56 protein-coding genes (1 of these 56 cut by a window edge) are annotated in these 54,973 nt (G+C 72.1%); 27 read left to right on the top strand and 29 right to left on the bottom strand.

Annotated elements, in window-relative coordinates; translation table 11 throughout:
• Positions 1-817, top strand: partial view of a hypothetical protein gene (locus tag ACGFZA_RS37750; RefSeq protein ID WP_393685202.1) — the 3' portion only. 239 nt of this gene lie to the left of the window's left edge; 817 of the gene's 1,056 nt are visible here — the last part of the coding sequence; its start codon lies off the left edge, out of view; the stop codon is at positions 815-817.
• A gap of 95 nt (positions 818-912) precedes the next feature.
• Here the strand turns inward: ACGFZA_RS37750 and ACGFZA_RS37745 are convergent, their stop codons facing one another.
• Positions 913-1,554, bottom strand: a complete 642-nt coding sequence (locus ACGFZA_RS37745) for a GNAT family N-acetyltransferase (protein ID WP_393685200.1) — start codon at positions 1,552-1,554, stop codon at positions 913-915.
• 99 nt (positions 1,555-1,653) lie between these two features.
• Positions 1,654-1,806, bottom strand: coding sequence for a hypothetical protein (locus ACGFZA_RS37740; RefSeq protein WP_393685197.1), 153 nt, complete (start codon positions 1,804-1,806; stop codon positions 1,654-1,656).
• Between the two features lie 224 nt (positions 1,807-2,030).
• Between ACGFZA_RS37740 and ACGFZA_RS37735 the strand changes: the two genes are divergently transcribed.
• Both ACGFZA_RS37735 and ACGFZA_RS37730 read left to right on the top strand, forming a co-directional pair.
• On the top strand, positions 2,031-2,609 hold the full coding sequence (locus ACGFZA_RS37735) for a dihydrofolate reductase family protein (protein WP_393685195.1): 579 nt from the start codon (positions 2,031-2,033) through the stop codon (positions 2,607-2,609).
• Positions 2,610-2,805: 196 nt separating this feature from the next.
• The gene (locus ACGFZA_RS37730) at positions 2,806-3,399 is read left to right on the top strand and encodes a hypothetical protein (RefSeq protein ID WP_385283923.1); all 594 of its coding nucleotides are present in this window, start codon (positions 2,806-2,808) and stop codon (positions 3,397-3,399) included.
• A gap of 32 nt (positions 3,400-3,431) precedes the next feature.
• Here the strand turns inward: ACGFZA_RS37730 and sigJ are convergent, their stop codons facing one another.
• Positions 3,432-4,349: an RNA polymerase sigma factor SigJ gene (sigJ, locus tag ACGFZA_RS37725; protein WP_393685193.1), complete on the bottom strand. Its 918-nt coding sequence runs from the start codon at positions 4,347-4,349 to the stop codon at positions 3,432-3,434.
• A gap of 102 nt (positions 4,350-4,451) precedes the next feature.
• Between sigJ and ACGFZA_RS37720 the strand changes: the two genes are divergently transcribed.
• Positions 4,452-4,817, top strand: a complete 366-nt coding sequence (locus ACGFZA_RS37720; RefSeq protein ID WP_385283918.1) for a hypothetical protein — start codon at positions 4,452-4,454, stop codon at positions 4,815-4,817.
• Positions 4,818-4,939: 122 nt separating this feature from the next.
• Here ACGFZA_RS37720 and ACGFZA_RS37715 read toward each other — a convergent pair whose 3' ends face one another.
• Positions 4,940-5,488, bottom strand: a complete 549-nt coding sequence (locus ACGFZA_RS37715) for a DUF1062 domain-containing protein (protein ID WP_393685190.1) — start codon at positions 5,486-5,488, stop codon at positions 4,940-4,942.
• Positions 5,489-5,918: 430 nt separating this feature from the next.
• Here ACGFZA_RS37715 and ACGFZA_RS37710 point away from each other — a divergent pair, with 430 nt between their 5' ends.
• Positions 5,919-6,932, top strand: a complete 1,014-nt coding sequence (locus ACGFZA_RS37710; protein ID WP_393685253.1) for a DUF3533 domain-containing protein — start codon at positions 5,919-5,921, stop codon at positions 6,930-6,932.
• A 146-nt stretch (positions 6,933-7,078) separates the two neighbouring features.
• Here ACGFZA_RS37710 and ACGFZA_RS37705 read toward each other — a convergent pair whose 3' ends face one another.
• From ACGFZA_RS37705 to ACGFZA_RS37685, 5 genes are all read right to left on the bottom strand, one after another.
• Positions 7,079-7,819 carry an alpha/beta hydrolase gene (locus tag ACGFZA_RS37705; protein ID WP_393685188.1) on the bottom strand — a complete coding sequence of 247 codons (741 nt, stop codon included), beginning with the start codon at positions 7,817-7,819 and terminating at the stop codon, positions 7,079-7,081.
• A gap of 204 nt (positions 7,820-8,023) precedes the next feature.
• On the bottom strand, positions 8,024-8,497 hold the full coding sequence (locus ACGFZA_RS37700; protein WP_393685186.1) for a hypothetical protein: 474 nt from the start codon (positions 8,495-8,497) through the stop codon (positions 8,024-8,026).
• Positions 8,498-8,614: 117 nt separating this feature from the next.
• Positions 8,615-9,229 carry a hypothetical protein gene (locus ACGFZA_RS37695; protein WP_393685184.1) on the bottom strand — a complete coding sequence of 205 codons (615 nt, stop codon included), beginning with the start codon at positions 9,227-9,229 and terminating at the stop codon, positions 8,615-8,617.
• Positions 9,230-9,233: 4 nt separating this feature from the next.
• Entirely contained in the window at positions 9,234-9,473 is a 240-nt protein-coding gene (locus ACGFZA_RS37690; RefSeq protein WP_393685182.1) for a DUF397 domain-containing protein, read from the bottom strand.
• Positions 9,470-10,282, bottom strand: a complete 813-nt coding sequence (locus ACGFZA_RS37685; protein ID WP_393685180.1) for a helix-turn-helix domain-containing protein — start codon at positions 10,280-10,282, stop codon at positions 9,470-9,472. Before ACGFZA_RS37685 ends, ACGFZA_RS37690 begins: the two co-directional genes overlap by 4 nt.
• 82 nt (positions 10,283-10,364) lie before the next feature.
• Between ACGFZA_RS37685 and ACGFZA_RS37680 the strand changes: the two genes are divergently transcribed.
• From ACGFZA_RS37680 to ACGFZA_RS37665, 4 genes are all read left to right on the top strand, one after another.
• Positions 10,365-10,790: a hypothetical protein gene (locus tag ACGFZA_RS37680; RefSeq protein ID WP_393685178.1), complete on the top strand. Its 426-nt coding sequence runs from the start codon at positions 10,365-10,367 to the stop codon at positions 10,788-10,790.
• A gap of 110 nt (positions 10,791-10,900) precedes the next feature.
• On the top strand, positions 10,901-11,914 hold the full coding sequence (locus ACGFZA_RS37675; protein WP_393685176.1) for a hypothetical protein: 1,014 nt from the start codon (positions 10,901-10,903) through the stop codon (positions 11,912-11,914).
• Between the two features lie 93 nt (positions 11,915-12,007).
• Complete coding sequence (locus ACGFZA_RS37670; RefSeq protein WP_393685174.1) at positions 12,008-12,667, top strand: TetR/AcrR family transcriptional regulator; 660 nt, start codon at positions 12,008-12,010, stop codon at positions 12,665-12,667.
• 68 nt (positions 12,668-12,735) lie between these two features.
• Positions 12,736-13,329, top strand: a complete 594-nt coding sequence (locus ACGFZA_RS37665; protein ID WP_219571738.1) for a helix-turn-helix domain-containing protein — start codon at positions 12,736-12,738, stop codon at positions 13,327-13,329.
• Here the strand turns inward: ACGFZA_RS37665 and ACGFZA_RS37660 are convergent.
• Positions 13,265-14,020, bottom strand: coding sequence for a GDSL-type esterase/lipase family protein (locus tag ACGFZA_RS37660; protein ID WP_393685172.1), 756 nt, complete (start codon positions 14,018-14,020; stop codon positions 13,265-13,267). The genes ACGFZA_RS37665 and ACGFZA_RS37660 overlap by 65 nt on opposite strands.
• Positions 14,021-14,078: 58 nt before the next feature.
• Here ACGFZA_RS37660 and ACGFZA_RS37655 point away from each other — a divergent pair, with 58 nt between their 5' ends.
• The 3 genes from ACGFZA_RS37655 to ACGFZA_RS37645 all read left to right on the top strand — a co-directional run bounded on the left by ACGFZA_RS37655 (position 14,079) and on the right by ACGFZA_RS37645 (position 16,115).
• Positions 14,079-15,071 carry a WD40 repeat domain-containing protein gene (locus ACGFZA_RS37655; protein WP_385283892.1) on the top strand — a complete coding sequence of 331 codons (993 nt, stop codon included), beginning with the start codon at positions 14,079-14,081 and terminating at the stop codon, positions 15,069-15,071.
• A 178-nt stretch (positions 15,072-15,249) separates the two neighbouring features.
• Positions 15,250-15,900, top strand: a complete 651-nt coding sequence (locus tag ACGFZA_RS37650; RefSeq protein ID WP_385283889.1) for a DUF6338 family protein — start codon at positions 15,250-15,252, stop codon at positions 15,898-15,900.
• Complete coding sequence (locus ACGFZA_RS37645) at positions 15,897-16,115, top strand: hypothetical protein (protein ID WP_385283887.1); 219 nt, start codon at positions 15,897-15,899, stop codon at positions 16,113-16,115. Before ACGFZA_RS37650 ends, ACGFZA_RS37645 begins: the two co-directional genes overlap by 4 nt.
• Before the next feature lie 11 nt (positions 16,116-16,126).
• Here the strand turns inward: ACGFZA_RS37645 and ACGFZA_RS37640 are convergent, their stop codons facing one another.
• The gene (locus ACGFZA_RS37640; protein ID WP_393685169.1) at positions 16,127-20,908 is read right to left on the bottom strand and encodes a CHAT domain-containing protein; all 4,782 of its coding nucleotides are present in this window, start codon (positions 20,906-20,908) and stop codon (positions 16,127-16,129) included.
• A 160-nt stretch (positions 20,909-21,068) separates the two neighbouring features.
• Positions 21,069-21,464 (bottom strand): PPOX class F420-dependent oxidoreductase, encoded by a 396-nt coding sequence (locus ACGFZA_RS37635; protein ID WP_393685167.1) that lies wholly within the window; start codon positions 21,462-21,464, stop codon positions 21,069-21,071.
• Positions 21,465-21,565: 101 nt separating this feature from the next.
• Between ACGFZA_RS37635 and ACGFZA_RS37630 the strand changes: the two genes are divergently transcribed.
• Positions 21,566-22,075 carry a GNAT family N-acetyltransferase gene (locus tag ACGFZA_RS37630; protein ID WP_393685165.1) on the top strand — a complete coding sequence of 170 codons (510 nt, stop codon included), beginning with the start codon at positions 21,566-21,568 and terminating at the stop codon, positions 22,073-22,075.
• A gap of 152 nt (positions 22,076-22,227) precedes the next feature.
• On the opposite strand, the gene ACGFZA_RS37625 is transcribed toward ACGFZA_RS37630, so the two are convergent.
• From ACGFZA_RS37625 to ACGFZA_RS37590, 8 genes are all read right to left on the bottom strand, one after another.
• Positions 22,228-22,839, bottom strand: coding sequence for a Uma2 family endonuclease (locus tag ACGFZA_RS37625; protein WP_393685163.1), 612 nt, complete (start codon positions 22,837-22,839; stop codon positions 22,228-22,230).
• A gap of 173 nt (positions 22,840-23,012) precedes the next feature.
• Positions 23,013-24,131 carry a phosphoserine transaminase gene (serC, locus tag ACGFZA_RS37620; RefSeq protein ID WP_385283873.1) on the bottom strand — a complete coding sequence of 373 codons (1,119 nt, stop codon included), beginning with the start codon at positions 24,129-24,131 and terminating at the stop codon, positions 23,013-23,015.
• A 105-nt stretch (positions 24,132-24,236) separates the two neighbouring features.
• Positions 24,237-25,445: a cytochrome P450 gene (locus ACGFZA_RS37615; RefSeq protein ID WP_385283872.1), complete on the bottom strand. Its 1,209-nt coding sequence runs from the start codon at positions 25,443-25,445 to the stop codon at positions 24,237-24,239.
• A complete protein-coding gene (locus ACGFZA_RS37610) occupies positions 25,442-26,707 on the bottom strand; it encodes a cytochrome P450 (RefSeq protein ID WP_385283869.1) in 1,266 nt (421 codons plus the stop codon). Before ACGFZA_RS37610 ends, ACGFZA_RS37615 begins: the two co-directional genes overlap by 4 nt.
• Positions 26,704-27,348 carry an ATP/GTP-binding protein gene (locus ACGFZA_RS37605; RefSeq protein ID WP_393685159.1) on the bottom strand — a complete coding sequence of 215 codons (645 nt, stop codon included), beginning with the start codon at positions 27,346-27,348 and terminating at the stop codon, positions 26,704-26,706. Before ACGFZA_RS37605 ends, ACGFZA_RS37610 begins: the two co-directional genes overlap by 4 nt.
• Entirely contained in the window at positions 27,329-27,694 is a 366-nt protein-coding gene (locus ACGFZA_RS37600; protein ID WP_363071041.1) for a DUF742 domain-containing protein, read from the bottom strand. The genes ACGFZA_RS37605 and ACGFZA_RS37600 overlap by 20 nt, the downstream gene beginning before the upstream one ends.
• Positions 27,691-28,119, bottom strand: a complete 429-nt coding sequence (locus ACGFZA_RS37595) for a roadblock/LC7 domain-containing protein (protein ID WP_385283862.1) — start codon at positions 28,117-28,119, stop codon at positions 27,691-27,693. Before ACGFZA_RS37595 ends, ACGFZA_RS37600 begins: the two co-directional genes overlap by 4 nt.
• Positions 28,116-29,591 carry an ATP-binding protein gene (locus ACGFZA_RS37590; protein ID WP_385283859.1) on the bottom strand — a complete coding sequence of 492 codons (1,476 nt, stop codon included), beginning with the start codon at positions 29,589-29,591 and terminating at the stop codon, positions 28,116-28,118. Before ACGFZA_RS37590 ends, ACGFZA_RS37595 begins: the two co-directional genes overlap by 4 nt.
• A 266-nt stretch (positions 29,592-29,857) precedes the next feature.
• Between ACGFZA_RS37590 and ACGFZA_RS37585 the strand changes: the two genes are divergently transcribed.
• Positions 29,858-32,713 (top strand): FAD-binding and (Fe-S)-binding domain-containing protein, encoded by a 2,856-nt coding sequence (locus ACGFZA_RS37585; RefSeq protein WP_393685156.1) that lies wholly within the window; start codon positions 29,858-29,860, stop codon positions 32,711-32,713.
• 114 nt (positions 32,714-32,827) lie between these two features.
• On the opposite strand, the gene ACGFZA_RS37580 is transcribed toward ACGFZA_RS37585, so the two are convergent.
• Together ACGFZA_RS37580 and ACGFZA_RS37575 are read right to left on the bottom strand one after the other, a co-directional pair.
• Positions 32,828-33,979, bottom strand: a complete 1,152-nt coding sequence (locus ACGFZA_RS37580) for a serine hydrolase domain-containing protein (RefSeq protein WP_385283854.1) — start codon at positions 33,977-33,979, stop codon at positions 32,828-32,830.
• Between the two features lie 74 nt (positions 33,980-34,053).
• Positions 34,054-34,971 carry a LysR substrate-binding domain-containing protein gene (locus ACGFZA_RS37575; RefSeq protein ID WP_385283979.1) on the bottom strand — a complete coding sequence of 306 codons (918 nt, stop codon included), beginning with the start codon at positions 34,969-34,971 and terminating at the stop codon, positions 34,054-34,056.
• 193 nt (positions 34,972-35,164) lie between these two features.
• Here ACGFZA_RS37575 and ACGFZA_RS37570 point away from each other — a divergent pair, with 193 nt between their 5' ends.
• Complete coding sequence (locus tag ACGFZA_RS37570; protein WP_393685154.1) at positions 35,165-36,118, top strand: DMT family transporter; 954 nt, start codon at positions 35,165-35,167, stop codon at positions 36,116-36,118.
• Between the two features lie 112 nt (positions 36,119-36,230).
• Here the strand turns inward: ACGFZA_RS37570 and ACGFZA_RS37565 are convergent, their stop codons facing one another.
• Positions 36,231-36,620 carry a nuclear transport factor 2 family protein gene (locus tag ACGFZA_RS37565; protein WP_393685152.1) on the bottom strand — a complete coding sequence of 130 codons (390 nt, stop codon included), beginning with the start codon at positions 36,618-36,620 and terminating at the stop codon, positions 36,231-36,233.
• Positions 36,621-36,701: 81 nt separating this feature from the next.
• Between ACGFZA_RS37565 and ACGFZA_RS37560 the strand changes: the two genes are divergently transcribed.
• From ACGFZA_RS37560 to ACGFZA_RS37515, 10 genes are all read left to right on the top strand, one after another.
• A complete protein-coding gene (locus ACGFZA_RS37560) occupies positions 36,702-37,514 on the top strand; it encodes a helix-turn-helix domain-containing protein (RefSeq protein WP_393685150.1) in 813 nt (270 codons plus the stop codon).
• 52 nt (positions 37,515-37,566) lie between these two features.
• Entirely contained in the window at positions 37,567-38,106 is a 540-nt protein-coding gene (locus tag ACGFZA_RS37555; RefSeq protein WP_385283843.1) for a DinB family protein, read from the top strand.
• Positions 38,107-38,486: 380 nt separating this feature from the next.
• Positions 38,487-39,281 (top strand): TIGR03084 family metal-binding protein, encoded by a 795-nt coding sequence (locus tag ACGFZA_RS37550; protein ID WP_385283840.1) that lies wholly within the window; start codon positions 38,487-38,489, stop codon positions 39,279-39,281.
• Positions 39,278-40,990: an acyclic terpene utilization AtuA family protein gene (locus tag ACGFZA_RS37545; RefSeq protein ID WP_393685147.1), complete on the top strand. Its 1,713-nt coding sequence runs from the start codon at positions 39,278-39,280 to the stop codon at positions 40,988-40,990. Before ACGFZA_RS37550 ends, ACGFZA_RS37545 begins: the two co-directional genes overlap by 4 nt.
• Positions 40,987-42,585 carry an acyl-CoA carboxylase subunit beta gene (locus ACGFZA_RS37540; RefSeq protein ID WP_385283835.1) on the top strand — a complete coding sequence of 533 codons (1,599 nt, stop codon included), beginning with the start codon at positions 40,987-40,989 and terminating at the stop codon, positions 42,583-42,585. Before ACGFZA_RS37545 ends, ACGFZA_RS37540 begins: the two co-directional genes overlap by 4 nt.
• Positions 42,586-42,691: 106 nt before the next feature.
• Positions 42,692-44,653, top strand: a complete 1,962-nt coding sequence (locus ACGFZA_RS37535) for an acetyl/propionyl/methylcrotonyl-CoA carboxylase subunit alpha (protein ID WP_393685145.1) — start codon at positions 42,692-42,694, stop codon at positions 44,651-44,653.
• On the top strand, positions 44,650-45,810 hold the full coding sequence (locus ACGFZA_RS37530) for an acyl-CoA dehydrogenase family protein (RefSeq protein ID WP_385283831.1): 1,161 nt from the start codon (positions 44,650-44,652) through the stop codon (positions 45,808-45,810). Before ACGFZA_RS37535 ends, ACGFZA_RS37530 begins: the two co-directional genes overlap by 4 nt.
• Positions 45,811-46,007: 197 nt before the next feature.
• Complete coding sequence (locus tag ACGFZA_RS37525; RefSeq protein ID WP_385283828.1) at positions 46,008-47,582, top strand: 4-coumarate--CoA ligase family protein; 1,575 nt, start codon at positions 46,008-46,010, stop codon at positions 47,580-47,582.
• Positions 47,579-48,313 (top strand): enoyl-CoA hydratase family protein, encoded by a 735-nt coding sequence (locus ACGFZA_RS37520; protein ID WP_385283825.1) that lies wholly within the window; start codon positions 47,579-47,581, stop codon positions 48,311-48,313. Before ACGFZA_RS37525 ends, ACGFZA_RS37520 begins: the two co-directional genes overlap by 4 nt.
• Positions 48,301-48,894 carry a TetR/AcrR family transcriptional regulator gene (locus tag ACGFZA_RS37515; RefSeq protein WP_385283822.1) on the top strand — a complete coding sequence of 198 codons (594 nt, stop codon included), beginning with the start codon at positions 48,301-48,303 and terminating at the stop codon, positions 48,892-48,894. The genes ACGFZA_RS37520 and ACGFZA_RS37515 overlap by 13 nt, the downstream gene beginning before the upstream one ends.
• A 29-nt stretch (positions 48,895-48,923) precedes the next feature.
• Here ACGFZA_RS37515 and ACGFZA_RS37510 read toward each other — a convergent pair whose 3' ends face one another.
• Both ACGFZA_RS37510 and ACGFZA_RS37505 read right to left on the bottom strand, forming a co-directional pair.
• Positions 48,924-49,484, bottom strand: a complete 561-nt coding sequence (locus ACGFZA_RS37510; RefSeq protein WP_393685141.1) for a hypothetical protein — start codon at positions 49,482-49,484, stop codon at positions 48,924-48,926.
• Between the two features lie 324 nt (positions 49,485-49,808).
• Positions 49,809-50,309, bottom strand: a complete 501-nt coding sequence (locus ACGFZA_RS37505; RefSeq protein ID WP_393685139.1) for a hypothetical protein — start codon at positions 50,307-50,309, stop codon at positions 49,809-49,811.
• 259 nt (positions 50,310-50,568) lie between these two features.
• Here ACGFZA_RS37505 and ACGFZA_RS37500 point away from each other — a divergent pair, with 259 nt between their 5' ends.
• Positions 50,569-51,111, top strand: coding sequence for a GNAT family N-acetyltransferase (locus ACGFZA_RS37500; RefSeq protein ID WP_393685137.1), 543 nt, complete (start codon positions 50,569-50,571; stop codon positions 51,109-51,111).
• A gap of 147 nt (positions 51,112-51,258) precedes the next feature.
• Here ACGFZA_RS37500 and ACGFZA_RS37495 read toward each other — a convergent pair whose 3' ends face one another.
• The 3 genes from ACGFZA_RS37495 to ACGFZA_RS37485 all read right to left on the bottom strand — a co-directional run bounded on the left by ACGFZA_RS37495 (position 51,259) and on the right by ACGFZA_RS37485 (position 52,838).
• Positions 51,259-51,843: a hypothetical protein gene (locus tag ACGFZA_RS37495; RefSeq protein ID WP_393685135.1), complete on the bottom strand. Its 585-nt coding sequence runs from the start codon at positions 51,841-51,843 to the stop codon at positions 51,259-51,261.
• 80 nt (positions 51,844-51,923) lie between these two features.
• Positions 51,924-52,418: a cupin domain-containing protein gene (locus ACGFZA_RS37490; RefSeq protein ID WP_393685133.1), complete on the bottom strand. Its 495-nt coding sequence runs from the start codon at positions 52,416-52,418 to the stop codon at positions 51,924-51,926.
• A 48-nt stretch (positions 52,419-52,466) separates the two neighbouring features.
• Positions 52,467-52,838, bottom strand: coding sequence for a DUF4267 domain-containing protein (locus ACGFZA_RS37485; RefSeq protein WP_393685131.1), 372 nt, complete (start codon positions 52,836-52,838; stop codon positions 52,467-52,469).
• Positions 52,839-52,986: 148 nt separating this feature from the next.
• Here ACGFZA_RS37485 and ACGFZA_RS37480 point away from each other — a divergent pair, with 148 nt between their 5' ends.
• A complete protein-coding gene (locus ACGFZA_RS37480; protein ID WP_393685129.1) occupies positions 52,987-53,877 on the top strand; it encodes a LysR family transcriptional regulator in 891 nt (296 codons plus the stop codon).
• A gap of 191 nt (positions 53,878-54,068) precedes the next feature.
• Here ACGFZA_RS37480 and ACGFZA_RS37475 read toward each other — a convergent pair whose 3' ends face one another.
• Positions 54,069-54,599: a GNAT family N-acetyltransferase gene (locus ACGFZA_RS37475; RefSeq protein ID WP_393685127.1), complete on the bottom strand. Its 531-nt coding sequence runs from the start codon at positions 54,597-54,599 to the stop codon at positions 54,069-54,071.
• Positions 54,600-54,973 lie beyond the last annotated feature (374 nt).

Below are 54,973 nucleotides of genomic sequence, written 5' to 3'. Positions count from 1 at the left end.
CTCTCTGGACCCCGGACGGGTGGCCGGATGGTTCGGACGGGGCGGTGGGACCGCGCCCGTCGCCGCCGAGGAACTCCCCACCCTCGACGAACCGTTCAGAGGATCGCCCGCAGCCGGATGGGGAGACGGAGGCTCCGCGCTCGCCCTGCCCGAGGCGCGTGCCACGGGCTGGATGAACAAGGCGCAGGTGGCCCGGGCACTGGAACGGTCCCGGGACTTCCTCGTCGCGTCCAGCCTCGATCACGGCGTGCTGCGCGGGGAGCGACCCGACCGGGCGATCGCGCTGATGAATCCGCACCAGAAGGACGTGCGGACGTACGTGACCGCGGCCCTCCGCACGCCGAACGCCGAGCACGATCCCCTACTCCTCTTCAGCCGCTTCGCGCCGTCGAAGCTGCGGGTCGTCGGGAAGGTGGTGAAGACCAGCGGCCGGATCACGTACCGCGAGGGCAAGCGCGGCGCGGTCGAGGTGACGACCGATGTCACGTACGTGTACCCGTTGGTCCGCGCCGCGGCGGGCAGCGACGAGGTCACGCGGACGATCGTGCGCCGCGAGATCGTGATGGGCTGGGACAACCCGGCGAAGGTCATGACGGAGCCGGGGACGTTCACCCTGATCTCGTACCGGTCGGACACCGCCAACGGCGGCTGCACGAACCACACCGGCTACTTCGTCCCCGTGTTCACGGCCGAACGTGCCGTCGCCGAGGTTCCGTACGACGGAGCCGTCGTCGACCCGTACGACCGGAACCCGTCGATGGACACCCTGGTGCCGGACGAGGGCCAGGGAGAGTGCGGAACCGCCACCCGGCTGTGAGCGGGGCACGGATCCGTGCCCTGAGGCTCATGGCTCAAGGTCCGTGCCCGCAGGCTCACACCCGACGCTCAAGTCCGATGGTTCACGTCCGAGGTTCAAGCCCGAAGGTCCATGCCCAGGATGAACGCGCTCGGCTCCTCGACGAGTTCCTCGAACCCCAGGTGCCGGTAGAAGCCGACCGCGGCGGCGTTCGCCTTGCCCACGCCGAGGTGGACGCCGGGGACGCCGCGGGTGCGCAGAGCCCCGAGCAAGGTGTGCATCAGGCGGGATCCGTTGCCGCCGCCCTGCGCCTCGGGCAGGAGATCGATGTGCAGATGGGCGGGGTAGGCGGCCGCCACGTCGGCCGACGCGGTAGGGGGACGGTCGATCCATCCTCGGGCGAAGGCGTCGGGCGACCCCTCGCGGCTCGGCGCACCGCTGTGCCGGGCACGGAGTGCGGGCCACCACTCCCGTTCGAGGGTCTGCTCGAACGCGACGGTGTCGGCGACGCCGAGGACGTACCCGGAGACGGGCTCGCCCGCGCGGGCGAGGACCCAGGCGAGATCGGGGGCGTACCGGAGATACGGGCCGAGGAAGATGTCGCCGGGGAGCCGCGGGTCCTCGAACGAGCCCGTCGCGTCCTTGCCCGATGCCGCGGTGCGCAGGCAGATGTCGTAGAGCCGGTCGGTCTCCGCCGCGTCGTCCGTGCGGGCGGCGCGGATCTCGAACTCTGCGGCTGATTGCGGACGGTCGTTCACGGGCGCCTCTCGGGGAGCGGACGAGGAGTCGACGGCCGGGGGCGCCTTCGACCTCGAAACGATACGGCGCCCGCGCTCACCGCCGTACGGCCGCGGCACTCAGGCGATCCCGCCGTTCGCGTAGAGGACCTGCCCGTTGACCCAGCGGTGGAGCGGCTCACCCGCGCGCAGCGCGCGGGTGAGATCCGCGCCGAGGTCGATCCCCAGGTGGTCGTGGACCAGCTCTGGCCGGGAGCCCTTTCCGTATTCCACTCCAACGGGCGCACGGTTGAGCGAAGGAAATGTGGCACCCATCAGAAGGGCCGGTCGCCCGCAGATCCACCGACCGGGCGGCCTTCCCGCCGGTTGCGGATGCGGGGCGCCGGTGCGCCTGCGGGAATTCCGGTTCCGGCCGCCCACGGGCGATGAGTATCGCCATCGACGCCAGTCTGCAGGGACAGCGAAACCCGCTGCCCGACGCACGTGAGGGGAATGTCATGACCGCCACCTACACATTCGACGTCTTCACCAGCCTCGACGGCTTCGGCGGTGCCGGAGGCGACTGGACCGGCTACTGGGGCAAGCAGGGCCCGGAACTCCTCGACCACCGCCTCGGCCTGTACCGCGACGAGCAGCGGATGGTCTTCGGCGCGAACTCGTACCGGCTGTTCGCGCAGATGCTGGCCGAGAGCACCGAGGACTCCGACGTACGTGACCCCTGGGTGACCCGTATGAGGAGCCTGCCGGCCACGGTGGTGTCGACCACGCTCGAAGGCCCCCTCGACTGGCCGGAGGCGACCGTGGCACACGGCGACGCCGTCGACGTCGTCGCCGGGCTCAAGAAGGTGTCCGACGTCCCGTTGCGCTCGCACGGCAGCCTGTCGATGAACCGGGCGCTGATGGCCGCCGGTCTGGTCGACCTGGTCCAGGTCACGCTGTTCCCCGTGATCACGGGGCGGACGGGGGAGGCTCCGATCTTCAAGGGCGCGGCCGATTTCGACCTCGAACTGATCGAGCAGCGAACGCTCGACGGCCACATCCAGGAACTCACCTACCGGCCCACGCTGCACGCCTGAGCCGTCCCGGCCGCGCTGCTTGTGCCAGCCCTGCGGTCCCGCGCCGTCCCGGCCGCGCTGCACGCCTGAGTCGCGCCGGCCCACGCTGCACGCCTGAGTCGCGCCGGCCCGCGCTGCACGCCTGAGCCGTCCCGGCCCGCGCCGGTGCACCGTCCGTCACATCGGGGCTGTCAGTGGCGCGTTGTACGTTGCGGGCATGGGCGTATACCTGGTCAGTGTCGGCGCGGAGGAATGGTTCGGCGGGGAGGAGGACGGGCAGGGGCAGATCGCCGCGGCGCTCAACGACGCGCTGCGGCAACGGGGCCTGCCGGCCTACGAGTCCGTGCCGGAGGAGCAGGGCTTCGTCCGTGATTCGGGGCAGGCCTTCGAGGAGAAGCTGAGCTCCCCGATCGACGGGTTCGAGGCGCTGTGCGAGGCCCACCTCTCGCAGGAGGAGACCGAGACCCTCTCCGGCTGGTCGGTGCTGGTGCCGTTCTCGCTCGACGAGGAGATACGGCTGCCCGTCGGTTGCGCCTACAGCGAGTCGACCGTGGTCGCCGGCGCTCCCCAGGTGCTGGCCCTCGCGAAACGGCTGGCGGCCGCCATCGAGCTGCCGGCCGAGACCCCGCGCATGTGCGACAACCTCGATCTGACCATGTGGTTCATGGACGGAGCGGCGAAGGAACTGGCCGCCTCCCGACCGGCGCCGGAGCCATGGGGCAGTGACCTGTCCACCGCCTTCTACGTCGCGCTCTTCCTGCGCGCGGCCGAGCACGCGATGCGGCGGGGCTGCCCCCTCGTGTACTGCTGACACCGGCCCCCGCGCCTGCGCGGGCGGACCCGTCACGCCTCCGCCCTCACCCAGGGCCGCAGCTTCTCCGGATTGCGGACCACCCAGATCCGCTTGACGCGCCCGTCGACGACCTCGAACGAGGCGACGGTCATGACCGCGCCGGCCCGCTGCGCCACCAGTCCCGGCACCCCGTTGACCGACCGTTCCAGGAGTTCGAGCCCGGGGGCCTTGTCCGCGATGGCGACCATGTACTGGGCGATCAGCGCGCCGCCCTCGATCGGGCGCAGCGCGGCACCGACCAGACCGCCGCCGTCGGCGGTCATCACGGCGGCCGGGTCGAGGAGGTCGACGAGGGCCGCGATGTTCTTGCTCTCCCACGCCTCCTTGACGTGCCGCACCGCCTCGGCCCGTCCGGCTGCCGCCGTCACCGGGGCCTGCGCGTCGCGTACGCGTCGACGCGCCGAGGCCGCGAGCTGCTTGCACGCGGCGGAGGTGCGGCCGAGGACGTCGGCGATCTCGGCGAAGGGATAGCGGAAGACGTCGTGCAGGACGAACGCCACCCGCTCGGCCGGAGCCAGCGACTCCAGTACGACGAGGAAGGCCATGGTCACCGATTCGTCCAGGACCATCTGGTCGGCCGGGTCGGAGAGAGCGGTGCCGGTCCCCCACTCGGTGCGGTCGGGCAGCGGCTCGGGCAGCCACGCGCCGACATAGCGCTCACGCCGGGCCCGCGCCGATCCGAGCACGTCCAGGCAGATGCGGCCGGTCACCGTCGACAGCCAGGCGCCCGGGGACACGATGTCGGCCTGCCGGCCTCGCGGAAGCGCGTACCAGCGTGCGTAGGCCTCCTGGACGGCGTCCTCGGCCTCGGCCAGTGAGCCCAGCAACCGGTAGGCCACATTGAGTAGTTGGCGTCGCTCGCCGGCTATCGCGCCGGCACCCGTTCCTGCCGCCCCCGCTGTCCCCATGCTTCCGAACGCCCCCTCGCCTTACCTTTCGCGGGCCCGCGTCGTCGGGCTGGTACGACCATATCGATCTACTGCCCTCCGGGCGGAAAAGGGGACCGAGGCATGGCAACCCAGGCATCGGCAGCACAGCGCCGCTTCTCATTCCTTCAGATCGCGATAGCCCTGCAGACCCTGACCATCTTCCTTCAGGCGATCTCCGCCGGACTGCTGCTGACCTCGTCCTACGGGGAGACGCTGCACAGCGCGGGTGCCCGCGTCATGTACGGGGCGTCGATGCTGTACGTGATCGCGGCGGTGCTGGCGTGGAAGCCGGGCGGCGGCTCGCCCCGGCCGATCTGGTACGCGTCCGGCTTCCTCGTCCTCGCCTCGGTCCAGGTCGTACTCGGCATCGCGCACGTACCGTCGGTCCATCTTCCGCTGGGTGTCCTGATGTTCGGCCTGAGCCTGCTGGCACTGGCCCGGCGTTGAAGCCGGAACGGGCGGGGCAGGCCGGAGACGGGGCGGAAACTCCCGGGGCGAGGTTGCGGGGTGCCGGGCGGGCCCGTCCGGCGGTTCGTGCCGGACAGGCCCCGGTCCCGAGGACGGACGGATCAGCGCTTGAGCGTGAAGGTGAAGTCACCGGAGAGCCTGCCGCTCAGCCGGACCGCCGAAACGAGCTTCCCCTCGGTGATCAGCCGTTCGACCTCGGACCGCGAGAGGCCGCAGCCCTCAGCGACCAGGCGCGCCGGTCTGACCGGGATCCGCGCCAGGAAGCGGACCTCGATGTCGATCACCTCGCGGTCCAGGTGGTCCGTGCCGCCCGTGTCGAGGCGCCAGGCGCCGTCCCAGTCGAGGGCGATGTGATTGCGCCGCCGTACGGCCGGGTCCTGGAGCAGCTCGGCCGCCAGGCCGGGATCGTTGTCGTGCATCCGGTCCAGCAACTCGGGCCGTATGGAGCGCACGTGCGCCCGCTCCAGGATCGTGAGCCGGGTGGTCTCCCCGCATGACGTGCAGAGCGCGAGGAGCCAGGCGTCGAGCAGCTTGTGGTGCGCGTTGACGCGGAATTTGCCGTTCGCCCGGAAGCTCTCGGACGCGCACGTGTGGCAGCGGCGGAGAACGAGCGGCAGGCAAGTGGGCATGACAAACCAGGTGTTGAGCACAGGGGTACACCGATTTCGGGTGAGAGGACCGCAGCGGAAATCGGCGCGGCGCACAGTGCGACGCGCGACAGATCAGCAGTGGGGAGGTCTCACGCGATGTACAACGGGACGCCTTTGCCTGGACGACGTGGTTCGGCAGGACGGTAGAGGACCGCGGGGGAGGGGTTCCACCGGTTTTTGCGCGCCTCGCCCGGCGCGCCTTGCCCGCCGGGCCGTCGGCGGCCGCGTGCCCCCTGTCTGTGGGGGTGGTGTTGAGCCGAACGGAGGATGGAAGGCGTCGGCGTCGCGTGGCCCTTCGGCCCGGGAGCGGCTCCGGCCGAGGATGAGGCGGTTGCGGGGGAAACGGAACGGCGACTGCGGCGGGTGCGGTGTACAGATGAGTCATGAAGCGAGTCGTCCGGAAATCCGTGGAATTGGCTTCTTGGCGGAGTTGCGCGACGCGATCTCGACGCGGGCCGTGCTCGTCATGCTGGGCGTGCTTCTGCTCCAACTCGGATTCGCACTTTCCTACATGGGTGCTTTTCACGCGCCGAAGGCTCACCGGATTCCGATGGTGGTCGTCGCACCGGCGCCGGTGGAGAAGGAACTGGTGGCCCGGCTCAACGCGTTGGAGGGCGACCCCTTGCAGGTCAGCGCGGTCGCGGACGTGGCCCAGGCCAGGTCCCGGATCCTTGAGCGGCGGGCGGACGCCGCCCTTGTCGTCGCCCCGGTGGGACGCACCGACGCCCTGCTCATCGCCTCGGCGGGCGGGCCGTCCGCGGGGGACGCCGCCACGAAGGTCCTGCGGGTGGTGGACACGGCTCAGGGCCGCAAGATCGTCGTGCGTGACATCCGGCCGCCCGCGGCGGGTGACTCGCGGGGCCTCTCGTCCTTCTACCTGGTGCTCAGCTGGACGATCGGCGGCTACCTCGCCGCATCGGCCCTGAACATGGCGGCCGGTTCCAAGCGACCCACCCTCCGCCGTGTCCTCGTACGGCTGGCGGCCATGGTGCCGTACGCCTTCGTCTCCGGCATCGGGGGCGCGATCATCGTCGGGCCCGTCCTGGACTGCCTGCCGGGCGCCTTCTGGGAGCTCGTCGGCATCGGCACGCTGGTGGTGTTCGCCTCGGGAGCCGTGGGGGTGGCCCTGCAATCGCTGGCGGGCACGATCGGGCTCGGCCTGACCATTCTCCTGTTCACCGTCCTCGGCAACCCCAGTTCGGGCGGGGTGTACCCGGCCTCGCTGCTGCCGCCGTTCTGGCGGGCGATCGGACAGGCGCTCCCGCCCGGGGCCGGTACGACCGTGGTGCGCAACACCGTCTACTTCGACGGGAACGCCACCACCGGCGCCCTGTGGATCCTCGGCGCGTGGGCCTTCGCCGGACTCGTCGTGGCCATCCTGTCCGCAGCCCTGCGCGGTCGGCGGGGACCCGTACGCGCCGACACCGCCGGCACCACGGCCTGACAGCCGACGGGAACGGCGGACACGGCTTGAGCAGCCTGCCGCCGGCAGCCGGCCGCCGCTCGTCGAGGAGACCGGTACACGTCCTCCTCGACGAGCGGCGAACCGGCCGTCGGCCGTCAGCTCCTACGGTCTGCTGCCGGCCGGTCTCACCTCAGGTGCCGGGCGAAGAACTGGCCCGCGGCGTCCCCGGCGAACTGCGGGACGCCGGTGTGCCCGCCCATATTGGCGTTCAGCGTCTTCTCCTTGGAGCCGAAGGCGTCGAACAGGTCCAGGGCCGCCTGCCGGTCGTTCCCCTCGTCGTCCCATTGCATAAGGACGTGCAGGGGGATGGTGACCCGACGGGCCTCCTCGAACACGGAGCGAGGCACGAAGCTCCCCGCGAACAGGCCCGCGGCCACGATGCGCGGCTCGACCGCTGCCAGCCGGATGGCGACGGAGATCACTCCCCCCGAGAACCCGACCGGGCCTTCGACCTCGGGCAGCGCGAGGAGGGCGTCCAGGGCGGCCCGCCACTCCGGGACCGCCCGGTCGACCAGCGGCAGGACGAGCGCGTCGACGATCTCGTCACCGACCGGTTCGCCGGCCTCCATCGCCCGGCGCATGGCGGCGCGGGCCTGTTCGACGGCGGGCATGCGGGGCCGGTCCCCGCTCCCGGGAAGCTCGATGGTCGCCGAGGCGAAGCCGTCCGCTGCGGCCTGCCGGGCCCGGTCCACCAGCCGGGGGTACATCCTGCGCAGCCCGAGAGGAGGGTGGCCGAGCAGGATCAGCGGCACCGGAGTGGATGCGGATGCGGACGCGGGCGTCCACAGGATGCCGGGGATCTCGCCGAGGGTGAATGCGCGTTCGAGGACGCCGTCGTCGACGCGTTGTTCGGAGGTGAACTGCATGGTCGTGCCTTTCGGGAGTGCTGCTGAAGGCGCTCCCGGACGACCTATCGCCCGACCATGACTCCAGAGGGGAGCACCCATGTCGATACTGCGTTCACGGGTACCACCTCCTCGTTCTCTCGCACGGCCTCCGGGAGGTTAGCAGTGGCCGCTGCGGTCCGCCAAAGGGTTTCTTCCGGGGAGGCCGGTGACCGGCAGGCCCCTTCAGCCGGAAGCCAGACTGCTGTGCGCGGCGACCATGAACGCGGCCTTGTACGTCTCCAGGTGATCGTTCACCTCGGTGTCGCCGATCTCCCGCCACACCGCCTGGTTGAGCGCGTGCCCGTATGCGCGGACGGGGTCGTGCAGTCGCTGGTCGCACATCAGCATCACATGGTCCGATGCGGTCCACAGCGCTCTCATGACGGGACCGGCACCGGTCATCCAGCCGTCCTCGTCATCACCCCACGGGTCAGGACGGCGGTACGCGACCTGCTCGGCCTGCTGCGCACACGCGACGAACTCCTTCAGCACCGCGAGCCGTTCCGCCCGTCGGCTTTCCGCGACAGCCAACACCTGCCTGTGCCGCTCCGTACGCTCGGCGGACCGCTGCGTGGCACGCTGGGCAAAGGCGGTCAGCCCGCCGCCGAGCAGGACGCCGACGAGCGACAGAACGGGTGCCCAGATCTCACCGGTCATCGTGGATCCCCCAAGGTCGCGTGCGTGAGCATGGACATGCTACGTAGCGCGGTGCGGTCCGGAGGTGGATCGCTCAGGCATCCCGACGCGACAGCCCGGCAAGGGCTGTGGTGCCGGTCACTTCCGGGAAGGGAAGGCCTCGTCGAGCGTCGGGACCGAGAGCCGGCCGGACGTCATCGCGTCCAGGACGTCATCCACCTGGAGGTAGCGGCCCTGCTGGATCGCCGGTGTGACCTTGCCGATCGAGCCGGCTTCGCTGAGATGGAACACGGTCCACGACTGCGAGTACGTGTCCAGGGGCTCCCCGTCACGCACGATCTGCCGCGTCTGCGCGCTCGCGCTGCGGGTCCCGTCGATCTCCTGGTTGATGGTCTCCACCGCGTCGACCCCGAAGACCGTTCCCCCGCCGCCTCGTTGATACATCACCAGCATCCGGGGACGGGCCAGGGCCACGTGCTTGCTGTCGAGCGGGCAGATGTACGCGCGGTGCGTGGCGAGGTCCAGGAGCGCCTGTTCGGTCGCGGGCACGATCACCGCGTGGTTGTGCAGTGAGCGGAACCAGCCGATCGCGGCCTCCTCGTTCCACACGAGCTTGTTGCGATTGCGGGACACGGGATCGGCGACCAGGCCTCTGTACGCCATCAGCTCGATGCTGCGCGGCGGGCGTCCCACCAGGGCTCCGAAGTCGGCCCTGGTCAGGACCTCGGGCAGTTCGTCGAACCAGGTCGTCATCGAGCTATACCACCGTGTGCTTGAGGAAGGCCGCCCAGGCGGCGGGGGAGAGGGTGAGCGCGGGGACGGTGAGGTCCTTGGAGTCGCGGACGTGGATGGTGTGGGGGCGGGTTGCCACCTCGACGCAGTTGCCGCCCTCCTCGCTGCTGTGGCTGCTCTTGGTCCATGCGAGGGCGACCTCGATGCAGTTGCCGCTGTCGTTGCCGCTGTAACTGCTCTTGAACCAGGTGAGGTCGGTGCTCATACGTCCTCTGCCACCTCTTCGATCAGCTTCACAGACGCCTCCGGGCTGAGCGCCTGCGCCCGCAGAATGCCATATTTCCCGAACAGGTTCCCCAGGCGCGGTTGTTCGCTGATAAAGAAGCTGCCGCCCTGGCCTTCGATGTAGGCGAGCTGCCTCCGTTGCTGGTTCTCCAGCAGGACGAACGGTCCGTCCAGACCGGCATGAGACTCCCGATCCGGCGACATCACCTGTAGCTGTACGTTGCGGAGCTGGGCCACATCAAGGATGTGGAGCAACTGTTTCCGGCGCACATGCCGACCGCCGATGAGGCGGGTGAGGGCGCTGAGCTCCAAAACGAAACCGATGTCCGGAGCCGGCTTGCGGGTGATCACGCTCTGGCGTTTCAAGCGGGCGGCGACGCGTCCCTCGATCTCGTCGTCGTCAACGGATGGATACGTGTGGGCAAGCACGGTACGTGCATACTCCTCGATCTGAAGCAGACCGGGCACCACATGTGTTTCGTACTCGTGGCGGGCAAACGCGCGGGCCTCTTCTTCAGCGAACTCCTCGAACCACGAGGCCAAATGGCTGGTCCGCAGCGTCGCCCCTGCCGCGATCAGTGCACCCTGTGCACCCAGCGCCTCGTCCGCGCGTGCGACGAACGTTCCCTTGGGCGGCCGGGCGCCCCGCTCCACCATCGCCACCTGTGACTTGGAGAAGCCGATCTTTGCGCCCAGTGCCTCCTGCGAGAGGCCCGAGCGCTCCCGGAAGAATCGCAACAACGCCCCGAACATCTCGGCGTTACCGCCCCCGTGGTTACTGGTGTGCACAGCCCTGACCCCCAAGTGCACAACCGTGCACAGACGCCTCGTGTCCCTGGTCACGGTACGTGCGAGTGCCGACGCTTTCCGTATGGATCAGAAAAGTTCACCGGACCTGATGCCCTCCTGGATCCCCGCGACGGGCCACGCCCTCCGCCACGCCGGGATCCACTTCGACGCCGTGCGGATCATCGGCATCCTGGGCGAGCAAGTGGCGTACGAAGTCATGCAGTTCACGGATTTCCAGGCCGGGCCCATCGTCCGGTCGCGCATCGGCGAGCGGAGCATGTACTTCCTGCTGCCGCCCGGGAGTGCTCGCGCGTACCGATGGCCGGTGGGGGCCGAGGCGTTGGTGCGGGAGGGGGCGGCCTTCGTCGGGGTGCCTGCCGTGCACGGGCTGACGTACCCGCTGGACTGGCGTTCCCTGCCGAGCCCTCAAGTCCCGTTCGTGGATGCGGAACTGCTGTTCGAGCTGCTGCGGCAGGTGGTCGACGACGAGATTCCTGCTGTACGGTGATCGCGTCATTACGCTCCGTGCGCCTCGGCGCATGGGGCGGCCCCCGGCGGTGCTACCAACACCGTGCCGAGGGCCTTCACCCCACGATGGACAAGAGAGGTCCACCGAGAATGCTCTGCCATGCTATCTCGCCGTCCTACGGCTACGTGAAGGCCGCGCACGACGTCGTACGCCATCCGAAGCTCAACAGTGACGCGAAGATCCTGATCGCCTACGTGCAGGGCCTCCCCGAGAAGTGGGCCGACAAGCCCCTCGGTGAGCACGCCAAGAAGCTGGGCATGAAGGGCCGCGCCTACCAGAAGGCCAAGGGCCAGCTCAAGGAGAACGGGTACGTCCACGAGTGGCGGCGCCAGGACGGCGGCGGGCTCTGGGTGACCGATCAGCTCATGTCCAATGTTCCGCTCACGGACCATGAGGCCCGGCGCATCCATGACAAAAGAGCTGCATCGCCGCAGGTGGGACCGAGTGATCACTATCCGACGGTCGGTCGACCGAGTACTCGGTCGGTCGGTGGTCACCTACCTGAAGGTGAAGAACGGGAGAAGAACTCCTCCCACCCACCCACCGAAGAGCCGCAGCTTTCGAACGAGGCGGCGGAGGCCGAGACCGTGGAGCCCGAGCCCACGGACCCACACGTCATGGAGGCCGAGCGCGTGTTGCTCTCTCTCGGGCGCGTCGACGGCCGGCTGCGCCTAGGGGCCCGTGAGGCCCGGGGGCTGGCCGGGAAGGCCGCCGAATGGCTGCGGCGCGGGGTCGATGCGGCCGGGCTGCGGCTCGCGCTCACCAGGGGGCTGCCGAAGGACGGAGTGACGTATCCGTTCGGGTTCCTGGGCAAGCGGCTCGAAACCATGATGCCGTCGCCCGTACGCGTCGAGGAGCCCGCTCCCGCCCCTGTTGCCGTCAGGGAGTTCATCGCGTGCGAGGCGCAGGAGGAGGGGGCGGAGCATGTGTTCCGCCCCAGGGGGACCGAGACCGTGTGCCGGCCGTGCAGGCAGCGGGCCGCCTGGGAGACGCACACGGTCAAGTGGGACCGGCCCCGGGGCGACGGCTGGGAGGTGCCCGAGTCACTGCCCTGGCGGGAGCGGATCGCCGCTATCCAGGCGGAGATGGCCACCGTGGAGTGAGGCGTACGGCCGTTCGCGGTGTGGCGGTGACACCGTCCGCACGGTGGAGCGAGGACAGTGGGCCGGGGGGCCTGGACGGACCGAGGAGGACCGATGACGGATGCCGTGATGGAGCTGTGGAGCGGTGCAAGGGCGGCGCGGGACCCTGCGTGGGTGCGTGCGCAACTCATGGCGGCCGGGCGGACCTTGTTCGCCGTGTACGGCTACGCCCGTACCAGCGTCGAAGACCTGTGCGCATCGGCGCAGGTGGAAGTGCAGTACTTCTACCGTGAGTTCGAGTCGCGCGAGGCCCTGCTCGTCGATCTGTACGACGAGGTGGCGACGCGGGGCATGCGGGCGTCCGAGACGGAGCTGACCGCGGAGGGGATGGAGACCTGCCCGACCGAGGAGCGGGTGCGCCGGCTCTTCGACGCCTATGTGCGCGCCGTCACGCGGGACGCGAAGGAGGCGAGGGTGGCGTTCGTCGAGGTGCTCGGGGTGAGCAGGCAGATGGACGAGCACCTCACGAGGTGGCGGTCGGTGTGGGTGGAGTTCCTGACCCAGGAGGCGGAGCGCGCCAGAGGTCGGGGCCACATGGTCGACGGCAACCTCGCCGTGGTGGTGAAGGTGCTGACCCGGTCCGTCGACGAGCTCCTCGCGCATCATGGGCGCCGCCCCCGGCAGGTGCCGCCTGCCTGGCTGACCAGCGAGTTCACCCGGCTGTCCATGGCCATGATCGGACCGGTGGGCGGGGCGACGGACTCCTCCGGTTGACAACACCGCTTGCCGGGTCGGCAAATGGAGGGATGGCAGAGGACAAGGCTGGAACAGACGGCAGTGCGATGGGTGACGACGAGCTGTCGTCCGTCCTGACAGGGGTCGGGCCCCGGCTGCGCGCGCTGCGGACCGAGCGCGGGACCACGCTGGCGCAGCTGAGCGAGACGACCGGGATCTCGCTGAGCACGCTGTCCCGGCTGGAGTCCGGCGGCCGCAAGCCGACCCTGGAGCTGCTGCTTCCGCTGGCGAAGGCGTACGGGGTGCAGCTGGACGAGCTGGTGGGTGCCCCGGAGACCGGGGACCCGCGCGTCACCTTCCGCCCGTTCAAGCGGCACGGCATGACGTTCGTGCCGCTGACCCGGCACCTCAGCGGGGTGAACGCGTACAAGCAGGTCATGCCGGGTGCGACGGGCACGGAGGGGCCGGTCGAGCAGCGGGTGCATGAGGGGTACGAGTGGCTGTACGTGCTCTCGGGGCGGCTGCGGCTGGTGCTGGGGGATCACGACCTGGTGCTGACGGCGGGGGAGGTGGCCGAGTTCGACACGCATACCCCGCACTGGTGGGGGGCTGCGGGGCCGGAGCCGGTGGAGTTCCTCAGCCTGTTCGGACCGCAGGGGGAGCGGATGCACGTTCGGGCGAAGCCGACGGGGAAGGGATGAGGGGTTCGTTCGTGGTGCGGTAGGGACCGCCGATGCCCCACGCCTGGTGCATCGCGTCGGCGTAGGCGGCCGCGAGCCTGTGTTCGCCGGACGGGCCGGGGTGGGTGCCGTCGTACGTGTCCGTGTGGATGTCGTAGCCCGGCGGGTGCGAGGCCAGGAGGAGCGGCGACGCCGGGGTGTCGAGGTCGGCCACGGCCTTGGCGAGGAGCTCGTTGAAGCGGGCGCACTCGGCGGCGAAGGGGGCGTCCGACTCCGCCCGGATGTTCGGTATGACGGGGAGCAGCACACATCTGATGTGCGGGTTCGCCGTGCGGGCGGCGGTCAGGAAGGCGCGGGCGTTCAGTGCGGTCTGCTCGCTGTCCGTGTAGAAGCCGAGGTCTATCAGGCCGAGGGAGACGAGCAGGACGTCCGCCCGGTGCCCGGCGACCGTGTCCGCGATCACCGGGGCCATGTGCAGCCAGCCCTCGCCCCAGCCGGCCAGGTGGCGGCGGGCTTCGGCGGGGAAGCCGGGCGCGGCGTACGCGGTCGAGACGGGCGTGCCCGAGTCGGTGTCGTACAGCTCGGTGCGCGGGCCGACGAGCGCGTACGGGCCGTCGAAGGCCGCTTCGAGGTGCTGCCACATGCGGTAGCGCCATGTGAAGTCACCGGCGCGTCCGATGGTCATGGAATCGCCGACGCACATGAAACGCATGGCGCCATCATGGCGGATCATGGCTCCGGCCTGCGACGTGACGATGGACACTTGTGCCATGCGTTCGTATCGACTGACTGCCTTCGGCGCCGCCGTGCTGCTGTCCCTCGCCGTCGCGGTGCCCGCCGTGGCCGACGACGGGGAGCCCGACCGGAGCTTCACGATCGAGGACCCGCGGATCACCGAGTCCAGCGGCCTCGCCGCCAGCCGCGCCCACCCCGGGATCTACTGGACGCACAACGACAGCGACGACGGGCCGTACGTCTTCGCGGTCGACTCCCGCACCGGGAAGACCGTCGCGCGGATCACCATGAAGGGGGTCGGAGCGCCCCGGGACGTCGAGGCGATCTCGCTGGGACCCGACGGGAATCTGTACGTGGGTGACATCGGCGACAACCTGAACGGCAGCTGGGACCACGTCTGGATCTACCGCTTCCCCGAGCCGAAGGAGCTCCGGGACGCCACGGTCCGGGCCACGCAGTTCGACGTGAAGTACGCCGACGGTCCGCGCAACGCGGAGGCGCTGATGGTCCACCCGAAGACCGGCCGCGTGTACATCGCGTCGAAGAACGAGGACGGCGGCGGGCTGTACGAAGGCCCCGCGAAGCTGGCGACGGGCGGGGACAACGTGTTCCGGCGCGTGGGGGAGGTGCCGTGGGTGACCGACGGGGCGTTCTCGCCGGACGGCAAGGAGCTGGTGCTGCGCTCGTACTTCAGCGCCCGTGGCTACGCCTTCGCCCGGGGGCGGCTCGGCAAGGACTATCCGGTCGAGTCCCCGCTGCTCGGGCAGTCCGAGTCGGTGACGTACACGGCGGACGGTTCGGCGCTCATGTACGGCTCCGAGGGGGCGCAGAGCGATGTGGTGCGGGTGGACCTGAAGAAGGCCGGGGATGGCGGGCCCGCCCGGGCGGGCGGCACGTCGCCGTCGTCCGCCGGGGCGAGCAGCGCCGGGGACGGCGTGCCGGTGAAGGGCACCACGCTGACCGGGATCGCCGTGCTCGCCGGGATCGGGCTGCTGCTGTTCCTGGGCAGGCGGCGCCGGCAGGGGTGAGGCGCGCGGCCCGGCGGCACGGGGGAGGGGAAGCGGGGCGGCGGTGCGCGGCCCGGTGCCGGCCGGGGGCCGGGGCCGGTTTTCCACAGGCCGGGACGCGGGCCGTCCCGCTGCGTCATCCTGAGGCGGCAGGGAAACGGCCGACGCACGGAGCAGAGCACGGGGGTGCGGTACCGCGATGGTTCCGGGAACAGTCCAGCAGTTGACGATCCTGCTGATCCTCGTGCTGCCCGGAGTCTTCTACCAGGCTGTACGGGAGCGGCTGCGCGGCCCGCTCGCCGCCGAGCAGGAGCCGCAGAACCGCCTCGTGCGCGCCATCGCGGCGGGCGCCCTGCTCGACACGCTCTACGCGGTGGTGGCGGGGCCGTGGCTGGTGCGGCTGCTGGCCGGGGACGGGGAGGGGCCCTTCGCCGGAGTGCTGCGACAGCCCCGCGAGGCGGGATTCGCCGCGCTGCTCATGATCGTCGCCGTGCCGTCCGCGCTGGCCTGGGCGGAGGCGGCATGGCGCAGGCGGCACGTGCGGGCGCAGTACGAGCCGACGCCGACCGCCTGGGACGCACTCTTCCGCGACCGCGGGTCCTGCTTCGTGCGCGTACGCCTCAAGAGCGGCCTGTGGGTAGGTGGTTGGCTGGGTTCGCGGTCGGCCGTCTCCGCGTATCCGCAGAGCGGGGATCTCTATCTGCAGGCTCAGTACCGGGTGGGCCCCGACGGCAGCTTCCTCGGGAAGGTGCCCGGCACCGCGGGTGTGTACGTGCGGGCGAGCGACATAGAAGTGCTGGAGGTGCTGCTCCCGCCGTCCGCGGGGGCGGCCGGAGAGGGGGGCCGATGACGGACGGCCGGGAGACGGGCGGGGACGCCGCCGGTCAGGAAACGGGCGGAGACGCCGAACTGGCGGCCCTGGTGGAGGAGTTCTCCTTCCGCAGGACCTATCGGCCCACCGACGGCATGGCCGAGCCGGACGAGGTGCCGCAGGGGCCCTCGGGCTCGGCGATGGGGGAAGCCGCGGCGCCGGCCCAGGGGCTCCCGGAGCCGGAGGCGCCCTGAGCGGCCCCGTCCTACGGGCCGGTGTGGATGTGTGCCGCCCACAGGTGCGGCGCCTGCGCGTAGCGGTCGCGCAGGGCTCTCACCGGGTGGTGCAGGGCGGCGGCCGGATCGAGGGGGCGGCCCCGGGCGATGTCCTCGGCGAGCGCGGTGTAGAACTCCCCGGTGAGGTGCGTCGCCAGCTTGTCGGCGATGGGCCACAGGGTCCCGATCACATGGGGGTATCCGGCCAGTTGGAAGGACGAGGTCAGCTGGACCACCTCGTCGGACAGCCTGATGCCGCCCCGGGACGCGGAGCAGGCGGACAGCATCGCGAGTTCCGGGGTCCGCGGGCGCTGGACGGCGACGTCGGACACGGTGAGCCGGCCGTCGTACAGGGCGAGACCGCTCTGTGACGGGTTGAGCAGATCGCTGATGCCGTGGCAGCTGAAGTGGACCCAGGGGTGGGCTTCGAGCGCCCCGCCGACCGCTTCCACCGTGGCGTCGGGACCGGCCAGCAGCCGCCTCGCGGGGAACAGCTCCGCGATCAGCTCCACCTCCCGTGCGACGCCGGGCAGGGGCGCCGCCCCCGGCGTTTCGGCGAGGGCGACGACCAGCGGCGACGGCCGGGTCCGGCCCGCGCCGCCGGGGGCGGGGCCGGTGCGGGCCCGGACCAGGGCGCGCAGCGTCGGCGTGTACGAGGAGACGACGCGGTCCATGACCCAGGTGCCGGAGTCCGGCCCGCCGCGACCGGCCGCGTGCAGCGGCAGGAAGGACAGCCAGCCGGTCGGGCACCACCACAGCCGGGGCCAGGGGTCCCCGCCGCCCGGTCCGGCGTCCAGGCCGAGGCGGCCGAGGACCGGGGCGGCGATCGTGTCCCAGAGCCAGCCGAGGGTCCCGGTCAGGGTGTGCATCATGGCGACGGCCTCGTCGACACCGTTCGCGCCGTACGCCGTCTCCATCCCGTCGATGAACTCCGCCGCCCGCTCCATGGTGGCGTCGAGGGTGAGACCGGGCAGCGGGACCACGTCGATCCCGGCATCGGCGGTCACCACCAGGGCGTCGCAGCGGTAGACGCTGACGTTGACGACCACGACGGGACCTCCCGCGGCGGCGGAGACCAGTTCCGGCACGGAGGGCGGGTTCAGGAAGTTCTCCAGGCCGGGCAGTTCCCGGATCTCTGCCAGGAGGTGGTTCCAGCGCTGGGCCATGGTGTGGCGGGCCTCGGCTGTCGCGCCCGCGTCGTGGGCGTCCTGGGCCGGTGAGAGCGGGGGAGGAGTGCCCAGCAGGTCGCGGATCCGCTCGAACTCGGCCGCGCGGACGGGGTCGAGGTCGCGCAGCCGTGACACGTCGGCCCGGTTCTCCAGGCCCTGGGCCAGCAGCACACCCCGCCCCTGTTCGAGCAGGGCGAGGGCGCGGGCCGGCTCGCCCGCGTCGATCGCCAGCGCGGCGGCGTCACTGGCCAGCCCGTCGCTGCCGCTCAGCCGCGCTTCCTGATCGACGCGGGCGAGGCTGCGGGGCGCCATGCCGGGCAACAGGCCTACGGCGTACGCGTATCCCTCCAGGGCCTCCCGGCGGTCGCCCGCCTTCATCGAGGCCAGCCCCCAGCCACGGGCGGCCTGGAGCCGGGCCGCGCTGTGGGCGGCCGGATGGCGCGCACAGGCGCGGGCGAGCCGGACCACCTCCGCCAGGTCGATCTGCTCCCCCGCCTTCGCCCGGCTCAACTGCGCTGCCGAGAGCATCAGCTGGGACAGGGCGTAGCTCGGGTCCCCTTCCGGTATGCCGGTGAGGGATTCCCGGGCGGCGGCGGCCGCCCGGTGCCGCGCCTGCCGGGCCGTCGCGCCTGTGGGATCCTGCGCCAGGTCGGCGGCGAAGACGCAGGCCATCGCCAGCTTCTGCAGGGCGAAGAAGCGTGAGGGATGCTCCTTCCCGAGCCGGTCCACGGCCTTTTCGAGGACCTGCCGGGCCTCCTCGATCGCGTGGGGGTCGTGGTCCGCCTGGGCGCGGCCGACCAGCAGGTCCCCCAGGTTGATCGCCGCCGTCTCGGTGCCCCCGATGTCCCCGTGCTCCACCGCCATCGCCGCGCGCAGGAGCGTGATCGCCTCGTCGGTGGCGGACGGGTCGCCGGCCAGCGCGGCCCAGTGGCGCAGCGCCTCGGCGAGATTGTTCAGGTGCAGGGTGCGGTCCATGGCCGACGGCAGGCTGTCGTCCACCGCGCGGCGCAGCACCGTCACCGCCTCGGCCATCCAGACGCGGTTCCCGGTGCGCCGGGCGCGGTCCATGAGCGCGCTTCCCAGGTTGGTGAGCGCCATGCTGACGCGCGTCCGGGAAGCGTGGCCCACGGCCTCGCGCAGGGTGTCGACGGCGGCGTCCATGAGGAGTTCGTCGCCGGTGTCGCGGGCCCGGATCCACTGGACGTAGCCGAGGCTGGTGAGGAGGGAGCCCCTCAGCTCGGCCGTCGCGGGTTGCAGGGAGGCCAGGGCGGCGCGGAAGTGGTGGACGGCCTCGTCGCTCTGCCGTGCGTCGCGGGTGTACCGGTAGAGGGCGCCCAGGCTGTTCGCGAGGCCGAGCAGCGCCACGGGCGAGGGGTTCCCCGGCGTCATCACGAGCGCTTCCCGGTGCCACCGGACGGACTCCTCCAGCGGTACGGGGTCGGAGGCGAGACGGGCGAGGTTGCGCAGGGCGTCCCCGAGGGCCGTGCGGCAGTCGGCCCCTCCGTACGTGTCCTCGTCGGAGGCGGCCACGGCTGCGCGCAGCACCTCGATGCCCTCCTGCCAGGCTTCGGGGGCCGAGCAGAACTCGGCGAGAGTCAGCAGGGCCTCACCGAGCCCCATGAGCTGGTGGGCGTGGAGGAAGTCGTCCGCCGAGGACAGGGCCACGGCGCTGCGATGGGTGGCCACCACCTCGGCGAAGAGCTCGGAGCGGCCGGTACGCATGGCGATGTTCATCAGGCCGTGGCCGATGTTCGACCGGTACGCGGCACGTTCGGCGCGGGAGAGCGGGGCGTGCTCCACCTCCTCGCGGATGAGGCGCACCGCTTCCTCGTACAGGTCGACGCCGCTCGTCGCGTCGCCCCGTTCCATGAGGGCGTTGGCGTACTCCGCATGGCATTCCCAGTACAGCCGGTCACCGGCCGGGAGCAGGCTGAGCGTCCGGAGCATCTCATCGGCACCCTGCCGCCAGGTGTCGTCGTCCGCCCCGGCGCGGTGGGCCAGCGCCGCCCCGAGCCCGAAGCGTGTGATGGCCTCGAAGTGGGGGCTGGGGGACGGCAGGACGAGGCACTTGCGGAAGCAGTCGATGGCCTCGTCGACGCTGTCGGCTTCGCCCGAGACCTGAAGGCAGCGGCCGATCGCCAGGAGGACCCGGGCGCGTTCGGCGGAGCGGGCGGGGAGCTCGCCGGCGAGGGCGCGCAGCAGGGTGACCGCGTGGTGGAGCTCGCCGGGATCCCCGGGCTCTCCGGTGGCCCACAGGTGCCGGAAGGTGCGCTTGAACAGCAGGTCGGCGTACGCGGTGGTGTGGAGCACCCGTCGGACGAGGTCGTCGGCCGGTACGCACTCCGTCCCCCGGCGGGCCTGGGCGACGGCCTCCTCCAGGTCCTCCGCGCCGCCCGTCGCCGTGTGCCGCGCGTTCAGCACCTGGGAGAGGGCCACATGCGCCTGGGCGCGCACCGGATGGCCGGCCGGTGCGCCGTCGAGGGCGTCGCGGGCGGCCTCGTACGCGTCGTCCAGGGCGCCCGGGTCATCGGCGTGCGCAGGGTGTCCGGCCAGCAGCAGGGCGAGGTTGGTGAGGTACATGGTGCGTTCGAAGGCGTTGGGTGCCGTGTCCGCGGCCGTCCGGCAGGCGGCGATGCCCTCCTCGTACTCCCCGGCGTCGTCCTCCTCCGCGGTCCCCTTGAGGAGGGCGACGCCCAGGTCCGAGAGGAACGACGCCCGGCCGGGCAGCAGGACGTCCGGTTCCGCGAGGGCGGTGCGCAGCAGCGCGATGCCCTCGGAGCGCAGCGCCGGATCGTCCAGGGGCCTGGCGGCGGCGCACAGCGCGGAGCCGAGGACGGCGCCGTGCTGGGGGCGATTCGGGTTGTTCCAGGTGGTGAGCTCCACCGCCCTGCGCAGTTCGGCGACCGCCTCGCGCATCCGGTCGCTGTCCGCGTTCGCCTCGGCCCAGTGGCGGAGGACGTACCCCAGATTGCCGTGTCTGCGGGCCTGTTCGTCACGGGCGCCGGGGGCGCAGACCACGGCGGCGCGGTGCTGGTGGACGGCGTCGGCGAGCGCCTGGTGGCCGGCGCCCTCCTGGAATCCGTAGAAGAGGATGAGTCCGAGGTCCGACAGGCAGCTGCCCTGTTCGAGGCTTCCCCCGCCGAATCCGGTGGCGGCGTGCCGCAGCAGGGTTTCGGCGAGGGGCAGGGTGCCGGGGCGGCGGCTCTGCTGGAACAGCAGCGTCAGCCCGATGGCGGCGTAGTACGCGAAACCGGGCTCGGTCGCGATACCGGCCGGCTCGCCGGACAGGGTGGCGAACAGCGGGCGCAGCCCGTGAGGCACGTGCCCCGGGTCCTGCTCGTACACGGCGGCGAAACCGAGCAGCGCGGAACCGAGCGCCCCCGGATCGGCCTCGTCCCCCGCGAGGTAGCGGCACCAGTCGGCGTGACCGAGTGCGAGGGCCCCGAGGCCCCACACGGTCCCGTCGGCCAGGACGAGTCCGCCGCGCACCTCGTCGGCCGCCGTCGCCGCCTCCGCCCCGAGGAACCATTCCAGGGCGCCCGGCCCGGTTTCCGCGCGTTCGGCCTGCTGGAGGATGCGGTGCGCGGCGGTCTCGGGCGTCATGCGGGGAGCCGCCGCCCGCGCCGCACCGGGGCGGGCGGCGGCGTGTCCACGTCCCGCCGGGTCGTGTTCCCCTGCTGCGTCATCGCTCCCCCGTCCGGCCGCACATGGCGTCAACGTACCTACTGCTGAGGCTACTTGAGCGAGTTCGGGGGCCCGGCGGTCAGGCGTCGAGTGGCCGGATCTCGTAGTGCAGGGTCCGGTCCCGCTTGATCCGGTGCGCGAGCGGAACGAGTACGCCCTGCACGGCCGGGTGCTTGCGGGACAGCATCCGGGCGGCGTGCGTGTTCTCCTTCGACCCGGCCTGGAGGAGGCGGGCGTGCGCGGTGATCTGCGGTCCCGTCGGCCGGCCTCGCAGGGTGCACGGGCCGATCCTGACGACGGGGTGGTTGCGCATCCGCTCCACCTTCCACGCCGAGGAGAACGTACGGATGTAGGCGTGGTCGCCCTCGACGGCGATGTTGACGGGGGTGTCCGCATGCGTCCCGTCCTGGCGCCGCGTGCTGAGCAGGACGGTGTACTGCTTCACGAACGGCTCCAGCTCGGGGATCGTCTCCATACCTTCCATGATCCGCCGCCCCGGCGCCGTGTCATCCGCGCGGCCGCTGTCGAACGGGTGTTTCGAAGGCGTCGGAGAGCCCGGCATAGAGTGGCCGCCCTATGACGACGAACAACGGGCCCGCGCCCTTCTCGACCACCCGCCTCGACGCCCTGCCCCTGCGGGTGGCACACGCGGACGAGATGGCTGCGGTGCTGGACGATCCCGGCCTCCACACCTTCACCGGCGGCGCCCCGGAGTCGGCCGGGGAACTGCGGGCCCGCTACGAGCGGCAGACCGCCGGTTCGCCGGACCCGGACGAGCTCTGGTGGAACTGGGTGCTGCGGGTACGGGGCGAGGACCGCCTCGCGGGCTATGTGCAGGCCACCGTGCGCGGGTCCCGTGCGGAGGTCGCCTGGGTCACCGGGGCGGGGTGGCAGGGGCGGGGTTATGCCAAGGAGGCGGCGCGGGGTCTCGTCGCCCATCTGATGGGCGGGGAAGCGGTCCGTACCGTCATCGCCCACATCCACCCCGATCATGCCGCGTCGGCCGCGGTGGCCGCGTCGGCCGGGCTGGTGCGGACCGGCGAGTGGGAGGACGGGGAGGAGCGCTGGCGGCTGGGCGCCGGCTGAGCCGTCCGCTGCGGCTCGGCGCAGTTGGCCGCCCATCGCCCGTCGAGCCGTTCGCCGACGATGTCCCTGCGGCCGGCGTGCCGTGCGGCGTCCGGTCCTCGGCACGAGCCGGAAGGGAGCAACCGCCACTGCCGACGGGCCCGGCACGGGCGTCAGTTCCGGGCCCGGCCCGCCTTGATCAGGCCGGCGACGTCGAGGGTCACCTCGGCGCCGATCGAGTCGGGGAGCGGGGCCTCCTGGCCGGGGGCGTAGACCTCGTGGCGGTCGTAGGCGCCGCCGAGGGGTTCCGTCAGGACGTGGACCCGGCTGTGCTTGCGGTCGACGATCACATAGACGGGAATCTTGGCCTCGGCGTACGCGGCGACCTTGATGCGCAGGTCGCTGCTGTAGTTGCTGGAGGTGACCTCCAGGACGAGGCGGAACACGGCCGGGTCGTAGCAGTTGTTCTCGAGTCTGTGCTCGTCGAGATCGGCGTCGACGATCGCGAGGTCGGGGATGGCGTAGTCCTCGGGGCCGCCCGGCAGCCAGAGACCGATGCCCTGGAGGACCCTGGATTCCTCGCCGTGGAGTCCGGCGGCGAGGAACGGGATCATGAGCGTGGTCAGAGCGTTCGCGTGCGGGCCGTCCGGGGGTGGGGCCACGGTGATGACGCCTCCGATGATCTCGACGCGATAGCCGGGATGCTGCTCCGCAAGCCTGTTGGCGGTGTCGAGCAACGGTTCCGGGCCATCGTCACAGGGGTGCTCGACTGCTGCTGCAGACATTGCGGGCCTCCTGGAATGGCTGGTGTCGAGAACATCATCGTAGGACGGCGCGGCCGCAGGACCCGTCTCTGGCATATGCCACTCGGCCGAGTGATGCAGAAACGGCCCTGCGTACACACGGGCGTGTGCGCAGGGCCGTTTCCGAGATGCGGAGGCTCCGGGGTGCGGAGCCGTTACAGCTTCTCGATCACGTAGTCGATGCACGCCGTCAGCGCCTGGACGTCCGACGGGTCGATCGCCGGGAACATCGCCACGCGCAGCTGGTTGCGGCCCAGCTTGCGGTACGGCTCCGTGTCGACGATGCCGTTGGCGCGCAGGGCCTTGGCGATCGCGGTGGCGTCGATCTCGTCCGCGAAGTCGATCGTGCCGATGACCTGCGAGCGCTTGGCCGGGTCGGTGACGAACGGGGTCGCGTACTTCGACTCCTCGGCCCAGCCGTACAGGTGGCCGGAGGAGGCGGCCGTGCGGCCGGTGGTGAAGTCCAGGCCGCCCTGGGAGTTCATCCAGGTCAGCTGCTCGTTCAGCAGGAACAGCGTGGCGAGCGCCGGGGTGTTGTACGTCTGGTTCTTCAGGGAGTTGTCGATCGCCGTCGGCAGCGAGAAGAACTCCGGGATGTGCCGGCCGGAGGCGTGGACGCGTGCCGCGCGCTCCAGGGCCGCCGGGGAGAAGACGCCGATCCACAGGCCGCCGTCGGAGGCGAAGGACTTCTGCGGGGCGAAGTAGTAGACGTCCGTCTCGGCGATGTCGACGGGCAGGCCGCCCGCACCGGAGGTGGCGTCCACCAGGACCAGGGAGCCCTCGTCGGCGCCCGCGACGCGCTTGACCGGCGCGGCGACACCGGTCGAGGTCTCGTTGTGGGTGAAGGCGTACACGTCGACGCCCGCCTCGGCCTGCGGGTCCGGGTGGGTGCCCGGGTCGGAGGCGATGACGGTCGGGTCGGCCAGCCACGGGGCGAGCTTGGCGGCCTTCGCGAACTTCGACGAGAACTCGCCGAAGTTGAGGTGCTGGGACTTCGACTCGATCAGGCCGTGCGTCGCGATGTCCCAGAAGGCGGTGGAGCCGCCGTTGCCCAGGATCACCTCGTAGCCCTCGGGGAGGGAGAAGAGGTCGCGCACGCCGTCACGTACCGCGCCGACCAGGTTCTTCACCGGGGCCTGGCGGTGGGACGTACCGAGCAGAGACGTACCGGTGGCGGCCAGCGCGTCGAGCGCCTCCGTCCGCACCTTGGAAGGACCGGCGCCGAAGCGTCCGTCGGCGGGCTTGATGTCAGCGGGAATCTGGATGTCGGCCACGAGTCGGAGCGTAGCCGCTCGGTGCGGCGGCTACGCACCCTGTCCGTCGGATGAGACAGGGGATCCGACTCGTGGTCCTTGGAGGTACGTCCGTACGCGCCCGGTTCAGCCCAGCTCGACCGGGAGGTCGAACAGGTCGTTCTGGGTGACGATCGGCTTGTTCCGCAGCTCGGAGGCCGGCACGGCGAGCTCCAGCTCCGGGAAGCGCTCGTACAGCGCGGGGAGCGCGACGCCCGCCTCCAGGCGCGAGAGCGCCGCACCCGGGCAGACGTGCGGGCCGTGGCCGAAGGCGATGTGGCGGTTGGGGGTGCGGGCCGCGTCGAACGCGCCGGCGGTCGGTCCGTACTGCGCCTCGTCCCGGCCCAGTGCGCCGAAGGAGACGATCAGGGCCTCGCCCTTGGGGAGGACCTTGTTCCCGACCTCGACGTCCTCGGTCGCGAAGCGGATCAGGACGTGCGAGGTCGGGGTGGACCAGCGCAGCGTCTCCTCGATCACGTTCTCCCACGACAGCTCGCCGGAGAGGACCTGCTTGCGCTGCTCGGGGTGGGTCTCCAGGGCGACGACGGCGTTCACGATCAGGCTGATCGTCGTCTCGTGGCCCGCCGCGATGATCAGCTGGAGGGTGTTGACGATCTCCTCGTCGGTGAGGTGGTCGCCGTCCTCGGAGGCCGCGATCAGGGCGCTGGTCAGGTCGTCGCCCGGCTCCGCCCGCTTCGCGTCGACGATCTTGGTGAAGAGCGCGCTGAGGTCCGCCATCATCTGCGGGACCTCCTCCGGCGGCGTCTGCGTCGAGAAGAACTTCTCGAAGAGTTCCTTGAGGCGGGGGTGGTCGGCACCGTCGACGCCCATCAGCTCGCTGATCACGTTCATCGGCAGCGGGTAGGCGAACTCGGCCTTCAGGTCGACCTTCTCGCCCTCGGGCAGGGCCGCCAGACGGTCCAGGCTCGCGGTCGTCAGCGCCTCGATGCCCGCGCGCAGCCGCTCCACCCGCTTCACGGTGAGGGCCTGCGCGACCAGGGTGCGCAGCCGGCGGTGGTCGGCGCCGTCGACGGTCAGCATGGAGCGGCCCGGGTTGGCCAGGCCGATCAGCGGCCAGTCCTGCGCGATCTCGCCGCGCTGCCAGGCGCCCCAGACGTTGATGTCCTTCACGATCCGGGAGTCGGTCAGCAGCTGCCGCGCCTCCGCGTGGTGGGTGACCGCGTAGCAGTGCACCCCGCCCGGCAGCTCCACCTCGGCGAGCGGGCCGGCGGCGCGCAGGGCGGCGCTCTCGCCGTCGAGGTCGGCGACGAAGGGGTCGAGGGCGATGCGGGTCATATCTGGCCTCCGTGGGCGGAACCTGTGGCGGGCGTGGGTGTGAAGGCGACGGGCAGGTCCGTCAGGCCCCGCAGCCACGGGGAGGGGCGCCGGGTGAGCTGCTCGGCGGGTACGTCCAGGTCGATGTCCGGGAGGCGGTCGAGGAGGACCTCGATGCCGGTACGGGCGATGACCTCGGCGGTCTCCTGCGCCGGGAACGGGCAGCGGTGCTCGCCGTGGCCGAAGGAGAGGAACGCGTTGTTGCCGCCGGTCAGCGCGGAGCCGTCGGTGCGCACCTGCGGGTCGGCGTTGGCGGCGGCGATGCCGAGGAGCAGCAGGTCGCCGGCCTGGATGTGGCGGCCCCCGAGGTGGGTGTCGCGCGAGGCCCAGCGGCCGGCGACGTTCTGCGTCGGGGTGTCCTCCCACAGGACCTCGTTCATGGCCTCGGCGACGCTGTGCCGCCCGCCGGAGAGCGAGGCGGCGAAGCGGTCGTCGGTGAGCATGAGCCGCAGCGAGTTGCCCATCCAGTCGGCGGTCGGCTGGTGGCCCGCGGCCATCATGACCATGAGGTCCTGGGCGACCTCCTCGTCCGTGAAGCCGCCGGGGTCGGCCAGCATCCGGGTGGCGACGTCGTCGCCCGGCTCGGCGTGCTTGTCGGTCAGCAGCTGGAACATCGACGTGCCGAGGTGCTGCTGGCCGGCGAGCGCGCGTTCCCGGCCGTCGATCATGTCGTTGATCGAGCCGACGAGCGCGTCGCCGGCCTCGTCGCCGAAGCCGTAGATCCTGGCCAGGACGCGGGCGGGGAGCAGCATCGCGTACTCGGCGATGATGTCGGTCGAGCCCTTGGAGCAGAACCGGTCGATCAGCTCGTCGGCGAACTCCTCCGCGTGCCGCTTGAGGGCGAACGGGTCGACCGCCTCCAGGGCGTTGCTGATCATCCGGGCGCGCTCGACGTGCCGCGGGCCGACCGTGTAGAGGATCGACGGCTGCTTGCGGCCGATCATGGGGAGCAGCGGCCAGTCGCCGGGGATGTTCTCCCACTGGCTCCAGAGGTCGGAGTCGCGGCTGAAGAGCACCGGGTCGCTGGTGACCTGGTGCAGTTCGCGGTAGCCGAGGACCAGCCAGGCCGGGATGTCGCCGTCCAGGACGACGGGCGCCACGGCCCCGTGGTCGCGGCGCATCTCCCGGTACAGCTGGGTGGGTTCGGTCTGGAACCGGGGTCCGGACAGTGGCGCGCGGCCGTGCGCCGGGCAGCCCGGGGGCGGTTCGGGGGGCTGGGTCACGGGGTGGGCTCCGGGGTCTTCTCCGGAGCGGTTTCCGGACGGGCGGAGGCGGAGGCGGTGCCCCGCGACAGGGCGTAGAGGTGCTCCACCAGGGTGATCAGGACGTACTTGCTGGAGGACCGGTCCCGGGCGTCGCACTCCACGAGCGGCACGTCGTCCGAGAGGTCGAGCGCCTCACGGATCTGCTGCTCGGTGTGGAGCGGGCCGCCGAAGTCGTTGCACGCCACGATGAACGGCGTGCCGTGGTGCTCCAGCCGGTCGATGGCGTACCAGGAGTCGGCGAGGCGCCGGGTGTCGACGAGGACGACCGCGCCGAGCGTGCCGGAGAACAGCCGGTCCCACAGGAACCAGAAGCGCTCCTGTCCGGGTGCGCCGAAGAGGTACAGCACGGAGCGGGCGTCGAGCGTGATCCGGCCGAAGTCGAAGGCGACGGTGGTGGAGGTCTTCGACTGCACCCCGTCGAGGTGGTCGACGGCCTCGCCCGCGCGGGTCATGGTCTCCTCCGTGTTGAGCGGACGGATCTCGCTCACGGATCGGACCATGGTGGTCTTGCCGACCCCGAAGCCACCGACGACGACGATCTTCAGTCCGTTGTCGGCCGTGGCCTGCAGGGCGGCACGGTCAGAGGTTGCGGAGTCCAACGAGCACCTGTTCCAGGATGTCGGGGTCGGGGAGCCGGTCCGCGACACGTGCGGTACGGGGATGGCGGGCGCTGATCCGGCCGGTGTCGAGCAGATCGCACAGCAGGATGCGCACGATGCTGACGGGCAGGTTCAGTCCGGCGGCGATTTCGACGACCGCGGTGGGCCGTTCGCACATCCGCAGGATCGTGACGTGCTCCGACTGCATGCCGGGGGCCGGCTCGCATTCGGAGACGACCAGCGTCACCAGGTCGAAGGCGGCCGAATCCGACCGGCTGCGGCCACCGGTGAGGGTGTACAGCCGGTCCGGATCGTCGTCCCGGCCGGGGCGGGGGCGGGGAGTCATACGGCCGCGGTCTCGGCGGCCTCGGCGGGCTCGCGCGGCGGGGCGACGAGGTGCTCGCCGAGCTGCTCCACGAGCTCGCTCATGTTGTGCCCGACGAGGCCGACGTCGGCGTGCTCGGAGGCGACGACCGCGAGGTGGGCGCCGGCTCCCGCCTCCACGATGAACAGCACGCCGCCGTAGAACTCGGCCATGGCGGAGCGCACGCCGCCGGTGCCGTCACCGAACTCGACGGACGCGCCGTGCGAGAGGCTCTGGATTCCGGCCGAGATCGCGGCAAGCTGGTCCGCCTGGTCGACGGAGAGCTCGGGGGTACGGCACAGCTTGAGGCCGTCCCTGGACAGCACGAGGGCGTGACGGGCGCCGGGAGTGCGCTCAAGGAGCCCCTCCAGCAGCCAGTTGAGCTTCTCGTCGGTGGTCGCGGTCATCGGGTGTTGCCTTCCGGGTGCGGGGAGTTGGGCCGTACGGCCTGGCGGAAGCTGCTGAAGCGGGCTGCCTGGGCCTTGGGGTCGGTCGTACGGGGCCGGGGGGTGGCGCCGTCGGTGGTCTCGGACTCCGACGCGTCGGTTCCTGCCGCCGCCCGTGCGCGGGACTCTGCGGCGGCCAGGGTGCGGCCGCGCGAGCGCTTGGGCAGGCCGCTCTCGCCGAACCGGGGGAGGCCGCCGGTGGTCTCCGAACCCGAGTCGGAGCGCAGGGGCTCCTGGGTGCGGGCGGTGGCGGGGGGCGTGTCGGCGCCGGAGGCGTGGACCGGCTCCGGCTCGCGCGGGGAGGGGACGACCGGCTCGGCGGCCGGTTCGGGGGCGGGTGCCGGGGTGCGGGTGATGATCTCCTGCGGGAGCATCATCAGCGCGCCCGTGCCGCCGCGCGCGGAGGGGCGGAACGAGACGGTCAGCCCGTGCTTGCGGGCGAGGCGGCCGACGACGGCGAGGCCGAGGCGGGTGCCGGAGAGCCCGGCCAGGTCCTGGTCGGTCGCGGAGACGGCGCTCTCCGCGCGGCGCAGCTGCACGTCGCTCATGACCAGACCGCTGTCCTCGACGGTCAGCACGATGCCGGCCGGGACCTCCTCCACGTACACGTGGACCTCGGCCGTGGGCGGCGAGAAGTTCGCCGCGTTGTCGAGGAGTTCGGCCAGCGCGTGCATGACGCCCTCGGCGGCGTGGCCGGCGATGGCGACGTCGCTCGTGGAGTGCAGCCGGATGCGCTGGTAGCCGCTGATCCGGCCCATCGCGCCACGCAGGATGGACTCCATCACGATCGGCTTCGCCCAGCGCCGGCCGGAGCGGGCGCCGGTGAGCACGGCGATGGAGTCGGCCAGCCGGCCCGCCTGGGCGGTGCGGTGGTCCAGGTGGAGCAGGTCGCCGAGGACGTCCTCGGCGGAGTGCCGGTGCTCCATGTCGCGCAGGTCGGCGAGCATGCTGGTGGCCAGGGCCTGCATCCGGCCCGCGGCGTTGGCGCAGGCGGCGATCGCGGCGGAGCGCTCGGTGTCACTGCGGGCGGCGCGGGCCTTGAGGCGCGCGTTCTCGGCGGTGAGCTGCTGGATGCCGGCCGCCGCCTCCTGGGTGACGCGCGCCGTCTCGGCCGCCGCCGTGGCCTTGATCCGGGCGGTCTCGGCGGTGAACCGCTGGGCGTCGGCGGCGGACGCCGACACCATCCGCGAGGTCTCGGCGGTGAACCGGCCGCTCTCGGCCGCGAGCAGCTCGCGCAGCCGGCGCGCGGTGACACGGGCGTGGACGGCGACGGCGACGGCGGCGGAGAGCAGCACTGCGGCGGCGCTCGCCCCCCAGGCCACTGCGGTTCTGGCCGAGTCGGGAGCGACGGCGGTCGCCCACAGACACAGGGATCCGGTGAGGGCCACGGTGACCAGCAGGGCCAGTGCGGTCGGCCGGGTTGAGGGGCGCAAGCGGAGTCCTTGGGGGGCGGACGGTGACGGATGGGACGGTTCGGGAGAGTCGTGACTGCGGTGATCAAATGCGACAACTGGAACAGATGATTCCCAGACAAGTCAGGGTCACTATATGAGAATTGACGATCTGTTTGGGAAGAACTTGTGGTGTTCTCTGTTCTATTCGTGTTCAGAAGACCGGCACATTCCGACGTATTGACGTAATCGGAGAAAACACACGGGGCTGCCGGGCGGCGCGGCCGGACCGGCGGCATCCTGACCGCATGGCAACCGGCAAGGCTCCGCACGGCACCACGTCCGCCCCCGACCCCACCGCGCTCGTCCGCGAACTGCGCGCGTCCGTACGGGGCGAGGTCGCCTCCGACGCCACCGCACGGGCCCTGACGACGATGGACGCCTCCAACTACCGGCGGGTGCCCCTCGGCGTCGTCGCCCCGCGCGACGCCGACGACATCGCCGCCACGCTCGCCGTCTGCCGGGCCCACCGGGTGCCCGTCGTTCCGCGCGGCGGCGGCACCTCCATCGCCGGGCAGGCCACCGGCACCGGGATCGTCCTCGACCTCACCCGCCACCTCCGGTCGATCGTCGAACTGGACCCCGGCTCCCGCACCGCCGTGGTCCAGCCCGGCGTCGTCCTGGACGATCTGCGGGCCGCCGCCGCCCCGCACGGGCTCACCTTCGGCCCGGACCCCTCCACGCACAGCCGCTGCACCATCGGCGGCATGATCGGCAACAACTCCTGCGGCTCCCACTCCGTAGCCTGGGGCACCACCGCCGACAACGTCCACGCGCTCACCGTCGCCCGCTACGGCGGCGACACCCTCCACCTGGAGCGGGGCGCCGAAGGCCCCGCCGGGCTCCGTGAACTCGCCGCCGCCCACCTCGCCCTCCTGCGCACCGGATTCCCCGAACTCCCGCGCCGCATCTCCGGATACGCGCTGGACGCCCTGCTGCCCGAGAACGGACCCGACCACGCCCGCGCGTTCTGCGGCAGCGAGGGCACGCTCGGCGTGCTGACGCAGGCGACGCTGCGGCTGGTCGAGGCCCCCGCCGCCCGCGCGCTCGCCGTTCTCGGTTACGCCGACGAGTCGGCCGCCGCCGAGGCCGCCCCCGGCCTCCTCCCGTACCGCCCGCTGACCGTCGAGGGCATGGCCGCCGACCTCGTACGCGAACCGGCCGGGCTGCCGCGCGGCGCCGCCTGGCTCTTCGTCGAGACGGGCGGCGCCACCCCGGCCGAGGCGCGGGCGCACGCGGAGCGGATCGTGCGCGCCCGGTCCGCGGACGCGGTGGACGCCGCCGTCGTCACCGACCCGGCCGGGCAGCGGGCGCTGTGGCGGATCAGGGAGGACGCGGCGGGCACGGCGACCCGGATGCCCGAGGGCAGTGAGGCCTGGCCCGGCTGGGAGGACTGCGCCGTGCCGCCCGCCCGGCTCGGGCCCTACCTCCGCGACTTCCGGGTCCTGCTCGCCGAGCACGGCCTGCGCGGCACCCCGTACGGACACTTCGGCGACGGCTGCATCCACGTCCGTATCGACTTCGACCTGCTGACCGCCGACGGCGTGGCCCGGTTCCGGCGCTTCTCCGAGGACCAGGCCTCGCTCGTCGTCGCCCACGGCGGCTCCCTGTCCGGCGAACACGGTGACGGCCAGGCGCGCGCCGAACTGCTGCCCCGGATGTACGGGGACGAACTCGTCTCCCTCTTCACCCGGTTCAAGGACCTGTGGGACCCCGACGGAGGCATGAACCCGGGCATCCTCGCCCGCCCGGCCCGCCCGGCCCGCCTGGACGAGAACCTGCGCTTCGACGTCCTGCCGAGGAAGCCGGTCGATGTCGCCTTCGGCTACCCGGACGACGGCGGCGACTTCACCGCTGCCGTGCGCCGGTGCGTCGGAGTCGCCAAGTGCCGTACGGAGAAGGTCTCCGGCCCGTCCGTGATGTGCCCCTCGTTCCGCGCGACCGGCGAGGAGGCCCACTCCACGCGCGGGCGGGCCCGGCTGCTCCACGAGATGCTGGCCGGCGCCGCGGGCGGCGTGATCACGGACGGCTGGCGCTCGACCGAGGTACGCGACGCGCTCGACCTGTGCCTGTCCTGCAAGGGCTGCCGCAGCGACTGCCCGGCGGGCGTCGACATGGCCACGTACAAGGCGGAGTTCCTGCACCACCACTACCGCGGGCGGCTGCGCCCGGCCGCGCACTACGCCATGGGACGGCTGCCGCGGTGGCTGCGCCTCGCCGCGCCCTTCGCACGCCCGCTGAACGCCCTGGCCCGGGTCCGGCCGCTCGCGGCTCTGGCCAAGCGCCTCGCCGGCATCGCGCCGGAACGCGGGATCCCGGTCCTGGCGCGGGAGACGTACACCCGGTGGCTGGACCGGCGCGCGGGCGGGGGTACGTCGGTCTTCTCCCACGACCGGGTGGCCCTGGTCTGGCCCGACACCTTCACCGAGCACCTCTCGCCCGAGGTGGGGCAGGCGGCGGTGCGGGTCCTGGAAGCCGCGGGCCGCACCGCGCTGACGCCCGGCCGCGGCCTGTGCTGCGGGCTCACGTACGTCTCGACGGGCCAGCTGGACCGGGCGCGCGGGGTGATGCGCCGCACCCTGGACCGGCTTGGCGGCATGATCGGCGAGCCGGTGATCGTCCTGGAACCGAGCTGTGCGGCGACGCTCCGTACGGACCTCCCGGAACTCCTCCCCGACGACCCCAGGGCCGCCGGACTGGCCGCGTCCGTCCACACCCTGGCCCAGTACCTGGAGGCGTTCGCCCCCGACTGGCAGCCCCCGCGCCTGGACCGCCCGGTCACCGGCCAGACGCACTGCCACCAGCACGCGGTCCTGGGCGACGAGGCGGATCGCCGGCTCCGTGAACGGGCCGGACTGGTCGGCGAGCTGGCGGGCGGCTGCTGCGGCCTGGCGGGCAACTTCGGCTTCGAACGCGGCCACTGGGAGGTCTCGGCGGCCTGCGCGGAGGACCAGCTGCTGCCGGCGGTGCGGGAAGCGGCGCCCGGCACGGAGATCCTGGCGGACGGCTTCTCCTGCCGGACACAGCTGGGCCAGGTGGGCGGCGTGCGGGCGCGCCACCTGGCCCAGGTGCTGGCGGAGGGGCTGGAACCTGGCCCTCGCTGAGCGGGTGCGTGCGCCGGGAGGCCGAAGTCGGCGGCGGCACCGGTCAGTCCGCCGTCGTGCGTGACGGATGCGGTGAGCCCCGCCCGGGGCGGACCGGCGGTCGGCGGGTCCGGGTCAGCTCCGCGCCGCCTTCACGACCGCCGCCACCAGCCGCTCGTTCTCCGGCGCCGCTCCACCCGGGACCGCGAAGCGCCGTCGCGTGTACCCGTACGCGAGTGCGCTCGCCGGGTCCGCGAACGCCTGCGAGCCCGCCGCGCCGCAGTGGCCGAACGCGTCTTCGCCCAGGGCCGGGTAGGCCATCTGCGGACGCTCGAAGCCGAGGCCGAAGTGGTCCGTCTCCTCGGTCACCCGGTCGGTGCCCGTCAGACCGGGGCGGGCGAACTCGGCACGGATCTCCGGCTTGAGCAGTGCGGGCCGGCCCGCGAACTCCGTGAGCGTGGCCGCGTACATCCGTGCCAGGGCGCGTGCCGAGCCGACGCCGCCCACCGAGGCCGGACCGAGGGCCCGCACGGACGGGTTGTTGATCCACGCGACCAGGTCCGTCGGCACGTTGAAGGCCACCGCCTTCAGGCCCTTCGGATCGAACGGGCGGGCGGCGAGCTCCGCCGCCTGCTCCGGTGTCGGGTTCATCGGCCGGATGGGGACGTAGCGCGGCTCCAGCCCGGCGGGCTGCCCCAGGTAGAGGTCCAGGCCGTACGGCACGCGAACGCGCTCCTCGAACAGCTCCTGGATCGAACGCCCGGTGGCCCGTCGCACCACCTCGCCGGTGAGCGCGCCGATCACCAGCGCGTGGTACCCGTACTCCTTGCCCGGCTCCCAGAAGGGGGCCTGCCCGGCCAGCCGGGCGGCGATCGCCCGGTCGTCGGCCAGCTCCTCCTCTCCGAAGCCGCCCTCGACGCCGATCACCCCGGAGCGGTGGCCCAGCAGTTCCCGCAGCGTCAGCGCGCCCTTGCCCTCCGCCGCGAACTCGGGCCAGTAGGAGGCGACCGTACGGTCCAGGCCGAGGGTGCCGTCCTGCACGAGGAGGGCGACGACGAGGTGGGCCGCGCCCTTGGTGGACGAGAAGACCGCGGGCAGCGAGTCGCCGTCGATCCCGTCACCCGCCCAGAGATCGACGACCGGCTCCCCGTGCCGGTACACGGCGAGCTGCGCGCCCGGTTCGTTGTGTTCCTCGGTGAGCACGGCGGCGAACTCGTCCCGCACCGCCTCGTATCCCGCGGCCACGGTGCCGTGCACCGTGATGTCCGTGGAGCTGTGGTCCGGCATGGATCCCCCTTGGTGTGTGCGGCTTTCGCATCTCCCACCGGGCTCCAACTGCACTGCCTCACCAGGAAATTCCCTCATGCTCCGGCGTCTCGCGCCACGATCTCGCGGGCCAGCGCGGCAAGGTCGGCGAGGGCCGGATGGCCGGGGGCGTCGCGGCGGGCGAGCAGGACCGGGAGGGCCGGGGCGTCCACGAGCGGGCGGTAGGTGACCCCGGCGTGCGGGTGCATGGCGGCCGTCGACGCGCCCGAGACCCCGGTGCCGCGGCCCGCCGCGATGGCGGCCAGCCAGTCGTCGGTGTTGGCGACGGTCAGGGTGGCGACGGGGCGGCCGCCGGCGGGCCACAGCCCGGGGGTGGTGGTGCCGGAGACGGTGTTCAGGACGACGGTGCCGGTCGCCAGATCCGCCAGCCGGAGCGTGGTGCGGGAGGCGAGGGGGCCGTCCGCCGCCACGGCCGCCACCCGCTCCTCCTCGTACAGCACCTCCGTGACCAGCCCCGGCGCCTCGACGGGCCCGCGCAGCAGTGCGGCGTCGACCTCGCCGCGGGTCAGTCCGGCGGTGCGGTCGTCGATGCGGCGGAGTTCGAGCGGTGTCTGCGGATAGCGCTCCTGCCAGGTGCGGAGCAGCGGGGTGGTGTACCGGCCGAACGCGGACCAGGCGTGGCCCAGCCGCAGCGGCCACCGGCGCAGCCCGCCGGGGTCGAGCGCCTCGTCGAACGCCGCCACCGCGGCGGCGGCCTTGTCGCGGAAGGCGACGCCTTCGCGGGTGAGGTCCAGGTGGTGGGTGGAGCGGTCGACGAGCCGGATGCCGAGGCGGGACTCCAGCGCCGCCAGGGTCCGGGACACGGCGGGCTGGGTCAGCCGGAGCCGGGCGGCGGCGCGGGTGATGCTCGCCTCGTCCGCCACGGCGAGGAACGCGCGCAGGTGGCGGATCTCGATGCCGCGGCCGGTGTTCCCGGCGTTCCTGCCGGCGTTCCCGTCCGGGCCGTGGCCCATGCCCTCTCCCGTGCTCATGCGCGGGAAGCATAACGGCAGCCCCTTCGGCATTTCACGTGCCGCGCGCAGGTCCCTACGGTGGAGAGATGTCCTGCACGGAGTCAGTGCAGTATCTTCAGCTAGTCAGTGCATTGTGTTGCACTGCTGCTTCTCGTGATCCGTACGCGCGAAACGTCAGAAAGTCAGGCCACAGGTGAACGACCAGGGCACCGCCGCAGAACCGGCCGCCGCAGTCGCCGTCCCCGAGGCGGTCGCCGCGCTCGGGGAGCAGGGCGGCCCCGCCCGCGCCGGAGGGCGCAGGGCGGCGCTCGCCCCGGTCGCACTGGTGGTCGCGGGCGGGCTCTCCGTCCAGTTCGGCTCGGCGATCGCCGTGCTGCTCATGCCGAAGGCCGGGGCGCTCGGCGTCGTCACGCTGCGGCTCGCCGCCGCCGCCCTCGTCCTGCTCGTCGTCTGCCGGCCGAAGCTGCGCGGCCACTCGCGCGCCGACTGGGGCACGGTGGTGGCCTTCGGTATCGCGATGGGCGGGATGAACACGCTCTTCTACCAGGCCGCCGACCGCATCCCGCTCGGCGCCGCCGTGACCCTGGAGGTGCTGGGCCCGCTCGCCCTCTCGGTGTTCGCCTCGCGCCGTCTCGTCAACGTGGTCTGGGCCGCCCTCGCGCTGGGCGGTGTGCTGCTGCTGAGCGGCGGGGGCTTCGACCGGCTCGATCCGGCGGGCGCCGCGTACGCGCTGGGGGCCGGTGTCATGTGGGCGGCGTACATCGTCTTCAGCGCCCGCACCGGCCGCCGCTTCCCGCAGGCCGACGGGCTGGCGCTGGCGATGGTCGTGGCCGCCGTCCTCTCGCTGCCGCTCGGCATCATGGAGTCCGGCTCGAAGCTCCTCGTCCCGTCCACGCTCGGCCTCGGCGCCGCCGTCGCGCTGCTGAGCTCCGTCCTCCCGTACACCCTCGAACTCATGGCGCTGCGCCGGCTGCCCGCACCCACCTTCGCCATCCTGATGAGCCTGGAACCCGCGATCGCGGCCACCGCCGGCTTCCTCATCCTCGACCAGGCCCTCTCCACGACGGACGCCCTGGCCATCGCGCTCGTCATCGGCGCCAGCATGGGGGCGGTGCGCAGTCAGGTGCGGGGGACCGGGAAGCGGTGACGGGGGCGCGTGGCCGACCCGTCCACGCCCGATGAGCGCGCGGGGCCCCGGAGCGAGCCCCGTCGCGCCCGCGCCCGCCGGGCGGGCCGCGGCGGAACGCGTGTGACCGTTCTCAGCGCCCGGCGGCCTCCCACCACGTCAGATGCGCGGCCGCCTGCGCCACCGGTTCGATGAGCTCCCAGCCCTCCGCGATCAGCCCCTCGTCGATGCGCCAGATGTCGACGACCGCGATCTCCGGCCCCGCTCCGGGGAGTTTCCGCCGCGAGTGCACCACCACGTGGTCACCGTCGGCCAGCAGGTGCTGGATCTCGACCGTCATGCCGGTGAGCGGGGTCAGCGCCGCTTCCACGGCGGCGAGCCACTCCGCCTTCGTCGAGGAAGTCGAGTCCGGCCGGTGATGGACGAAGTCCCTGCTCAGCAACGGTTCGAGTGAGTCGGTGCCCCCTGTCTCGATCAGTTCCGCCAGTGCCCGTCGAACGATGCTCTTGTTGTCCGTGGTCATGAACGCAGTGTTCTCCGCCGCCGCGGCCCCTGTCGATGAAGTCGGACTTCATGGCGCCGCGCTCCGGGATGAGTAGGCTCGGTGACCGTGCACACCGTCGGCGGACTCCTGCGGCAGTGGCGGCATCGCCGAGGGCTCAGCCAGCTCGATCTCGCGATCGCGGCCGACGTCTCGGCCCGTCACGTCAGCCTGGTGGAGACGGGCAAGTCCAACCCGAGCGCCGACATGGTCATCCGGCTCGCCGACCAGCTGGATGTGCCGTTGCGGGACCGCAACGGGCTGCTGCTCGCGGCCGGCCACGCACCCCGGTACACGGAGCGCCCACTCGACGACGCGGCGCTGTCGGCGGCCAGGGAGGCGGTCGCGCGGGTGCTCCGCGCGCATGAACCGTATCCGGCGCTCGCCTTCGACCGCCGGTGGGACATCGTGATGACCAACCGCGCGATCGAGCCGTTCTTCGCGGACGTCGACCCCGACCTGCTGCGGCCGCCGGTCAACCTGGTGCGGCTGGGGCTGGACCCGCGCGGGTTCGCCCCGCTGGTCGTCAACCTGGACGACGTGCGCGCGGTGTTCCGCTCCCGGATCAGACGTCAGCTCGCCGCTGCCCCCGACGACCGGCTCACCGCGCTCTACGAGGAACTGCTGGAGCCCGGTTCCGGGGAGGGGCCGAGCCGGTCGGTCGCCTCCGACTGCGACGTGGTGATCCCGATGATCCTCCGCTTCGGAGGCCGGGAGCTGAGGCTCTTCTCGACCATCACCACGTTCGGCACCCCGATGGACATCACGCTGGAGGAGGTCGCGATGGAGCTGTACTACCCGGCGGACGCGGAGAGCGCCTCCTACTTCGAGGAGGCCCGCCCGGCCCCCGGGCGGCCGCACGTATCCGACCGGTGAGGAGGGGCCGTTCGGCCTGCGTGGGCGGACGGGCGCTCCTAGGGTGGCCTCGATGACCACTCTGGAGGAAACCATGCCGGAACGCGACGATCTGCTCGCGCTCGTGACCGACCAGCGCACCAATTTTCTCTTCACCCTGGAGAACCTCGACGACACCCGGGCGCGCGCCCGCACGACCGTCAGCGAGCTGACCCTCGGCGGTCTGCTGAAGCACCTCGGGCTCGTGCAGCGCAGCTGGCTGGACGTGATCGAGGGCACCGCCCCGGCGAAGGTCGACTGGGCGGACCTCGACCCCGACGGCAACCGGATGACCGCCGTCGAGACGCTGCCCGAGCTGCTGGAGGCCTTCCACGCCGCGGCGGCCGCGTTCGACCGCACGGTACGCGAGGAGGCCGACTTCGACCGCGAGGTCACGCTGCCGTCGTACCCGTGGTCGCCGCCCGAGCCCGTCCGGTGGACGGTCCGCCGCGTCCTGTGGCACATCTTCCGCGAGATCGCCCACCACAGCGGCCACGCCGACATCATCCGCGAGGCGCTGGACGGCGCCAGCACGACGGCGAAGATGGCGGAGGCGGCGTCCAGGGGGAAGTAGCGGCGCCGGGCAGGGTGCCGGCCTGCCCGGCCGGTCGACACGGTGCCCCTGAGCCCCCCCAGGGCCGGCTAAGGGCTGTCCCGCAATTCCTGGCGGGCGCACGACGACAGCTACGGCACCTCGCCGCGTTGTCGAAACACCCGAATACATCCAGTATGCGGGCGCCTCTCCGCCTTGCGATGCACCGCATCTGACGCCGTGCGCTGATCCACCAGGAATTGCGGGACAGCCCTTAGGTGTCCCGGAGTCCCCCGGAGCCGGCGGCGCAGGTGCCGCGGGCCCGGCGGAAGCGGCGGGAAAACAATGCAAGCACGCTTGATTGTTTTCTGTTCCGCTGGCAGGCTCCGGGGCACACCGCCACGCCCCGAGGGGAGCGCACCGTGTCCGATGCTTCAGCCGTGCTCGACGACCTGCGCAGCGAGAGCGAGGAACTCGACCTGCTCGTCGCCGGGTTGAACGCCTCGCAATGGGCGGGCGCGACCCCCGCCGACGGCTGGACCGTCGCCCATCAGGTGGCCCATCTCAGCTGGACCGACGAGGTCGCGCTGCTCTCCGTCACGGAACCCGAGCGGTTCGGCGACGAGGTCGCCAGGGCGATGAAGGACCCCGAGGGCTTCGTCGACCGGGCCGCCGACGACGTCGTCGCCGCCTACGCACCCGACGCACTGCTCGTCCGCTGGCGCTCCGGCCGCGAGCGGCTCCAGGAGGCCCTGCGCGCCGCCCCCGCCGGGACGAAGTTCCCCTGGTACGGGCCGCCGATGAGCGTGGCCTCCATGGCGACCGGGCGGCTCATGGAGACCTGGGCCCACGGCCAGGACGTCGCCGACGCCGTAGGGGCGTCCCGCACCCCCACCGCCCGGCTGCGGCACGTCGCGCGGATCGGGGTCCGGGCCCGCGACTACGCCTTCCTCGTCCGGGGGATCCAGGCACCCGATGCGGAGTTCCGGGTGGAACTGGAGGGCCCGGACGGTGCGTTGATCGCCTACGGCCCCGAGGACGCGGCCCAGCGCGTCACCGGCCCGCTGCACGACTTCTGCCTGCTCGTCACCCAGCGCGCCCACCGCGACGACCTCGCCGTCCGGGCCGAGGGGGCCGACGCCGACACCTGGCTGGACATCGCGCAGGCCTTCGCCGGGCCCGCCGGGGCGGGACGCGCCCCCAAGGCCGGCCGATGACCGAGCCGCTGCGGATCGGCAACGCCTCCGGGTTCTACGGCGACCGCTTCGACGCCGTCCGCGAGATGCTCACCGGCGGCCCCCTCGACGTCCTCACCGGCGACTACCTCGCCGAGCTGACCATGCTCATCCTCGGCCGCAGCCGGCTCAAGGACCCGGCGCGCGGCTACGCCACCACCTTCCTGCGCCAACTGGAGGAAGGACTCGGGCTCGCCCACGAGCGCGGGGTGAAGATCGTCGCCAATGCGGGCGGGCTCAACCCGGCCGGACTGGCCGACGCCGTCAGGGAGCTGGCCGGAAAGGCCGGCGTGCCCGTGCGCGTCGCCCATGTCGAGGGCGACGGCCTCCCCGTCCCCGACGGCTACCTCACCGCCAACGCCTACCTCGGCGGCGCGGGCATCGCCGCCTGTCTGCGGGCCGGCGCCGACGTCGTCGTCACCGGCCGGGTCACCGACGCCGCCCTCGTCACCGGACCCGCCGCCGCGCACTTCGGCTGGGGGCCCGAGGACCACGACGCGCTCGCGGGAGCCGTCGTCGCCGGGCACGTACTGGAGTGCGGCACCCAGGCCACCGGGGGCAACTACTCCTTCTTCCGCGGCCACGACGTCCGCCGCCCCGGCTTCCCCGTCGCCGAGATCCACGCCGACGGGACGGCCGTCATCACCAAACACGACGGCACGGGCGGCGTCGTCGACGTCGGCACCGTCACCGCCCAGCTGCTGTACGAGACCGGCGGCGCCCGGTACGCGGGCCCCGACGTGACCGCCCGGCTCGACACCGTACGGCTGTCGCCCGACGGCCCCGACCGGGTCAGGATCTCCGGGGTGCGCGGCGAAGCCCCGCCGCCCACGCTCAAGGCCGGACTCACCCGGCTCGGCGGCTGGCGGAACGAGGTCGTCTTCGTCCTCACCGGACTCGGCATCGAGGACAAGGCGCAGCTCGTCCGCGACCAGATCGCCGACGCCTTCGCGCGCGCCGGGCGGCAGCCGGACGACGTGCGGTGGGAGCTCTCGCGCACCGACCGGACCGATGCCGCCACGGAGGAGACCGCGAGTGCCCTGCTGCGGCTCGTCGTCCGCGACCAGGACCCCGACGCCGTGGGGCGCGCCCTGTCCGGCGCGGCGATCGAGCTGGCGCTCGGCAGCTATCCGGGCTTCCATGTCACCGCCCCGCCCGGAAAGGGCGCGCCCTACGGGGTGTTCGAGGCGCGGTACGTACCGGCCGGGGACGTGGAACAGGTGGCCGTGCTGCCCGACGGGCGGCGCGAGGTGCAACAGCCGGCTGCCCGTACGCAGGCTCTGGCGGAGGCCGGACAGCCCGCACTGCCACCGCCGTTGGCCGCAGGGCCCACGCGCCTTGCCCCGCTCGGGCTCGTCGCGGGTGCCCGCAGCGGCGACAAGGGGGGCGACGCCAACATCGGGGTGTGGGTCCGCAGCGACGAGGCGTGGCGGTGGCTGGCCCACGAGCTGACCGTCGAGCGGCTGCGGGAGCTCCTCCCGGAGACCGCCGGCCTCCCCGTCGTACGCCATGTCCTGCCGAACCTGCGCGCCCTGAACTTCACCGTCCACGGGCTCCTCGGCGAAGGCGTCGCCGCCCAGCACCGCTTCGACCCGCAGGCCAAGGCCGTGGGGGAGTGGCTGCGCTCGCGCCGGCTGAGCATTCCCGAACAGCTGCTGGAGAGCGCCGACGCACCGGAGGTGCACGCATGACCGTCCTGCCCACCGGGCTCGACACCGCGAGCCCCGAATACGCCGCCCACCGGGCGGCCATGCTCGACAAGCTCGCCGAGCTGGACGCCGCGCACACGGCAGCGCTGGGAGGCGGCGGCGAGAAGTACGTCGAGCGGCACCGCTCGCGCGGCAAGCTGCTCGCCCGGGAGCGGATCGAGCTGCTCGTCGACGAGGACAGCCCGTTCCTGGAGCTGTCCCCGCTGGCCGCCTGGGGCAGTGATTACGCGGTCGGCGCCTCGCTCGTCACCGGGATCGGGGTGGTGGAGGGCGTGGAGTGCCTGATCACGGCCAACGACCCGACCGTACGCGGCGGAGCGTCCAACCCCTGGACGCTGAAGAAGGCCCTGCGGGCCAACGAGATCGCCTTCGCCAACCGGCTGCCCTGCATCAGCCTGGTCGAGTCGGGGGGTGCCGACCTGCCCTCGCAGAAGGAGATCTTCATCCCCGGCGGGGCGCTGTTCCGCGACATCACCCGGCTGTCGGCCGCCGGCATCCCGACCGTGGCCGTCGTCTTCGGCAACTCCACCGCCGGCGGGGCGTACGTCCCCGGCATGTCCGACCACACCGTCATGATCAAGGAGCAGTCCAAGGTCTTCCTCGGCGGCCCGCCCCTGGTGAAGATGGCCACCGGTGAGGAGAGCGACGACGAATCGCTGGGCGGCGCGGAGATGCACGCCCGCACCTCCGGTCTCGCCGACCACTTCGCCGTCGACGAGCAGGACGCCCTGCGCCAGGCGCGCCGCATCGTCGCCCGTCTCAACTGGCGCAAGGCACACCCTGATCCGGGACCGGCGGAGCCGCCCGCGTACGACCAGGACGAGCTGATCGGCATCGTGCCCGGCGATCTGAAGGTGCCCTTCGACCCGCGCGAGGTCATCGCCCGGCTGGTCGACGGCTCGGACTTCGACGCGTTCAAACCGTTGTACGGGACGAGCCTGGTCACCGGCTGGGCGAGGCTCCACGGCTATCCCGTCGGCATCCTCGCCAACGCGCAGGGGGTGCTGTTCAGCGAGGAGTCACAGAAGGCCGCCCAGTTCATCCAGCTCGCCAACCAGCGCGACATCCCGCTGCTGTTCCTGCACAACACCACCGGCTACATGGTCGGCAAGGAGTACGAGCAGGGCGGCATCATCAAGCACGGCGCGATGATGATCAACGCGGTCGCGAACTCCAGGGTCCCGCACCTGTCCGTCCTGATGGGCGCCTCCTACGGCGCCGGGCACTACGGCATGTGCGGCCGGGCCTACGACCCGCGCTTCCTGTTCGCCTGGCCCGGCAGCAAGTCCGCCGTCATGGGGCCGCAGCAACTGGCCGGGGTGCTGTCGATCGTCGCCCGCGCCTCGGCCGCCGCGAAGGGGCGGCCGTACGACGACGAGGCGGACGCCGGACTGCGCGCCATGGTCGAGCAGCAGATCGAGGCCGAGTCCCTGCCGATGTTCCTGTCCGGGCGGCTGTACGACGACGGGGTCATCGACCCGCGCGATACCAGGACCGTCCTCGGAATGTGCCTGTCCGCCATCCACACCGCACCGGTCGAGGGCGCCCGCGGCGGCTTCGGCGTCTTCCGGATGTGAGAGGCCCCTCTTTGCGGCTGAACCGCCGCCGCTCTCGCGGAGGTGGTTGCTCGCCATCGGGTTCCTCAATTGATGGTTGCGGTGATCTAGCGGAAAGAGTTCTCCCTTGACAACCACTGTTCACTCACTCCTCGTCGCCAACCGCGGTGAGATCGCCTGCCGGATCTTCCGCACCTGCCGCGCGCTGGGCATCGCCACCGTCGCCGTGCACTCCGACGCGGACGCCGACGCCCTGCACGTACGGGAGGCCGACACCGCCGTGCGGCTGCCGGGGGCCGCGCCCTCCGACACGTATCTGCGCGGCGACCTCGTGGTCGCCGCCGCCCTCGCGGCGGGCGCCGACGCCGTCCACCCCGGATACGGCTTCCTCTCGGAGAACGCCGGATTCGCCGCCGCCGTGCAGGACGCCGGACTCACCTGGGTCGGCCCGCCGGTCAAGGCCATCGAGCTGATGGCGTCCAAGACCCGGGCCAAGGAACTGATGGCCGCCGCCGGGGTCCCGCTGCTCGCCCCCGTCGACCCGGCCGCGGCCCGTGCCGAGGACCTGCCGCTGCTGCTCAAGGCCGCGGCGGGCGGCGGCGGACGCGGCATGCGGATCGTACGGGAACTGGGCGACCTGCCCGGCGAGTTGACGGCCGCCGCCGCCGAGGCGCTGTCCGCCTTCGGGGACGGCGAGGTCTTCGCCGAGCCGTACGTGGAGCGCGGCCGGCACGTCGAGGTCCAGATCATGGCCGACGCACACGACGGCGTCTGGGCGCTCGGCACCCGCGACTGCTCGCTCCAGCGCCGCCACCAGAAGGTCATCGAGGAGGCCCCCGCTCCCGGTCTCGACGACGGGCTGCGGGACGGGCTGCACACTGCCGCGACGGCCGCCGCGCGGGCCGTCGGCTACCGGGGCGCCGGTACCGTCGAATTCCTCGTCGCCTCCGACGGGCGCCCGTACTTCCTGGAGATGAACACCCGCCTCCAGGTCGAACACCCCGTCACCGAGGCCGTGTTCGGGCTCGACCTCGTCGCCCTGCAACTGCGGATCGCGGAGGGCGAGCCGCTGCCCGCCGCCGCGCCCCCTCAGCCCACCGGGCACGCCGTCGAGGCCCGGCTCTACGCCGAGGACCCCGCCCGCGACTGGCAGCCGCAGACCGGAGCGCTGCTCGCACTCGACGTGCCGGACGAGCCCGGACTGCGCCTGGACACCGGATACACCGGCGGCGACACCATCGGCGTGCACTACGACCCGATGCTCGCCAAGGTCATCGCCCACGCCCCGACCCGCACCGAGGCCGTACGCCTCCTCGCCCGCGCCCTGGAACGCGCCCGCGTCCACGGCCCCGTCACCAACCGCGACCTCCTCGTACGCTCCCTGCGCCACCCGGACTTCGCCGCCGCCCGCCTCGACACCGGCTTCTACGACCGTCATCTGGAGGAGCTGGCCGCCGCACCCGCGGAAGCGGCCGTCCGGCTGGCCGCCACCGCCGCCGCACTCGCCGAGGCGGCCGGGAACGCCGTCGCCGCCTCCGCGGGCGTCACCCGCTTCGGCGCCTGGCGCAACCTCCCCTCGCAGCCCCGGCTCCGGCGCTACCGCAGCGAGCCGGACGGCCGGGAGTACGCGATCGCCTACCGCACCACCCGCGACGGCGTCACCCCCGACACCGGGGATGTCCGGGTCGTCTCCGCGCACCGTGACCGCGTCACCCTCGCATCCGAAGGCGTCACACGGCACTTCGACATCGCCGGCCGGGGCGACCGGCTCCACGTGGACACCGCCACCGGCTCGTACACGTTCACCGCGCTGCCCCGCTTCACCGACCCCGCCGAGCGCACCGAACCCGGCTCCCTGCTCGCCCCCATGCCCGGCACCGTCGTCCGCCTCGCGGACGGCCTCGCGGCCGGCGCGGCCGTCGAGGCCGGGCAGCCGCTGATCTGGCTGGAGGCGATGAAGATGGAGCACCGCATCCTCGCCCCCGCCTCCGGCACCCTCACCGCCCTGCATGCCGCACCCGGCCTCCAGGTGGAGGTCGGCGCCCTGCTCGCCGTCGTCACTGACGCACAGGAGGAAACGAACGCATGAGCACCGTCCTCGAAACCGAAGAGCACCAGGCGCTGCGCGCCGCCGTCGCCGCACTCGGAAAGCGGTACGGGCGTGACTACATGACCTCCGTGATCCGCGACGGAGCCCACCCCCGGGAGCTGTGGGCCGATGCCGCCAAACTCGGCTACCTCGGTGTGAACCTGCCCGAGGAGTACGGCGGCGGAGGCAGTGGCATGGCGGAACTCTCCATCGTCCTGGAGGAGTTGGGGGCCGCCGGATCCCCGCTCCTGATGATGGTCGTCTCCCCGGCCATCTGCGGCACGGTCATAGCCCGCTTCGGCACCGACGCCCAGAAGCGGCAGTGGCTGCCGGGCCTCGCCGACGGCAGCCTCACCATGGCCTTCGGCATCACCGAGCCCGACGCCGGTTCCAACTCCCACCGGATCACCACCACCGCCCGCCGCGACGGCGAGGACTGGGTCCTCACCGGGCGCAAGGTCTTCGTCTCCGGCGTCGACATCGCGGACGCCACCCTCATCGTCGGCCGCACCGAGGACGCCAGGACCGGCAAGCTGAAGCCCTGCCTGTTCATCGTCCCGCGCGAGGCCCCCGGCTTCCAGCGCTCGCAGATCGACATGGAACTCCAGGCCCCGGAGAAGCAGTTCGAACTCGTCCTCGACGACGTCACCCTGCCCGGCGACGCACTCGTCGGCGACCAGGACGCCGGACTCCTCCAGCTCTTCGCCGGGCTCAACCCCGAACGCATCATGACCGCCGCCTTCGGCATCGGCATGGGCCGCTACGCCCTCGCCCGCGCGGTGGAGTACGCGAAGACCCGCCAGGTGTGGAAGGAGCCCATCGGCTCCCACCAGGCCATCGCCCACCCCCTGGCCCAGGCCCACATCGAACTCGAACTCGCCCGCCTGATGATGCAGAAGGCCGCCCGGCTCTACGACGACGGCGATGACATCGGCGCGGGCGAGGCCGCCAACATGGCGAAGTACGCCGCGGGAGAGGCCTGCGTCAGGGCCGTCGACCAGGCCGTGCACACCCTCGGCGGCAACGGCCTGACCCGCGAGTACGGCCTCGGGTCCCTGATCACCGCGTCCCGGGTGGCCCGGATCGCGCCCGTCAGCCGGGAGATGATCCTGAACTACGTGTCCCACCAGTCCCTGGGCCTGCCCAAGTCCTACTGACCGGGCCCCGGGGGCCCGTGCGGGCCCGTACCGCCCGTCCCGTCCGACCGGTCCGTCCGACCGGTCCGTCCGGGGGCTTCCCGGACGGACCGGCAGAGGCGATCCTGACCCTCTCCACCACCGAACGGCCCCTCGGCGTCCCCGCCGCCCCAGGGCGGGGTGCCGGACAGGCCGTACCCGCCTCGAAGGGAACCGCCATGGTGTTCCACAGCGAGTACGCAGATGTCCCGGCCCTCGAAACACCCATCCACGAAACGGTCCTCGGCGGGGCCGCGGCCTTCGGTGACACCGTCGCCCTGATCGACGGCACCAACGGGATGAGCATCACCTACGCCCAGCTCGACACCTTCCACCGCCGCATCGCCGCCCACCTCGCAGGGGCGGGCCTGCGCAAGGGCGACGTCCTCGCCCTGCACAGCCCCAACACCATCGCCTACCCGGCCGTCTTCTACGGGGCCACGCGCGCCGGAGCCTGCGTCACCACCGTGCACCCGCTGGCCACCGCCGAGGAGTTCGCCAAGCAGCTCAAGGACAGTGCCGCCCGCTGGATCGTCACCGTGTCGCTGTTCCTCGACGTCGCCCGGGAGGCCGCCGCACGCGCGGGCGGCATCCGGGAGATCTTCGTCTGCGACCAGGCCGAGGGGCACACGTCCGTGCTCGACATGCTGGGCTCCACCGCCCCGGAACCGGAGATCGAGTTCACCGCCGGGGACGTCGCCGCCCTCCCGTACTCCTCCGGGACCACCGGCGCCCCCAAGGGCGTCATGCTCACCCACCGCTCCATCGGCACCAATCTGGAGCAGCTGCGCCCCTTCATCCCGATGGAGGCCGGCCACAGGATCCTCGCCGTCCTCCCCTTCTTCCACATCTACGGGCTGACCGCCCTGATGAACGTCCCGCTGCGCTGCGGCGCCACGGTCGTCGTGCTGCCCCGCTTCGACCTCGACCAGTTCCTCGGCGTGATCCAGGAACACCGCATCGCCGGGCTGTACGTGGCCCCGCCGATCGTCCTGGCCCTCGCCAAGCACCCGGCCGTCGGCAACTACGACCTCTCCTCGCTGGAGTACGTCGTCAGCGCCGCCGCACCCCTGGACGCCGACCTCGCCGCCGCCTGTTCCGCCCGCCTCGGCCTGCCCCCCGTGCGGCAGGCGTACGGCATGACGGAACTCTCGCCCGGCACCCATGTCGTGCCCCTGGACGCGGAGAACCCGCCGCCCGGAGCCGTGGGGAAACTGCTGCCGAGCACCGAGATGCGGATCACGTCCATCGAGGACCCCGGGACGGACCTCGGTATCGACACCGACGGGGAGATCCTCATCCGCGGCCCCCAGACGATGAAGGGCTACCTCAACCGCCCCGAGGACACCGAGCACATGATCGACGGCGACGGCTGGGTGCACACCGGCGACATCGGACGCGTCGACGCGGACGGCTGGCTCTTCGTCGTCGACCGGGTCAAGGAACTCATCAAGTACAAGGGCTACCAGGTCGCCCCCGCCGAGCTCGAAGCACTCCTCCTCACCCACGCGTCGATCGCCGACGCGGCCGTCGTCGGCGTGTACGACGCCGACGGCAACGAGATCCCGAAGGCCTTCCTCGTACGACAGCCGGCCGCCCCGGACCTCACCGCCGACGACGTCATGACGTACGTCGCCGGACACGTCGCCCCGTACAAGAAGATCCGCCGCGTCGAATTCATCGACGCCGTACCGCGCGCCGCGTCCGGCAAGATCCTGCGCCGCGAACTGCGCGACAGGGAGAAGCAGCCATGACCCTCGCCCCACCCGCCCACGACCGGGGCATCACCACCCTGACCCTGGACTCCCCGGCCAACCGCAACGCCCTGAGCGCACCGCTCGTGGCCGGGCTGACCGAGGCCCTCGACGCCTGCGCGGCGGACGGCACCGTACGGGCCGTGGTCCTCACCCACACCGGCAACACGTTCTGCGCGGGCGCCGACCTCAGGGCGCCGGCCGACCCGCACGCCTTCGTCGCCCTCATGCGGCGGATCGTCACGCTGCCCAAACCGGTCGTCGCCCGGGTCACCGGCCACGTCCGGGCGGGCGGTCTCGGCCTCCTCGGCGCCTGCGACATCTCGGTCGCCGGCCCCGACTCCTCCTTCGCCCTCACCGAATCCCGACTCGGCCTCGCCCCGGCCGTCATCTCCCTGCCCCTGCTGCCCCGTCTCGACCCGCGCGCGGCAGCCCGCTACTACCTCACCGGCGAACGCTTCGACGCGACGGAAGCCGCCCGGACCGGCCTCGTGAGCATCGCCGCCGAGGACGTGGACAAGGCGCTCGTACCGGTACTCGACGGGCTGCGCAGGGCCTCGCCCCAGGGGCTGGCCGCATCGAAGGAGCTGGTCACGGCTACTGTGCGGGAGACTTTCGATCAGTACGCCGAAGACCTCATCGCCCGCTCCGCCGCACTCTTCGCCTCCGACGAGGCACGGGAGGGGATGACGGCCTTCCTGGAACGACGGGATCCCGCATGGCGGCTGTGACGCCCACGAGCCCCAAGTCCCCGAAGCAGGACCGCAGCCGCGCCACCCGGCAGAAGCTCCTCGAAGCCGCGGTCGCCTGCCTCGCCGAACACGGCTGGGCGGGCTCCACCGTCTCCGTCGTCGCGATGCGCGCCGGCGTCTCGCGGGGGGCCGCCCAGCACCACTTCCCCACCCGCGAGGACCTGTTCACCGCAGCCGTCGAGTACGTCGCCGAGGAACGCTCCGCCGCGCTGCGCGCCGTCCCCGACCAGGACCGCGCAGCCGTCGTGGCCGCCCTCGTCGACCTCTACACCGGGCCGCTGTTCCGCGCCGCGCTCCAGCTCTGGGTCGCCGCCTCCAACGAGGAACAGCTGCGCCCCCGCGTCACCGAACTCGAAGCCCGCGTCGGCCGCGAGACCCACCGCATCGCGGTCGGCCTCCTGCACGCCGACGAATCCCGCCCCGGCGTACGGGAGACGGTCCAGGGCCTGCTCGACATGGCCCGCGGCCTGGGCCTCGCCAACGTCCTCACCGACGACACGGCCCGCCGTCGCCGGGTGGTGGCGCAGTGGGCGGCGATGGTGGAGGAAGCACTGGGGTGAGCGGGGGCGGGACAGCGGTGCCCGCGGGGTCAGGCGCGTACCGCGGAGATCAGGAGACCGTTCCCGGCCTTGATCCTCAGCGTGCTGCCGTCCCACACGACGGGCAGCGGGGACGGAGTGGTGTCCACCGGTGAGCCGGGATCGACGGGCCCCGACTGCGCGTCATGCCCCCATCGCAGGGTGAGCGACGCGTCCTGACCGACGGTGGCGGGCATGCCGGTGGCGGCCCAGACGTTCTCGGAGTCCCTGCCGTCGATCCGGACGGTGAGCCCGTCCCCGGCGAGCTCGAACGAACCCGTCAGCTCACCCCCGTCGAGGCTCCAGGTCCGGCCGGTGAACTCGATCCGCCCGTACGCGTCGTTGACCCGTCCCTGCGGGGTGTAGGAGAGCTTCCACGCCCCGCGCACGAAGGCCTGGACGGCGGCCCCGGTGACGGTCGGACGGGCGGACCCGCCGGCCGCCCCCGACGCCTCGTCGGCCTCGTTCTTCCCACAGGCCGCCAGCACCACGGCGAGCAGCCCGAGGCCGCCGTACCTGAGGGCGTCGCGCCTGCGCACGCTCTTCCGCAACTGCCCGAGTTCGTTCTGCACGTGGACCCGCCTTTCCTGCCGCTGCCCGGCCGTTCCTGCCCGGAACGGCCCGGGAGCCAGAGTGTGGCGCGGGGATGGCCGTGATGTCAGGAGATTGCGCGTATATCCGCGTACACGCCCATCGGGATGGGAAGCGTGGTATTCGGGCGTGCGGGAAACACCCTCCAGAGCAGACCCGGCCACGACTTCCAGCGGCAGGCATCCCCGGCGCTCGCCCTGCGCGCGGCGCTGAGGAAGCAACTCAGGCAGGAGAGAAGAGGCGGTGGCCGGGGCTGGTTCCGGCTGTGACGGCCGTCCTCGTGGCTGCGCGATCCGGTGCCGTGATCACCGGGCGAACAGACGTCGCCGCCTGCGAGGCCGGGTCGTGAACGCCGTTCGCGGGACGCCCAGCGCGTCGAGCCGCGACATGAGCCGGTCCTCCTGCTCCGATGTGACGGCGATCCACAGGGCCGTGCCCGTGTCGCCGGCGCTGAAGATCTCTCGGCCCTGTCGCCACGCCTCGGCGTGGATCGTGTAGGGAGCCAGGGCCAGGAGCACGTCGAACTGCGTGTCGTCGCGGACGTCGACGTCGACCCCCATGCCGGGATCGCCCTTCGCGGGCCGGACGCCCTCGGTCACCTCGGCGGCGGCCATCGACAGCACCTGCTCGTACGCGGGCGCCACCTCCCGCGGCCAGGCGTCATCGCTGTAGGCATCGACGTGGGCCGTCTCGATGCTGTCGCGCAGGACACGAAGCGCCTCACGGTGAACCCGCACGACGTCTGCTGCCTCCAGGCCCTCGCGGAGGAACAGGTCGCGACGTGGTTCATCGGCTTCACCGGTCATGCGGCTCAGCCTTTCACGCGCCGATGGCGCCTGTGGGAGGGGCTGCCCCTCCACGGCTGAGGCTGCCGGCGCGGCCGCCCGGCGGGACAGCCCGTAGCGGCCGGACCCGACGCCGGAACAGCGCACCGTCCTCGGGCCGGGGACGAGGGAGGTGGTCAGGTTGTCCATGTCGCGCGCAGGGGTGCCCGTCGGCTCGCCCCCGGCCGGGCACCGCCGGATATCCTGCCTTGTCCTGAACAGGCCAGGGAGGTCCCACACCATGAGCAGCACACCGTCACCGTTTCCCGCCCGGATCGAGCTCACGGGGGAGGGGCTCGTCCTGCGGGACTGGACGGAGGCGGACCTGGCCGCGATGCCGGACCTCTTCGACCACCCCGACGTCGCGCACTGGACGCCGATCGTCTCGCCCTTCGACGAGACCGCTGCCCGCGCCCGGCTGGACAAGGCCCGGCAGCTGCGGGCGGAAGGCACCTCCATCCTGCTCGCGATCACCACCGACGGCGGCGCCCCGCTCGGCGAGGTGATGCTCCGGCGCGCCCCCGAGGGCACGGAGATCGGTTACGCGGTCGGCCCGGCCCACCGGGGCCAGGGCCTGGCCGCGCGGGCGGTGCGCGTGATGGCCGCCTACGCCTTCGGGGAACTGGGCGCGGAGCAGGTGATCCTGGAGCTGGAGGCCGAGAACGCGTCCAGCGTCGCGGTGGCGAAGAGGACGGGCTTCAGCCTCCTCGACGTACCCCTGATCGAGGGGGAGGAGAAGGGTCGCCCGTTCGTCCTGCAGACGTGGGGGCTGAACCGTCCCTGACGCCGGTGGGGCAGGGCGGTGCGGTTCGCCCCGCGCGTCCCACCCGAAGCCGGTGCACGGTCATGAGCACCGCCGCACTGTCGACCGACGGGTGCATCGGTCCGAGCAGTGTCTCCGGACTCGATGCCGCTCGTCGGCCGACGGATGTCAGGAGATGAAATCGGTCAGTGTGCAGTCGTCCACGAGCCCCTTCTCCTTCGTGTAACCGCTCGGGATCCGGGTCTCCGGGTCGCAGATGAGGGAGAGAAGCCCGGAATCCTTGAGGTTGGCCCGCGTCTCGGGGCCACCGGTGACGGCGAAGTCCTTGCCGACGAGGTATCCGGCGGGGCCGCGCTTGGCCGCCTGGGTCTGGAAGCTCTTCATGTCGTTGACGGACATGAGCGTGATCCCGTTGTGGCTCGCGTCGTAGCAGACGGCACGTTCCTTGATGCCCCACAGCTTGCCGGTCGACTCCGCACCCGGGTCGTCCTCGTCGTCGTAGTCCTTGTCCTCCACGTGCAGATCGGTGCACGTGGTGCGCTGACTGACGAACGTCTCGATGTCCGCCACGGTGCCGGCGCTCGGCCGGCCGGGCGGTTCGGCGTCCCTGAGCCGTCCCCCGCTGCCGGCGGACTGCCCGTCGCCGTCGGCGGCCGCGCCCGTGCCGCCGCCGCCCTCGTCACTGCCGCAGCCGGTGACCGCCGTCAGTGCCAGGACAGCCGCACCGACTACGACCATGCTCCGCAACCGCATTCCTTCTCCTCGCTGCAATGCATCGGATGATGTGTTCCCCCGCCCCCGCCCGCGCCGAGTGCGTCTGCGGGCCGGCCGGATCAGGCGCGAGCGGCGTTCCATGCCTCGCTCTGGCGGAAGTACGTGTCGTACAACCCCTGGACGTCCAGCAGGCTCTCCGGTGAGACCCTCCCGTACGCGATGCTCTCGAGGTGCCGGAAGTACGCGAAGCGCTCCACCCCCGGAGTGATCACGATGAGGATGTCCGCGCTTTCACCGGGGGCGGCCGCGAAGGCATGCGGCACGTTCGGCGGGACGACGACGAGATCGCCCCGCCCGGCCGTGACGACGTCGTCTCCGGAGAGCAGTTGGGCCGTGCCGTCCAGCACGTAGAAGAGCTCGGCGGAGTGGGCGTGGTGGTGGGGGTTCGCACCGTTCGTGCCCTCGGTGAGCGTGACACGCTGGGTGGACAGAGCACCTCCGGTGGCGCTGCTGTCGGCCAGCAGGCGGATGGTGGTCGGGGCGCGTCCGACGACCTCGGCGTCGGCCTCGCGCACGACGAGGGACCGGTCGAAATCCGGGTGGATCAGGGACATCTGCTCACTTCCTCGGAACTCCGGAGTGGCGGTGTGGCGGAGTAGGGATCAGGCCGCGAAGAGAAGGGCGGCCGAGGCGAGGACCGCGACTGCCGTGGCCAGGTGGATACCGAAGGCCACCGCCCTCGTACCACCGTTACGGAGGACGATCACCGTGTCTCCCAGCGGGGTCAGCGCGATCACGAGCATGAACCAGGCCGCCGCGTCCGTGTCCGAGAAGGCCAGCAGGGCGAGTCCGAGGAGGCCCGAGACGAGGTCGCGCAGCCCTTTGATGGTCAGGTAAGCGGAGTCGCCGTCGTCCTTGGCGGGCACGCCGTAGCCGGCGGCAGCGGCCCTGGGCTGGAAGAAGAAGCGCAGCCCGATGAAGACGACCAGGAGATCGAGCACCACGGCCAAGCCGTACGCGAACGGTGTGAGCACGTCATCTCCTGTGCCTGTGCCGGGAATTGCCGATGAATGTCCTCCAGGGGGACGTGCCCCAGGATGGAGCGCGGGAAGCGCGTGAACAATCCTCCGCTCGACATGGTGTGATAACCCAGGAGTTATCGATGGAGGCCGGGGGGAAGCCATGGAACTGCGGGACATCGAGATCTTCCTGACACTGGCCGAGGAACTGCACTTCGGCCGGACGGCGGACCGTCTGCACGTGTCGCAGGCGCGAGTGAGTCAGTCGATCGCCAAGCAGGAGCGGAAGATCGGCGCGCGCCTCTTCGACCGGAGCAGCCGCAAGGTCGAGCTCACCGCCATCGGAACACAACTGCGGCGAGACCTCGGCGCGGGCTACCAGCAGATACTCGACGCCACCCGCGCGGCCACCGCGGCTGCCCGCGGCGCGATGAGCACGCTGACCCTCGGGCTGCACGGTCCCCAGGCACACGACCACGCACGCCTGCTCGACCTGTTCCGGAGCCGGCACCCCGAAGTCGACCTCCGCATTCAGGAGGTCGTCTTCACCGACCCCTTCGGCCCTCTCCGGAACGGCTCGGTCGACGTGGCGACCGCCTGGCTGCCCGTGCGTGAACCGGATCTCACCGTCGGCCCGGTCATCGTCACCGAACCCCTGCTTCTCATGGTCGCCACCGATCACCCCCTCGCCGACCGCGACGCCGTCAGCATGGAGGAACTGGCGGAATGGCCCCTGCCGCACTCCGCCACACCCATCCCCGAGTACTGGCAGCAGACGCTGGTCCCCACACACACCCCCGGGGGCCGGCCCACCCGGCGGGGCCCGAAGATCTCCACGTTCCAGGAGCTCGCCGCCGTGGTCGCGGCGGGTGGCGCGATCAGCCTCGTCCACGGCGATGCGGCACGCTACTACCAGTGGCAGGGCCTGCGATATCTCCGCCCGTACGACGCTCCGACGGCGAGCTGGGCCCTGATCTGGCCGACGGCAGGAGAGACGGGGCTGGTCCGGGCGCTCGCAAGCGCGGCGCGGGACACGGGACCGCTGACCGGCTGAGGGGCGATCCGAACGTCACCGGAACACGGGTGCGCCCGACGTCCGCCTCACCAGCGGTGCCACGGCAGGAAGTGCTCCGCGATCGCCGACGCCGCGTCGACCTCCGCTTCAAGTCCGCCCTGCGCAGGCGGGAGCGGGTTTCCACAGACCTGTGGAGGAGCCGAAGCAGCGGGCGGAGCACCGGCCCGGCATCAGGGCCTCCGGAGTCCGCCCACCCACCAGTCGTGCGGCTCGCCGTCGTTGGCGATGCCGCGATTGCGCAGCGTCCCTTCGACGGTGAAGCCGAGCTTCTCGGCGACGGCACGCGAGCCGGTGTTCCCGGCCATGGCCCACCACTCGATGCGGTGGACGTCGAGGGTGGCCCAGCCCCAGTCGCACAGGGCCCGAGCGGCCTCCACCGAGTACCCGCGTCCGCGTTGCTCCTTGACCGCCCAGTAACCGAGCTCCCAGACGCCCCGGCTGACGAGTGTCAGGCAGTACGAGCCGATCAGGGCGCCGGTGTCCTTGCGGAACGCGCCGAGGGTGTAGTCCCTGTCCTCGGCCCACTGAGCGGGCAGCTTCTCGCCGACGAGCTTCTCCGCGTCCGCACGCCGGTACGGGACCGGCACCGGGGTGTAGAACTGGATGGCCTCGTCCTGGCAGGCCTCGTACACCGCGTCCACGTCGGCAGGGGTGAAGGCCCGCAGCACCAGACGGCCGGTCTCAAGAGTCACTGGATCCATCGCGGCAGTATGGCCACCACCGAGAAGGGGCGACCAGCGAAATAACCCGGCTGACCACCGCGCAGCCGTTCAGGGGGATTTGAGGAGGTCGCGGAGTCCGGCGACGAGTGCGGTGACGTCGCGTTCGACGGGCGGCGCCGCTGTGGGACCTGTGGGGGTCGTGGGCCGGCGGCAGGGGCGGCAGAGGCCGTCGGGGAGTGCTGCGGCGGGGCCGGGGGCGGCGCGGGAGCCGGGAGGGGTACGGGCTCGGGCAGGTGCTCGAATCTCGCGGCTCGCATCTAACTGATCGTTTCAGAATGAGATCGGTGTGGTGGCTTGGCAGTTGGGTGTTGGGTCGGCAGGATCTGGTAGGTGTCTGCTGATCTTGTGCCTGA

The sequence above is a fragment of the Streptomyces sp. NPDC048211 genome, assembly GCF_043202315.1.
GTDB lineage: Bacteria > Actinomycetota > Actinomycetes > Streptomycetales > Streptomycetaceae > Streptomyces.
This window is presented reverse-complemented; position numbering and strand designations above follow the sequence as displayed.

Coding starts and splice junctions, on each gene's coding strand:
- ACGFZA_RS37665 (WP_219571738.1), top strand. CDS start 12,736: ATGGGTGACGACGAGCTGTCGTCCGTCCTGACAGGGGTCGGGCCCCGG.
- ACGFZA_RS37640 (WP_393685169.1), bottom strand. CDS start 20,908: ATGACGCCCGAGACCGCCGCGCACCGCATCCTCCAGCAGGCCGAACGC.
- ACGFZA_RS37540 (WP_385283835.1), top strand. CDS start 40,987: ATGACCGTCCTGCCCACCGGGCTCGACACCGCGAGCCCCGAATACGCC.
- ACGFZA_RS37595 (WP_385283862.1), bottom strand. CDS start 28,119: ATGACCGCGACCACCGACGAGAAGCTCAACTGGCTGCTGGAGGGGCTC.
- ACGFZA_RS37675 (WP_393685176.1), top strand. CDS start 10,901: ATGCTCTGCCATGCTATCTCGCCGTCCTACGGCTACGTGAAGGCCGCG.
- ACGFZA_RS37575 (WP_385283979.1), bottom strand. CDS start 34,971: ATGGGCCACGGCCCGGACGGGAACGCCGGCAGGAACGCCGGGAACACC.
- ACGFZA_RS37565 (WP_393685152.1), bottom strand. CDS start 36,620: ATGACCACGGACAACAAGAGCATCGTTCGACGGGCACTGGCGGAACTG.
- ACGFZA_RS37655 (WP_385283892.1), top strand. CDS start 14,079: ATGCGTTCGTATCGACTGACTGCCTTCGGCGCCGCCGTGCTGCTGTCC.
- ACGFZA_RS37660 (WP_393685172.1), bottom strand. CDS start 14,020: ATGCGTTTCATGTGCGTCGGCGATTCCATGACCATCGGACGCGCCGGT.
- ACGFZA_RS37505 (WP_393685139.1), bottom strand. CDS start 50,309: ATGACCGGTGAAGCCGATGAACCACGTCGCGACCTGTTCCTCCGCGAG.
- ACGFZA_RS37520 (WP_385283825.1), top strand. CDS start 47,579: ATGACCCTCGCCCCACCCGCCCACGACCGGGGCATCACCACCCTGACC.
- ACGFZA_RS37680 (WP_393685178.1), top strand. CDS start 10,365: ATGGATCAGAAAAGTTCACCGGACCTGATGCCCTCCTGGATCCCCGCG.
- ACGFZA_RS37635 (WP_393685167.1), bottom strand. CDS start 21,464: ATGGAGACGATCCCCGAGCTGGAGCCGTTCGTGAAGCAGTACACCGTC.
- ACGFZA_RS37670 (WP_393685174.1), top strand. CDS start 12,008: ATGACGGATGCCGTGATGGAGCTGTGGAGCGGTGCAAGGGCGGCGCGG.
- ACGFZA_RS37500 (WP_393685137.1), top strand. CDS start 50,569: ATGAGCAGCACACCGTCACCGTTTCCCGCCCGGATCGAGCTCACGGGG.
- ACGFZA_RS37630 (WP_393685165.1), top strand. CDS start 21,566: ATGACGACGAACAACGGGCCCGCGCCCTTCTCGACCACCCGCCTCGAC.
- ACGFZA_RS37650 (WP_385283889.1), top strand. CDS start 15,250: ATGGTTCCGGGAACAGTCCAGCAGTTGACGATCCTGCTGATCCTCGTG.
- ACGFZA_RS37600 (WP_363071041.1), bottom strand. CDS start 27,694: ATGACTCCCCGCCCCCGCCCCGGCCGGGACGACGATCCGGACCGGCTG.
- ACGFZA_RS37645 (WP_385283887.1), top strand. CDS start 15,897: ATGACGGACGGCCGGGAGACGGGCGGGGACGCCGCCGGTCAGGAAACG.
- ACGFZA_RS37475 (WP_393685127.1), bottom strand. CDS start 54,599: ATGGATCCAGTGACTCTTGAGACCGGCCGTCTGGTGCTGCGGGCCTTC.
- ACGFZA_RS37730 (WP_385283923.1), top strand. CDS start 2,806: ATGGGCGTATACCTGGTCAGTGTCGGCGCGGAGGAATGGTTCGGCGGG.
- ACGFZA_RS37700 (WP_393685186.1), bottom strand. CDS start 8,497: ATGACCGGTGAGATCTGGGCACCCGTTCTGTCGCTCGTCGGCGTCCTG.
- ACGFZA_RS37625 (WP_393685163.1), bottom strand. CDS start 22,839: ATGTCTGCAGCAGCAGTCGAGCACCCCTGTGACGATGGCCCGGAACCG.
- ACGFZA_RS37495 (WP_393685135.1), bottom strand. CDS start 51,843: ATGCGGTTGCGGAGCATGGTCGTAGTCGGTGCGGCTGTCCTGGCACTG.
- ACGFZA_RS37490 (WP_393685133.1), bottom strand. CDS start 52,418: ATGTCCCTGATCCACCCGGATTTCGACCGGTCCCTCGTCGTGCGCGAG.
- ACGFZA_RS37585 (WP_393685156.1), top strand. CDS start 29,858: ATGGCAACCGGCAAGGCTCCGCACGGCACCACGTCCGCCCCCGACCCC.
- ACGFZA_RS37515 (WP_385283822.1), top strand. CDS start 48,301: ATGGCGGCTGTGACGCCCACGAGCCCCAAGTCCCCGAAGCAGGACCGC.
- ACGFZA_RS37720 (WP_385283918.1), top strand. CDS start 4,452: ATGGCAACCCAGGCATCGGCAGCACAGCGCCGCTTCTCATTCCTTCAG.
- ACGFZA_RS37735 (WP_393685195.1), top strand. CDS start 2,031: ATGACCGCCACCTACACATTCGACGTCTTCACCAGCCTCGACGGCTTC.
- ACGFZA_RS37525 (WP_385283828.1), top strand. CDS start 46,008: ATGGTGTTCCACAGCGAGTACGCAGATGTCCCGGCCCTCGAAACACCC.
- ACGFZA_RS37545 (WP_393685147.1), top strand. CDS start 39,278: ATGACCGAGCCGCTGCGGATCGGCAACGCCTCCGGGTTCTACGGCGAC.
- ACGFZA_RS37480 (WP_393685129.1), top strand. CDS start 52,987: ATGGAACTGCGGGACATCGAGATCTTCCTGACACTGGCCGAGGAACTG.
- ACGFZA_RS37695 (WP_393685184.1), bottom strand. CDS start 9,229: ATGACGACCTGGTTCGACGAACTGCCCGAGGTCCTGACCAGGGCCGAC.
- ACGFZA_RS37530 (WP_385283831.1), top strand. CDS start 44,650: ATGAGCACCGTCCTCGAAACCGAAGAGCACCAGGCGCTGCGCGCCGCC.
- sigJ (WP_393685193.1), bottom strand. CDS start 4,349: ATGGGGACAGCGGGGGCGGCAGGAACGGGTGCCGGCGCGATAGCCGGC.
- ACGFZA_RS37615 (WP_385283872.1), bottom strand. CDS start 25,445: ATGACCCGCATCGCCCTCGACCCCTTCGTCGCCGACCTCGACGGCGAG.
- ACGFZA_RS37555 (WP_385283843.1), top strand. CDS start 37,567: ATGACCACTCTGGAGGAAACCATGCCGGAACGCGACGATCTGCTCGCG.
- ACGFZA_RS37580 (WP_385283854.1), bottom strand. CDS start 33,979: ATGCCGGACCACAGCTCCACGGACATCACGGTGCACGGCACCGTGGCC.
- ACGFZA_RS37705 (WP_393685188.1), bottom strand. CDS start 7,819: ATGCAGTTCACCTCCGAACAACGCGTCGACGACGGCGTCCTCGAACGC.
- ACGFZA_RS37690 (WP_393685182.1), bottom strand. CDS start 9,473: ATGAGCACCGACCTCACCTGGTTCAAGAGCAGTTACAGCGGCAACGAC.